This is a genomic window from Streptomyces sp. NPDC050423 (assembly GCF_040655445.1).
Classification (GTDB): domain Bacteria; phylum Actinomycetota; class Actinomycetes; order Streptomycetales; family Streptomycetaceae; genus Streptomyces.
Genome location: NZ_JBFAJY010000043.1, coordinates 1 through 57,442 on the forward strand (window position 1 = coordinate 1; position 57,442 = coordinate 57,442).

Annotated in this window: 51 protein-coding genes and 3 pseudogenes (1 of these 54 cut by a window edge); 38 read left to right on the top strand and 16 right to left on the bottom strand. The window is 70.1% G+C overall.

Annotated features, from left to right (window positions below):
* Window positions 1-304 (top strand): annotated as a pseudogene (locus AB0I52_RS27010) (hypothetical protein); the annotation flags it as partial.
* An 87-nt stretch (window positions 305-391) separates the two neighbouring features.
* On the opposite strand, the gene AB0I52_RS27015 reads toward AB0I52_RS27010, so the two are convergent.
* Window positions 392-1,150: a VOC family protein gene (locus AB0I52_RS27015; protein ID WP_363076832.1), complete on the bottom strand. Its 759-nt coding sequence runs from the start codon at window positions 1,148-1,150 to the stop codon at window positions 392-394.
* A gap of 137 nt (window positions 1,151-1,287) precedes the next feature.
* Here AB0I52_RS27015 and AB0I52_RS27020 point away from each other — a divergent pair, with 137 nt between their 5' ends.
* Entirely contained in the window at window positions 1,288-3,000 is a 1,713-nt protein-coding gene (locus tag AB0I52_RS27020; RefSeq protein ID WP_363076834.1) for an FUSC family protein, read from the top strand.
* On the top strand, window positions 2,997-3,503 hold the full coding sequence (locus tag AB0I52_RS27025; RefSeq protein ID WP_123464309.1) for a MarR family transcriptional regulator: 507 nt from the start codon (window positions 2,997-2,999) through the stop codon (window positions 3,501-3,503). The genes AB0I52_RS27020 and AB0I52_RS27025 overlap by 4 nt, the downstream gene beginning before the upstream one ends.
* A gap of 22 nt (window positions 3,504-3,525) precedes the next feature.
* On the opposite strand, the gene AB0I52_RS27030 is transcribed toward AB0I52_RS27025, so the two are convergent.
* Complete coding sequence (locus AB0I52_RS27030) at window positions 3,526-4,305, bottom strand: IclR family transcriptional regulator (RefSeq protein ID WP_363076837.1); 780 nt, start codon at window positions 4,303-4,305, stop codon at window positions 3,526-3,528.
* A 490-nt stretch (window positions 4,306-4,795) separates the two neighbouring features.
* Between AB0I52_RS27030 and AB0I52_RS27035 the strand changes: the two genes are divergently transcribed.
* The 9 genes and pseudogenes from AB0I52_RS27035 (at window position 4,796) to AB0I52_RS27075 (ending at window position 14,593) form a co-directional block, all read left to right on the top strand.
* Window positions 4,796-6,406, top strand: a complete 1,611-nt coding sequence (locus AB0I52_RS27035) for an ATP-binding protein (protein ID WP_363076839.1) — start codon at window positions 4,796-4,798, stop codon at window positions 6,404-6,406.
* The gene (locus AB0I52_RS27040) at window positions 6,403-6,810 is read left to right on the top strand and encodes a roadblock/LC7 domain-containing protein (RefSeq protein WP_123464316.1); all 408 of its coding nucleotides are present in this window, start codon (window positions 6,403-6,405) and stop codon (window positions 6,808-6,810) included. Before AB0I52_RS27035 ends, AB0I52_RS27040 begins: the two co-directional genes overlap by 4 nt.
* A complete protein-coding gene (locus tag AB0I52_RS27045) occupies window positions 6,807-7,178 on the top strand; it encodes a DUF742 domain-containing protein (RefSeq protein WP_363076841.1) in 372 nt (123 codons plus the stop codon). Before AB0I52_RS27040 ends, AB0I52_RS27045 begins: the two co-directional genes overlap by 4 nt.
* On the top strand, window positions 7,159-7,773 hold the full coding sequence (locus AB0I52_RS27050; RefSeq protein ID WP_363076843.1) for an ATP/GTP-binding protein: 615 nt from the start codon (window positions 7,159-7,161) through the stop codon (window positions 7,771-7,773). Before AB0I52_RS27045 ends, AB0I52_RS27050 begins: the two co-directional genes overlap by 20 nt.
* A 91-nt stretch (window positions 7,774-7,864) precedes the next feature.
* Entirely contained in the window at window positions 7,865-9,406 is a 1,542-nt protein-coding gene (locus AB0I52_RS27055) for a cytochrome P450 (protein WP_363076845.1), read from the top strand.
* 140 nt (window positions 9,407-9,546) lie between these two features.
* Window positions 9,547-10,887 carry a 6-phospho-beta-glucosidase gene (locus AB0I52_RS27060; RefSeq protein WP_363076847.1) on the top strand — a complete coding sequence of 447 codons (1,341 nt, stop codon included), beginning with the start codon at window positions 9,547-9,549 and terminating at the stop codon, window positions 10,885-10,887.
* A 289-nt stretch (window positions 10,888-11,176) separates the two neighbouring features.
* Window positions 11,177-12,241 (top strand): annotated as a pseudogene (locus tag AB0I52_RS27065) (DUF2264 domain-containing protein); the annotation flags it as partial.
* A 92-nt stretch (window positions 12,242-12,333) separates the two neighbouring features.
* Window positions 12,334-12,993 carry a hypothetical protein gene (locus AB0I52_RS27070; RefSeq protein ID WP_363076849.1) on the top strand — a complete coding sequence of 220 codons (660 nt, stop codon included), beginning with the start codon at window positions 12,334-12,336 and terminating at the stop codon, window positions 12,991-12,993.
* Between the two features lie 7 nt (window positions 12,994-13,000).
* Complete coding sequence (locus tag AB0I52_RS27075) at window positions 13,001-14,593, top strand: carbohydrate-binding protein (RefSeq protein WP_363076951.1); 1,593 nt, start codon at window positions 13,001-13,003, stop codon at window positions 14,591-14,593.
* A 69-nt stretch (window positions 14,594-14,662) separates the two neighbouring features.
* Here AB0I52_RS27075 and AB0I52_RS27080 read toward each other — a convergent pair whose 3' ends face one another.
* Window positions 14,663-15,103 carry a hypothetical protein gene (locus AB0I52_RS27080; RefSeq protein WP_363076851.1) on the bottom strand — a complete coding sequence of 147 codons (441 nt, stop codon included), beginning with the start codon at window positions 15,101-15,103 and terminating at the stop codon, window positions 14,663-14,665.
* Window positions 15,097-15,555, bottom strand: a complete 459-nt coding sequence (locus AB0I52_RS27085) for an ATP-binding protein (RefSeq protein ID WP_363076853.1) — start codon at window positions 15,553-15,555, stop codon at window positions 15,097-15,099. The genes AB0I52_RS27080 and AB0I52_RS27085 overlap by 7 nt, the downstream gene beginning before the upstream one ends.
* Window positions 15,556-15,760: 205 nt before the next feature.
* Between AB0I52_RS27085 and AB0I52_RS27090 the strand changes: the two genes are divergently transcribed.
* The 5 genes from AB0I52_RS27090 (at window position 15,761) to AB0I52_RS27110 (ending at window position 19,102) form a co-directional block, all read left to right on the top strand.
* Entirely contained in the window at window positions 15,761-16,621 is an 861-nt protein-coding gene (locus tag AB0I52_RS27090; protein ID WP_363076855.1) for a helix-turn-helix transcriptional regulator, read from the top strand.
* Window positions 16,621-16,857 (top strand): DUF397 domain-containing protein, encoded by a 237-nt coding sequence (locus AB0I52_RS27095; RefSeq protein ID WP_024490276.1) that lies wholly within the window; start codon window positions 16,621-16,623, stop codon window positions 16,855-16,857. Before AB0I52_RS27090 ends, AB0I52_RS27095 begins: the two co-directional genes overlap by 1 nt.
* 258 nt (window positions 16,858-17,115) lie before the next feature.
* The gene (locus tag AB0I52_RS27100) at window positions 17,116-17,622 is read left to right on the top strand and encodes a SigE family RNA polymerase sigma factor (protein WP_363076857.1); all 507 of its coding nucleotides are present in this window, start codon (window positions 17,116-17,118) and stop codon (window positions 17,620-17,622) included.
* A gap of 66 nt (window positions 17,623-17,688) precedes the next feature.
* Entirely contained in the window at window positions 17,689-18,516 is an 828-nt protein-coding gene (locus AB0I52_RS27105) for a hypothetical protein (RefSeq protein ID WP_363076859.1), read from the top strand.
* 130 nt (window positions 18,517-18,646) lie between these two features.
* Complete coding sequence (locus AB0I52_RS27110; RefSeq protein WP_363076861.1) at window positions 18,647-19,102, top strand: YchJ family metal-binding protein; 456 nt, start codon at window positions 18,647-18,649, stop codon at window positions 19,100-19,102.
* 62 nt (window positions 19,103-19,164) lie between these two features.
* On the opposite strand, the gene AB0I52_RS27115 is transcribed toward AB0I52_RS27110, so the two are convergent.
* Together AB0I52_RS27115 and AB0I52_RS27120 are read right to left on the bottom strand one after the other, a co-directional pair.
* The gene (locus tag AB0I52_RS27115; protein ID WP_363076863.1) at window positions 19,165-21,237 is read right to left on the bottom strand and encodes an MDR family MFS transporter; all 2,073 of its coding nucleotides are present in this window, start codon (window positions 21,235-21,237) and stop codon (window positions 19,165-19,167) included.
* A gap of 55 nt (window positions 21,238-21,292) precedes the next feature.
* The gene (locus AB0I52_RS27120; protein ID WP_363076865.1) at window positions 21,293-22,144 is read right to left on the bottom strand and encodes a hypothetical protein; all 852 of its coding nucleotides are present in this window, start codon (window positions 22,142-22,144) and stop codon (window positions 21,293-21,295) included.
* A gap of 80 nt (window positions 22,145-22,224) precedes the next feature.
* Here AB0I52_RS27120 and AB0I52_RS27125 point away from each other — a divergent pair, with 80 nt between their 5' ends.
* Window positions 22,225-23,478: a cytochrome P450 gene (locus AB0I52_RS27125; protein ID WP_363076867.1), complete on the top strand. Its 1,254-nt coding sequence runs from the start codon at window positions 22,225-22,227 to the stop codon at window positions 23,476-23,478.
* 48 nt (window positions 23,479-23,526) lie between these two features.
* Here AB0I52_RS27125 and AB0I52_RS27130 read toward each other — a convergent pair whose 3' ends face one another.
* The 5 genes from AB0I52_RS27130 to AB0I52_RS27150 form a co-directional block, all read right to left on the bottom strand.
* Window positions 23,527-24,063: a hypothetical protein gene (locus tag AB0I52_RS27130; RefSeq protein ID WP_363076869.1), complete on the bottom strand. Its 537-nt coding sequence runs from the start codon at window positions 24,061-24,063 to the stop codon at window positions 23,527-23,529.
* A 155-nt stretch (window positions 24,064-24,218) separates the two neighbouring features.
* Window positions 24,219-25,433 (bottom strand): acyl-CoA dehydrogenase family protein, encoded by a 1,215-nt coding sequence (locus tag AB0I52_RS27135; protein ID WP_363076871.1) that lies wholly within the window; start codon window positions 25,431-25,433, stop codon window positions 24,219-24,221.
* A gap of 4 nt (window positions 25,434-25,437) precedes the next feature.
* Window positions 25,438-25,911 (bottom strand): SCP2 sterol-binding domain-containing protein, encoded by a 474-nt coding sequence (locus tag AB0I52_RS27140; protein ID WP_363076873.1) that lies wholly within the window; start codon window positions 25,909-25,911, stop codon window positions 25,438-25,440.
* A gap of 98 nt (window positions 25,912-26,009) precedes the next feature.
* Window positions 26,010-26,273 (bottom strand): hypothetical protein, encoded by a 264-nt coding sequence (locus AB0I52_RS27145; RefSeq protein ID WP_363076875.1) that lies wholly within the window; start codon window positions 26,271-26,273, stop codon window positions 26,010-26,012.
* Between the two features lie 219 nt (window positions 26,274-26,492).
* Window positions 26,493-27,707, bottom strand: coding sequence for a helix-turn-helix domain-containing protein (locus AB0I52_RS27150; protein ID WP_363076877.1), 1,215 nt, complete (start codon window positions 27,705-27,707; stop codon window positions 26,493-26,495).
* 1,299 nt (window positions 27,708-29,006) lie between these two features.
* Here AB0I52_RS27150 and AB0I52_RS27155 point away from each other — a divergent pair.
* From AB0I52_RS27155 to AB0I52_RS27235, 17 genes are all read left to right on the top strand, one after another.
* Window positions 29,007-29,651 (top strand): hypothetical protein, encoded by a 645-nt coding sequence (locus AB0I52_RS27155; RefSeq protein WP_363076879.1) that lies wholly within the window; start codon window positions 29,007-29,009, stop codon window positions 29,649-29,651.
* A gap of 143 nt (window positions 29,652-29,794) precedes the next feature.
* Window positions 29,795-31,270, top strand: a complete 1,476-nt coding sequence (locus tag AB0I52_RS27160) for a DUF6801 domain-containing protein (protein ID WP_363076881.1) — start codon at window positions 29,795-29,797, stop codon at window positions 31,268-31,270.
* Between the two features lie 40 nt (window positions 31,271-31,310).
* On the top strand, window positions 31,311-32,270 hold the full coding sequence (locus AB0I52_RS27165; RefSeq protein ID WP_363076883.1) for a hypothetical protein: 960 nt from the start codon (window positions 31,311-31,313) through the stop codon (window positions 32,268-32,270).
* 642 nt (window positions 32,271-32,912) lie between these two features.
* Window positions 32,913-33,908, top strand: a complete 996-nt coding sequence (locus tag AB0I52_RS27170; protein WP_311302047.1) for an ATP-binding cassette domain-containing protein — start codon at window positions 32,913-32,915, stop codon at window positions 33,906-33,908.
* Window positions 33,905-34,753, top strand: coding sequence for an ABC transporter permease (locus AB0I52_RS27175; protein ID WP_362952542.1), 849 nt, complete (start codon window positions 33,905-33,907; stop codon window positions 34,751-34,753). Before AB0I52_RS27170 ends, AB0I52_RS27175 begins: the two co-directional genes overlap by 4 nt.
* 3 nt (window positions 34,754-34,756) lie before the next feature.
* Window positions 34,757-35,560, top strand: a complete 804-nt coding sequence (locus AB0I52_RS27180) for an ABC transporter permease (protein ID WP_363029835.1) — start codon at window positions 34,757-34,759, stop codon at window positions 35,558-35,560.
* Window positions 35,560-36,867, top strand: coding sequence for an MCE family protein (locus AB0I52_RS27185; protein ID WP_363076886.1), 1,308 nt, complete (start codon window positions 35,560-35,562; stop codon window positions 36,865-36,867). The genes AB0I52_RS27180 and AB0I52_RS27185 overlap by 1 nt, the downstream gene beginning before the upstream one ends.
* Complete coding sequence (locus AB0I52_RS27190; RefSeq protein WP_363076888.1) at window positions 36,864-37,895, top strand: MCE family protein; 1,032 nt, start codon at window positions 36,864-36,866, stop codon at window positions 37,893-37,895. Before AB0I52_RS27185 ends, AB0I52_RS27190 begins: the two co-directional genes overlap by 4 nt.
* Entirely contained in the window at window positions 37,892-38,911 is a 1,020-nt protein-coding gene (locus AB0I52_RS27195) for an MCE family protein (protein ID WP_363076890.1), read from the top strand. The genes AB0I52_RS27190 and AB0I52_RS27195 overlap by 4 nt, the downstream gene beginning before the upstream one ends.
* A gap of 1 nt (window position 38,912) precedes the next feature.
* Entirely contained in the window at window positions 38,913-40,028 is a 1,116-nt protein-coding gene (locus AB0I52_RS27200) for an MCE family protein (protein ID WP_363076892.1), read from the top strand.
* Window positions 40,025-41,185, top strand: a complete 1,161-nt coding sequence (locus tag AB0I52_RS27205) for an MCE family protein (protein WP_363076894.1) — start codon at window positions 40,025-40,027, stop codon at window positions 41,183-41,185. Before AB0I52_RS27200 ends, AB0I52_RS27205 begins: the two co-directional genes overlap by 4 nt.
* The gene (locus tag AB0I52_RS27210; protein ID WP_363076896.1) at window positions 41,182-42,444 is read left to right on the top strand and encodes an MlaD family protein; all 1,263 of its coding nucleotides are present in this window, start codon (window positions 41,182-41,184) and stop codon (window positions 42,442-42,444) included. The genes AB0I52_RS27205 and AB0I52_RS27210 overlap by 4 nt, the downstream gene beginning before the upstream one ends.
* Window positions 42,441-42,962, top strand: coding sequence for a hypothetical protein (locus tag AB0I52_RS27215; RefSeq protein WP_363076898.1), 522 nt, complete (start codon window positions 42,441-42,443; stop codon window positions 42,960-42,962). The genes AB0I52_RS27210 and AB0I52_RS27215 overlap by 4 nt, the downstream gene beginning before the upstream one ends.
* Window positions 42,959-43,633: a hypothetical protein gene (locus AB0I52_RS27220; protein WP_363076900.1), complete on the top strand. Its 675-nt coding sequence runs from the start codon at window positions 42,959-42,961 to the stop codon at window positions 43,631-43,633. The genes AB0I52_RS27215 and AB0I52_RS27220 overlap by 4 nt, the downstream gene beginning before the upstream one ends.
* A gap of 75 nt (window positions 43,634-43,708) precedes the next feature.
* Window positions 43,709-44,239 carry a hypothetical protein gene (locus tag AB0I52_RS27225; RefSeq protein WP_363076902.1) on the top strand — a complete coding sequence of 177 codons (531 nt, stop codon included), beginning with the start codon at window positions 43,709-43,711 and terminating at the stop codon, window positions 44,237-44,239.
* A 41-nt stretch (window positions 44,240-44,280) separates the two neighbouring features.
* On the top strand, window positions 44,281-45,036 hold the full coding sequence (locus AB0I52_RS27230) for a hypothetical protein (protein WP_363076904.1): 756 nt from the start codon (window positions 44,281-44,283) through the stop codon (window positions 45,034-45,036).
* A gap of 22 nt (window positions 45,037-45,058) precedes the next feature.
* Complete coding sequence (locus AB0I52_RS27235; protein ID WP_363076906.1) at window positions 45,059-46,297, top strand: lytic murein transglycosylase; 1,239 nt, start codon at window positions 45,059-45,061, stop codon at window positions 46,295-46,297.
* A gap of 16 nt (window positions 46,298-46,313) precedes the next feature.
* On the opposite strand, the gene AB0I52_RS27240 is transcribed toward AB0I52_RS27235, so the two are convergent.
* The gene (locus tag AB0I52_RS27240) at window positions 46,314-47,378 is read right to left on the bottom strand and encodes an ATP-dependent DNA ligase (protein WP_363076908.1); all 1,065 of its coding nucleotides are present in this window, start codon (window positions 47,376-47,378) and stop codon (window positions 46,314-46,316) included.
* A 97-nt stretch (window positions 47,379-47,475) separates the two neighbouring features.
* Here AB0I52_RS27240 and ligD point away from each other — a divergent pair, with 97 nt between their 5' ends.
* Both ligD and AB0I52_RS27250 read left to right on the top strand, forming a co-directional pair.
* Window positions 47,476-48,486: a non-homologous end-joining DNA ligase gene (gene ligD / locus AB0I52_RS27245; protein WP_363076953.1), complete on the top strand. Its 1,011-nt coding sequence runs from the start codon at window positions 47,476-47,478 to the stop codon at window positions 48,484-48,486.
* Window positions 48,483-49,604 (top strand): ABC transporter permease, encoded by a 1,122-nt coding sequence (locus AB0I52_RS27250; protein WP_363076910.1) that lies wholly within the window; start codon window positions 48,483-48,485, stop codon window positions 49,602-49,604. The genes ligD and AB0I52_RS27250 overlap by 4 nt, the downstream gene beginning before the upstream one ends.
* 20 nt (window positions 49,605-49,624) lie before the next feature.
* Here AB0I52_RS27250 and AB0I52_RS27255 read toward each other — a convergent pair whose 3' ends face one another.
* Window positions 49,625-51,862: a family 16 glycoside hydrolase gene (locus AB0I52_RS27255; protein WP_363076912.1), complete on the bottom strand. Its 2,238-nt coding sequence runs from the start codon at window positions 51,860-51,862 to the stop codon at window positions 49,625-49,627.
* Complete coding sequence (locus AB0I52_RS27260; protein WP_363076914.1) at window positions 51,859-54,351, bottom strand: ThuA domain-containing protein; 2,493 nt, start codon at window positions 54,349-54,351, stop codon at window positions 51,859-51,861. The genes AB0I52_RS27255 and AB0I52_RS27260 overlap by 4 nt, the downstream gene beginning before the upstream one ends.
* Window positions 54,352-54,613: 262 nt before the next feature.
* Between AB0I52_RS27260 and AB0I52_RS27265 the strand changes: the two genes are divergently transcribed.
* The gene (locus AB0I52_RS27265) at window positions 54,614-55,684 is read left to right on the top strand and encodes a multicopper oxidase domain-containing protein (RefSeq protein WP_363076916.1); all 1,071 of its coding nucleotides are present in this window, start codon (window positions 54,614-54,616) and stop codon (window positions 55,682-55,684) included.
* A 49-nt stretch (window positions 55,685-55,733) separates the two neighbouring features.
* Here the strand turns inward: AB0I52_RS27265 and AB0I52_RS27270 are convergent.
* Window positions 55,734-55,910, bottom strand: a pseudogene (locus tag AB0I52_RS27270) (restriction endonuclease); the annotation flags it as partial.
* A gap of 260 nt (window positions 55,911-56,170) precedes the next feature.
* Window positions 56,171-57,442: the 3' portion of a DEAD/DEAH box helicase gene (locus tag AB0I52_RS27275; protein WP_363076918.1), read on the bottom strand. It continues 987 nt past the right edge of the window; only the last 1,272 of its 2,259 coding nucleotides appear in the window; the start codon falls outside the window, past its right edge; its stop codon occupies window positions 56,171-56,173.

The following is a 57,442-nucleotide window of genomic DNA, read 5'->3' on the forward strand; positions in this document are numbered from 1 at the left end:
CTCCGGGACCCGCCGCGACGAACTCCTCGTGCCGGCCGACGAACTGACCGCCGGCCCCGCACACCATGGTGTGCGGGGCGCCGGCGGTTACGTCGTACTCAGCCCGCCGGGCCGTCCTTCTCGCTCTCGCGCACGCTCTCCGGCGGCCCCGGCCTCGCGAACACCGCGTAGACCTGGAGCGCGGCGACACCTCTACTGCGCGGGCGGCCTCGTCCACCGCTGGCGCCCGATCGAGCCGGGCACCCGCGTCCTGGTGGTCGGCATCGCGGACCACGTCCAGGCGACGGACGAACAGAGCCGCTGACCGGGGCGCCTCGGCCGGTGTGCCACGTCCGGGCCCGCCCGGCGCCCGGGTGGCTGCCCCCGGTCGGGCGGTGTGCGGGGGCCGCCCCTACTGGCCCGTCCGGTGAATACCGAACACGGCGCCCTGCGGGTCCCGGATCACGGCGATGCGCGGGCCCTGCGGAATGCTCGTGGGCGACATCAGCAGATCGCCGCCGGCCCGCCGCGCCGAGGCGGCCGCCGCGTCGACGTCCGTGACCACGAAGTACGGCAGCCAGTGCGGCCGCACCTCCGGCGGGAACTTCTCGTCCATCGTCAGCACACCGCCGAAGTCCGCGCCGTCGATGCCCCACTGCGGGTACGTCCCCGAGGGTCTGACCGTCCAGCCGAGAACGGCGGGATAGTAGGTGAGCGCCGGTTGGGTCTCCCGGGTGACGAGCTCGGCCCAGCCCAGTGTGCCCGGGGCGTTGAACAGGTCGGCGCCCGCGAACGCACGGCCCTGCCACAGCGAGAACACCGCGCCGGACGGGTCCGCGGCCACGGCGAACCTGCCCTGGTCGAAGACGTCCATCGGGCCGACCAGCAGCGAACCGCCCGCCGCCGTCACCTTCTCGGCCGAGTTGTCCGCGTCCTCGGTGGCGAACGAGACCGTCCAGGCCGGCGGCTGCCCCGGCTGGTAGACCGGGCAGAGCGCGGCGACGCGGGCATCGCCGAGGTGGGCCATGGTGTAGCCGCCCGCCTCCTCGCGCGGATCGGTCTCGCACCGCCAGCCGAAGAGCGCCGCGTAGAACGCTGTGGCCGCCGGGACGTCGGAGGTGCTCAGCTCGATCCAGCAGGGACCACCGGGCACCGGTGCGGTGAGCTTCATCGCTTCCTCCGTGTATGTGTGGGTCTGTGTGACTCTCCTGCCTGTGTGAACGCTATGGCCGTACGCGGCGGCGGGCCATCGGTGCGAGGATCCCGATCGAAGTGTTTTATATGTGTAATACCTGCTAACGTATTTGAGTGAGCGATACAACTACGCGGCCCCGTCGGCAGCCCTCCGTCCGCAGACTCCCCCTGGCGGCTCCGCTGCGCCTGGTCAGGCCCTCGGACATGTGGCTCAAACCGGCGTCCAGCGTGGTCGTGGCCACGGCGATACCCAACCTGGTGCTGTTCTCCGTCGACCGCCTCGACCTCGTGATGTACACGATGGCCGGCTCGCTCTGTGCGCTCTACGGCCACAGCCTGCCGTACGCGCGACGCGCCCGGACCGTCGTCGGGGTCGTCCTCGGGATGCTCGCCGGACTGGCGGTGTCCCTGGTCACGGCGTCGCTGACCGATTCCACCGCAGTCCTGATCGCCGTCGGCGCACTCCTGGCAGCCGGGCAGAAGCTGCTCTGCGACGCCACCCGGATCGGGCCCCCGGGACCGCTGATCCTCACCTTCGTCAGCTCCGCCGCCCTCTTCGCCCCACAGCGGCTCGGCCAGGTGCCCGGCCATCTCGCCCTGACCCTCGGCGCGGGCGCCGTCTCCTGGCTGGTCACCGTCGCCGGTCCCGCCCTGGTCCGCCGCGAGGGACCCGAGCGCCACGCGACGGCCCGCGCCCTGAACGCCGCCGCGGCCTACGCCGCCGAGCCCGGTCACCGCACCCGGCGCGCCGCGGTCGCCGCCGTGCACGCGGCGTGGCAGACCCTCATCGCCGCCGGACGCCCCACCCCCGTACGCCGCGCCCTGGAACGCCTCGTCGTCCACGCGGAGGCCGCGCTCTCCGCGGGCGCGCCGGCCGCGGGCGGCGCAACCCCCGTCACCGACCCGGCCCTGCTGCGCGACTGGGCCGAGCGGACCCGGGCCCGCGGACCGGTGCCCACCCCGCCGGCCGCCCCCGGAACGGCCGCGGAACTCCTCGGCGTCGAAGCCGAACGTGCGGTCCTGCGCCCCACCGCCCCCGGCGCAGCACGCCGCGCACTGCTGCGCCGCCTCGGCCCCGGGTCCCCGCTGCTGCCGATCGCGGCCCGTGCCCTCATCGGCTGCGCCCTGGCCGGCTATGTCTCGTCGGCCGCCGGCGTCGGCCGCCCCTACTGGGCGATCGTCACCGCGGCCTCCCTCTGCCAGGCCAACGTGACGCTCTCCTGGAACCGGACGCTCCAGCGCACCGTCGGCAACCTCCTCGGCGTCCTCGTCTTCGCCGCCGTCCTCCCGGTGACCCGGACCGGCCCCCTGGCCCTGATCGGCTGCTGCCTCTTCTTCGGCTTCGCCGCCGAGGCACTGATCACCCGCAACTACTGGCTCGGCTCCGTCGCCGTGACCCCGATGGCCCTGCTGGTCCTGGAGTACGCCGGCGCCCACCCGGCCGGTGAACTCATCGGCGACCGGGTCCTGGACACCGTCATCGGCGCCGCCGTCGGATTCCTCGCCGCGCTGCTCGTCACCAACCGCCGCGCCGCCGGCCGGGTGGAATCGGCACTGGCGGCCGCCGAACTGGCCCGCGCCCACGCGCACGCCGTGCAGACCCTCGCGGCACCCGGCCCCGGCGCCCTCGAAGCCGCCCGCCGCGGACTCACCGGATCACTGGTCGAACTGCGCGAGGCGGACGACACGGCGGCCGGCGAATGGTGGCAGCGCGACCTGCCCCAGGAGGAGGTACTCGCGGCTGAGCAGGCCGGACACCGTACGCTCGCGGCGACAGCAATACGGCAGGGGCCGATCGCCCCGGCCCCGGAGAACGGAGCGGTGTGACCGACGACATCGTCGCCTCGGTGGTACGGCAGTGGCGGGCAGTGAACCCGGACCTCGACACCGGACCCATGGAACTCATCGGCCGGATCAACCGCTGCGCCGCCCTGCTCCAGCAGGCCGAGGACGCCCCGCTGCGGGCGGCCGGACTGACCCGTGCCGAGTTCGACCTGCTCGGCGCCGTGCGCCGCACCGACCGTGAACTCACCCCCGGCGAACTGGCCAGGGAGACGTTCTCCTCCGGCGCGGCCGTGACCAAGCGCCTGCGGGTCCTCCAGGAGCGCGGCCTCACCGACCGCCGCAGCGACGACCGGGACCGCCGGGTCGCACACGTCCGGCTCACCGACGAGGGGCGGGAGCTCGTCGACGGGCTGCTGCCGCAGCAGCTGGCGTACGAACGCGCGGTGCTCTCCGGTCTCGACGCGGAGTCCCGCGACCGGCTCAGCGCGCAGCTCAGCGAGCTGCTGGTGCAGTTGGAGGGGCGCATCGGAGGCGCCCGCCGCTGACCGTCCCCACTGCGGCGCCCCGTCAGGCTCCTTGCTCGGGCACCCGCCCTGCCGGGCCGAGCAGCGCGGCCGACCGCCGCAGCTCCTCGGCGCGACGTACCAGTGAGGCGTCGTCGCCGCGGTGGGCGGGGACGCAGGCCACCAGCGCGAGCCGGTCCCGGGGGCTGGAACCGGCCAGCGGTACGGCGACGGTGTTCATGCCCGGCACCGACTCGCCGCGGCCGAGCGCGTATCCGCACGCGCGGATCTCAGCCAGCTCGTCGAGCAGCGCCGACCGCGAGCCGACCGGGTGCCGGGTGTCCTCCTCCAGCGCCTCCTGCGGACAGAGGGCGCAGACCTGTTCCGCGGTCATCCGCGAGAGCAGCATCCTGCCGCCCGAAGTGGCGTGCGCGGGGTGCGTGCGCCCCGTCTCCAGCACCACTCGCACCGGGTGCGTCGACTCGCGGCCGTCGGTGACGACGATCCGGTCACCGATGAGTGCGGCGCTCTGCACGGTCTCGCCGGTCCGCCGCACCGCGTCGTCCAGTACCGCACCGACCTGTTCGCGGACGTCGGGGTCGAATCCGGCGGGGCGGCCGAGCCGCACGAGTTCGGGGCCGGCCGCGTAGCCGCGGCCCGAGGAGTCCCGGATCGCGAAACCGCGCCCCTCCAGTGTGCTCAGCACGCGATGGGCGGTGGAGCGGCCGACGGAGAGCCGCTCGGCCGCCTCGGAGACGGTGAGCGAGTCATGCGTGAGGAACAGCCGCATCAGCCTCAGCCCGGTGTCGAGTGACTCGATGGTGTATTCCCGTGTCGGCCCCATGAGGTGTCCGTTCCCCTGTTCGTTCGTACGGCGACCGTGTGCTCCATCCAGGTGTCGGTCATGAATCTGTTCCTTTCGATCCACTTCGATCACATGTGCGCTTGTCCCGTAGTGCGGTACGGAATGGATCACTCAGGAACTGATGTGGCCGCCGACTCCTTCAATCACCTTACTGCTGACGTGTGTTGAGGTCGTTCCACGGAGGTGCGCGACAGAGGGTTCGTCCCGTGGTGCGGGACGCGGGGGAGTGATTCTTCCGAAATATTCCCGCCCGTCACTCCCCGCGCACGCTTGGAGGCGCTGAGTGCAAAACCCGCGAGTGTATTACCGCTGGAGTGCTCGCGCAGGGGGTTGGGTGAATGCGTCGAAGCACTGTTTCGATCTGACTAAGCTCACGCGCAGTGAAGTCGAGTTGATGTGAATTCGAGCGCTTGTTCCCAACTGCCCTGTAAGCGCGTATATCTCCCGAGTCAACCGCCAGAGGTTTTAGATGGTTCGTGTTGAATCACCGCCGATCGACCGAGAAACACCTGTCGGCCGAGCCGTGTTGCTGTCCGTTGTCGCGATGGCGGGCGTGACTGCCGTCGCCCTGGCACTGGTTGCCGAGGTCGCCCGGATGCCAGTCGTCGGGTGCGGCGCCTTCGCCACCGTCGTGGTCGCCTTGCTCACCGCCGAACTCGCCCGCCGCGCACGTACGATCCGCCGGCTGCGCGCCGAGTACGAGCACCGCTGTACCGGCCTGGAACGGCGTATCGCCAACCACGACGAAGAGACCGTACGGATCAGCAAGGAGCTCCTGCCCGCCGCGATCCACCGGCTGCGGGTGGGCAACTCCCCCGACGAGGTGCTGCGCGACGTCGTGGACGCCGACCCCGTCTACCGGCATCTCCCCGACGCCCAGCGCTCCCTCGTCTACACGGTGCTGGACATCATCGACAACGAGGAGGCGACGCGTGACTCCGCGCAGCGCGCCTTCGTCAACGTCGCCCGCCGCGTCCAGGCGATCGTCCACCGGCAGGCCAGCGAACTGCGGGAGATGGAGGAGCACCACGGGCGCAACCCCGACGTCTTCGACGACCTGCTCCGCATCGACCACGGCACCGCGCTGATCGGCCGGCTCGCCGACTCCATCGCCGTCCTCGGCGGTGCCCGCCCCAGCCGTCAGTGGCCCAAGCCCGTACCGCTGTTCAGCGTGCTGCGCGGTGCCATGTCACGGATCCTGGAGTACCCGCGCGTCGATCTGCACTCGATCGCCAAGGTCGCCATCATCGGCACCGCGGTCGAACCGCTCATCCACGCCTGCGCCGAACTCCTCGACAACGCCACCCGGTACTCACCGCCGCAGACCCGCGTGCACGTCACCGCCGTGGAGGTGCAGACCGGCATCGCCATCGAGATCGAGGACGGCGGCGTCAGTCTCAGCGAGGAGGCCCGCGCACGGGCGGAGAACATGCTCGCCAGGGCCCAGGCCGGCTCCAGCATGAACGACCTCGGCGAGTCCCCGCGGCTCGGCATGGCGGTCGTCGGCCGGCTGGCGCGGATGTACGACCTCCAGGTCTCGCTGCGGCAGTCCGCGTACGGCGGTGTCCGCGCGGTGCTCATCGTGCCCCGCTCCATGATCACCACCGGTCCCGCACCCGGTATCGCCCATGGCATCGGCGCCACGTCGCGGCCCACCAGCGACATCGACCTCGCGGACATGAAGCACGTCGTCCCGGCACGCAGCACCCACCGCAAGCCCAGCCCCCTGGGCGCCCGTCCGGCCACCGGCCCGGTGGCACCCGCCACCCGCCCGGCAGCCCCCGCCCCGGCCGTCGCCATGGAGGACGAACTCCCCGTGGTGACGGAGTGGACCGCGGGCGGACTCCCGCAGCGCCGTAGCCGCGGCCGCGCACCGCTGGGTTCCCACCACCTCCCCGCGCAGTCCGCGGATCCCACCGCGGGCCGGACGAACGGCCACGGAAACGGCCAGCACAACGGCAAGGAACCGCCTCCCGGGATCTGGCTGGAGGCGTTCACCAAGGCCGCCAACGGCGTTCCCCAGGAGCCCAGGCCCGACGAAGACTCCGATGACGCGTGGGACAAGGGAGACCTGAAGTGATCCAGCAACGGGGCAACATGGACTGGATGCTCAAAGAGCTGGCCGACGACGTTCCGGACATCCATCAGATCGTGGTCCTCTCCGCGGACGGTCTGCGCATCGCCCGGCACGGCGGCGACCCCGATGTCGCGGACCGGCTCGCGGCGGCCTGTGCCGGACTGCAGAGCCTGGCCGCGGCCGTCGCCTCGGAGATCCCGTACAGCGACGGCCGGATGCGGCTTGTCGTCATCGAGGTCACCGGCGGATTCTTCTACCTGATGGCCGCGGGAACCGGCGCGTATCTCGCCGTGCTCGCCGGTGAGACGGTGGACGCCGGACTCGTCGGATCGCGGATGCGCGACATGGTCGTACGGATCGGCGCCCATCTGACGAGTCCGCCCCGGCACGACGGGCAGGCCGGATGAGTTCTATCCGACGAGAACGCCGCACGGTCGATCCGGAGCTGAGCGACCCGGAACGGCTCTACGTGATCACCGGCGATCCCGACGGCAGCGAGCGGGCAGCACTCGACCTGGTCACGATGGTGGTCTCGAAGTCACAGCCGACACCGACGGTCCAGCCCGAGCAGGCCGTGATCCTGCGGCTCTGTCAGGCCCCCTTGTCCGTCGCCGAGATCTCCGCCTACCTCAGCCTGCCGTTCAGCGTGGTGACCTCGCTCCTCACCGATCTCCTCGCGACCGAGCTGATCGAATCGCGAGCGCCGATCATCCGCGCGACCCTACCGGACAGGTCCCTCCTCGAAGCGGTGATGCATGGACTTCAGAAACTCTGACACGATCACGGGCCCCCGGAGCGAGGACGTCCTTCCCACCACGGCCACCGCCGCGGTGAAGGTCGTGATCGTCGGCGGGTTCGGGGTCGGCAAGACGACCATGGTCGGATCGGTCAGCGAGATCCGGCCGCTGACCACCGAAGAGACCATGACCCAGGCCGGCGTCGGCGTGGACGACAACTCCGGCGTGGAGAGCAAGACCGCCACCACGGTCGCCATGGACTTCGGCCGGATCAGCATCAGCGAGGAGCTGATCCTCTATCTGTTCGGCACCCCCGGACAGGAACGCTTCTGGTTCCTGTGGAACGGCCTGTTCGAGGGGGCACTGGGCGCCGTCGTCCTCATCGACACCCGCCGGCTGGAGGTCAGCTTCGACGTCATCGGACGGCTGGAGGAACGCGGCGTGCCGTTCGTCGTCGCCGTCAACACCTTCCCCGACGCGCCGAAGCACCCCGTCGAGGCCCTGCGCAGCGCCCTGGACCTGCCGGACGAGGTCCCGATGATCGACTGCGACGCCCGGCTGCGGGCCTCCAGCCGCGACGTGCTGCTGACCCTGATGCGATATCTGCACAGTGCGGCCGTGCCGCTCGGCTGACGTTCCCGAACGCGTTCAGCGCACCCGTTCCGCGCGCCCCCACCGCGTATCCCATTCGTCCGGCCCTGGCAGCCTGATCCCTGGAGCGATCGTGACAACCCCATTCCCCTACGAGCCCGGAGCGGCCACGGGTCCGGTACCGCCCCCCGAGTGCCCGGCCCACGGCCTCGGCATCGGCCCCGGCGGCCTGCGACGGTTCTACGGCCCCGAGGCAGAACAGGACCCGCACGGTCTGTACGACAAGCTGCGTGCCGAGCACGGCTCGGTGGCGCCCGTGCTGCTGCACGGCGACGTGCCGGCCTGGCTGGTCCTCGGACACAGCGAGAACCTGCACATGACCCGCACCCCCTCGCAGTTCTCCCGCGACTCCCGCCGCTGGCGGGCCCTGCAGGACGGCAGCGTGGCGCCCGACCACCCACTGGCCCCGATCTTCACCTGGCAGCCGATCTGCGTCTTCGCCGACGGCGCCACCCACGAACGCCAGCGCGGCGCCGTCACCGACTCCATGGGCCGGATCGACACCCGCGGCGTCCGCCGCCACATCAACCGCTACAGCAACCGGCTCGTCAACGACTTCTGCCGGGAGGGCCGCACCGACCTGGTCACCGACTTCGCCGAGCGGCTGCCGATGATGGTGATGTGCGCGATCCTCGGCATGCCCGAGGAGTACAACGACCGGATGGTGCAGGCCGCCCGGGACATGACCCGGGGCACCGCCACCGCCGTCGAGAGCAACGCCTACGTGCTCGCCGCGCTGAGCCGTCTCGTCGAACGGCGCCGCCGCGAACCCGCGGACGACTTCGCCACCTGGCTCGTCGAGCACCCCGCGGACATGAACGACCAGGAGGTCGCGGAGCATCTGCGGCTCATCCTGATCGCCTCCTACGAGGCGACCACCAACCTGATCGCCAGCGTGCTCCGCATGGTGCTCACCGACCCGCGGTTCCGGGCCAGGCTCAGCGGCGGCCACATGACCGTCCCGGAGGCGGTCGAGCAGAGCCTCTGGGACGAGCCGCCGTTCACCGCGGTCTTCGGCCGCTGGGCGGTCGGCGACACCGAACTGGGCGGGCAGCGCATCAAGGCGGGCGACGCGATGATCGTCGGCATCGCCCCGGCCAACACCGACCCGGTGGTACGGCCCGACCTCGGCGCCAACATGGAGGGCAACCGCGCCCACCTCGCGTTCAGCAGCGGACCGCACGAATGCCCTGGGCAGGACATCGGGCGGGCCATCGCCGACGTCGGCGTCGAGGCGCTGCTGATGCGGCTGCCCGACCTCGAACTCGCCGTCGACGACAGCGAACTCCGGTGGGTCGGCAACATCATGGGCCGTCACCTGCTGACCTTGCCCGCCGAGTTCGCGTCGCGCCTCCCGCAGGACGACAGGGAACCGCCGTCCATGGGCAAGCCGAATCCGGCCCGCCAGGACTGGGAGGTGCAGTCGGCGGTCCGCCACACGGCGCCGATCCCGGTCCGCGTCCCCGTACCGTCGGAATCGGCCGACGCCGGCCCGACCGGAGCGACCGTCGCGGCCGACGGCTCGGCTCCGGCACCGGGCCTGATCCCGCAGCAGCGCCGGCCCGCCGTCCCGGCCCGGCTGTGGCGCGTCGTGACCAGCTGGTGGAACGGCTGATGACCGGCAGCGGATGACGACGGCGGCCCGGCGGCAGGGGAGCGGAAACGTCCCCTCCCGACGGGCCGCGGTCCGCCGGGCGCCGCCACCGGCCCGTCGCGCGGAGTCTCCTCGCGGCACCCCACGTACCATGCGGAAGCGTGAAGCTGACAATTCTGGGTGGCGGCGGGTTCCGGGTTCCTCTGGTGTACGGGGCACTGCTCGCCGACCACGCCGAGGGGCGGGTCTCCGCGGTCACCCTCTACGACACGGACGCCGACCGGCTGACCGCCGTCGCCCGGGTGCTCACCGAACAGGCCGAGGGCATCCGGGACGCGCCGGCCGTCGTCGCCACCACCGAGCTCGACGACGCCTTGCGCGGCGCCGACTTCGTCTTCTCCGCGATCCGGGTCGGTGGGCTCGCGGGCCGGGCCGCCGATGAACGGGTGGCCCTCGACGAAGGCGTGCTCGGCCAGGAGACCGTCGGCGCGGGCGGAATCGCCTACGGTCTGCGCACCGTGCCGGTCGCGGTCGACCTGGCCCGGCGCATCGCCCGGCTCGCACCGCACGCCTGGGTCATCAACTTCACCAACCCCGCCGGCCTGGTCACCGAGGCCATGTCCCGGCACCTCGGTGACCGCGTCATCGGCATCTGCGACTCGCCGGTCGGCCTCGGCCGCCGGATCGCCCGGGTGCTCGGCGCGGACCCCGACCGGGCCCGGGTCGACTACGTCGGCCTCAACCACCTCGGCTGGGTGCGCGGGCTGTACGTCGAGGGCCGGGACGAACTGCCGCGCCTGTTCGCCGACCCGGAGCTGCTCGGCTCGTTCGAGGAGGGCCGGCTCTTCGGCGGCGACTGGCTGCGGTCCCTGGGCGCGATCCCCAACGAGTACCTGCACTACTACTACTTCAACCGCGAGGCGGTCCGCGCCTATCAGGAGGCGGAGCAGACCCGGGGCGCCTTCCTCCGCGAACAGCAAGAGGGCTTCTACGGGCGGATGAAGCACCCGGACACCCCCGCACTGGCCACCTGGGACCGCACCCGCGCGGAGCGCGAGGCGACCTATATGTCGGAGAACCGGGATGTCGCCGGGGCCGGTGAGCGCGACGAGAGCGATCTCGACTCCGGCGGCTACGAGCAGGTCGCGCTGGCCCTCATGCGGGCCGTCGCCCGGAACGAGCGGACCTCCCTGATCCTCAACGTCCGCAACCGCACCACCCTTTCAGTGCTCGACGCGGACGCCGTCATCGAGGTGCCGTGCCTCGTGGACGCGAACGGCGCCCATCCCGTCGCCGTCGACCCGCTCCCGTACCACGCCGTCGGCCTGGTCACCTCGGTCAAGGCCGTCGAACGCGCGGTGCTGGACGCGGCGGCGAGCGGTTCGCGCGCCGACGCCGTCCGGGCATTCGCCCTGCACCCACTGGTCGACTCGGTCTCGGTCGCCCGTCGCCTGGTCGACGGCTACACCCGGGTCCACCCCGGTCTCGCCTATCTGACGTAGCACCGCTCGCGGCACATGCGTCCCGGCCGCTGCCGTGCCGATGCGTGCCGCCGTTGTGCCGATGCCGTGCCGCTGCGGGTCGGTCTCCCCGCTGCACGGAGTCCGCCGCCCCGCCACGGCCCGCGTCGTCATCGGCCCGACCGTGCCCCCTTCACACCCGTTCAACCCGCACTGCCACGGACTTCTCGATCAGTGGTTCCACAGGAGATCCGACCACTGACAACGCGGCGTGACCGGCGTCCAGGGCAGGCGAAAGGGCAGGTCAGCCGCTGTGCGCGAGCTCCTCCCTGTGCACGGCGCGGGCGAACGGCGCCCCGGTGACCAGACGTTCCACCTCAACAACTGGCTCTTCTTCCCCGTCCTGATCGGACTCGGACTCGACCGCGTCGGCGTCCCCCACGACCGTGAACGGGTCACCGCCTGCCTGGACCGGCTGGAGACCTTCGCCCGCGGCGACGGCTGGTACTCCGACGGACCCACCGAACGCCGCGACTACTACGTGCCGTGGGCGATGCACTTCTACGGACTGCTCTACGCGGCACTCGCCGGACACCGCGACCCCGAACGGGCCGTGCGCTTCCGGATGAGGGCGGCCCTGTTCGCCCAGGACTTCCAGCACTGGTTCGCCGACGACGGCGCCGCCGTCCCCTACGGCCGCTCCCTCACCTACCGCTTCGCACAGGCCGCGTTCTGGTCCGCCCTCCCGTACGCCGGTGTCGAAGCCCTGCCCTGGGGAGTCGTCAAGGGACACCTGATGCGTCATCTGCGCTGGTGGCAGCGGCGCCCCGACGCGGCGCCCGGCGGACTCCTCTCCGTCGGCCACGCCTATCCCCAGCCCGCGCTCGCCGAGCAGTACAACGCCCCCGGCTCCCCGTACTGGGCGATGAAGACCTTCCTGCCGCTCGCGCTGCCCGCCGGACACCGCTTCTGGACCGCCGCCGAACGCAGTGCCCCCGCCCCGCCCGCCGTATCGCCCCAGCCGCACGCGGGCGCCGTCCTGATGCGCTCCGGCGGCGACGTCACCCTGCTCGCCGGCCGCCAGCACCACTCCTGGGTCCGCCACGGGGCCGAGAAGTACGCCAAGTTCGCCTACTCCACGCGGTTCGGCTTCAGCCTGCCCGCCGGACCGGCCGGACTGGAGCAGGGGGCGTACGACTCCGTGCTGGCCCTCAGCGACGACAGCGGCGCCCACTACCGGGTACGGGAGGAACCCGGCGCCCACCAGGTCACCGACGACACCGTCCGCTCCACCTGGCACCCGTGGCCCGACGTCGAGATCACCACCTGGCTCACCGCCGCCCCGCCCTGGCAGCTGCGCGTCCACCGCGTCCGCACCGCACGGCCGCTGCACACCGCGGAGGGCGCCTTCGCCGTCGACCGCGACTCCGCGCGGACCTGCCGCTCGACACGAGCGAGAACGCCCTCTTCCTCGACGGCGGCCGCGCCATGGAGGGCCGCTGGCCCAACTCCGGCACCGACCCGCTCAACCCGGCCCGGGCCGTCGCCGAGAAGACCTCCACCGACCAGCACATCGACGACCCGGCCCTGCCCGCCGGGGACCTCACCGGCGCCACCGTCCAGCTGTGGGCCGGCTCCAACCCCTGGAGCCAGCAGACCGGAACGGTCACCTCCACCACTGCGGGCGCGCTCGACTTCAAGGGCGGCAACTACCGCTGCGACCCGCTCTGCATGGGCGACAAGAACTACCGCAACTACTATCTGGTGGGATCCAGGGCGACCCTCGACCAGCCGGGCGAGTGGTACTACGACAAGGCCGCGAAGACCCTGTACCTCGTCCCGCCCAAGGGTGGAATGCGGGGCCACACCGTCACCGCCAAGCACCGCTCCTGGGGCATCGACCTCAGCGGCAGCTCCCACGTCACCGTGCGCGGCCTCGACCTCTGGGGCACCTCGCTGCGCACCGGCGAGGACAGCACCGGCGTCCTCGTCGAGGACCTGAACGCCCGTTACGTCTCCGAGTACTCGACGCTCCCGATGCCCGCCGACGACGAACTCGCCATCGAACCGGGCGAGGGCCACATCGGCGTCTCCCCGGATCCTGGACTCCGGCGTCCAGCTCCTCGGCACCGGCAACACCCTGCGTGACAGCGAGATCGGCTACTCCGCCGGCACCGGCGTCCTGGTGCGCGGCAGCGGCAACACGGTCACCAACACCTACATCCACGACGTCGGCTGGATGGGCAGCTACACCCCCGGCATCGAGATCAACGGCAGCGACCACACCGTCACCCACAACACCGTCCGCCGCACCGGACGGGGCGGCATCGACGTGTCGTGGCAGCTCAACGGAGTGCCCTTCCACAACAACGAGATCGCCTGCAACGACCTCTCCGAGGCGATGCGGACCTCCCGCGACGGCAGCCCGTTCTACGTCTGCTGCAACCTGGACGCCACCGGCACCGAGGTCGACCACAACATCGTCCACGACGACGACGGCCAGGTCGGCTACTGCATCGACAACTCCTCCGGCAACTTCCTGCTCCACCACAACGTCGCGTACAACACCGGCACCCGGGGCACCTTCTTCAACGGCCACAGCGGCGTCAGCCTCGGCAACCGCGACCACAACTCTTCGTACGGCCAGGGCATCACGGGCGCCTCGGTCCGGCTGAGCGGTGCCACCGACGCCACCGGCACGTACGTCAGCAACATCGTCGGGATGACCAAGACCGAGATCTCCGGACCCGGCAACCCGGGCCCCGTCGTGCGCAGCAACCTCCTGCCGCCCACCGACCCCGGCTACACCGACACCCGCAACGGCGAACTGTGGCTGCGCGCCGGCTCGCCCGCCATCGACGCGGGCGAGACCGTCGACGGGGTGACCACCGGGGTGCGCGGCGCCGGCCCCGACCAGGGCGCCTACGAGTACGGTGACGCCATCTGGTCGGCGGGCTGCAACCTGCCCGGCTGCCGGTCCCGGGTCCGCAACGACGGCTGGATGGCCACCGCGTCCGACGGCTCCGACGCCTCAGCGGCCGTGGACGGTGTCCAGACCACCCAGTGGAAGTCCGCCGCGCTCCAGGCCCCGGGCCAGTCGCTCACCGTCGACCTGGGCGCACCGAAGACCGTCGGCCGGCTGGCCCTCGACGCGGGTCTCGACGCCACCGGGCACCCGTCCGGGTTCACCGTCGCGACCAGCAGTGACGGCAAGCGGTGGGGCAAGCCGGTCGCCGAGGTGAGCGGCCGTTCCTTCACCCAGGAGGCCGTCTTCCCGACCGCCACCGTCCGCTATCTGCGGATCACCCTCACCGCACCGGGCGGCACGGAATGGGGTGTGAACGAGATCCGTCTGTACGCCGACGGGCCGGACGCCGCCGGGACGCTCCAGGCCGAACCGGCCACCGACGTCGTGGGTACCACCCGGGGTGACGCCGCCACCGGGCTGCTGGGCTCGGGCGACCGCTTCGGCTTCCACGAGGTCGAGTTCGGTGCGGGCGCCGACCGGATGACCCTCCGCGTCGCGGCGCCGGGCCGGGGCGTGACCGGGCTGCTCCAGGTGCGGCTGGACAGCCCGAAGGGCCGGATCGTGGGTGTGCTGCCGGTGAGGGCGACGGGCGGCGCAGACACCTGGCAGGAGCAGTCGGCGAAGCTGCTGCACACCGTCACCGGTTCGCACGACGTGTATGTCGTCGCCGCGGGCGGCCCGAGGACCGCGGCCGTCGACTGGCTGACGTTCGGCAGGTGAGTACGCGGGTGGGGGCCGGGGCGTCGGATGATGCCCCGGCCCCCACCCGTACGCACGTCCGGTGGGCGGTCAGGGGGCGGAGGGGACACGCGAGCCGCCCGCGGACGTCCACGAGGGCGTCACACCGGTCACCTGGCAGACCATCAGGTAGAGCGGGATGGGCGGCGTGTACGGCGTACGGCTGTCGGGCTGGTGGATCAGCCGGGGCCGTACGGCGGGGACGTAGGCCCCTCGTGCGTAGGCGGCCTGCGCGGGCCAGTTCAGATCGAGGTCCGAGCCCGACGGGACGATCCACCACCAGCGCTCCCCGTCGTCGAAGACACAGCCGGTGCGCGGCAGATGAGACATCAGCCGGAAGCCGTACCGCGCCGGAACCCCCACCGCATCGCAGCCCAGGGTCGCCGAAAGGGCTGAGGGAAGCGGCAGCTGCACGCGGCCGCCACCACCGGGGCGGCCGGGCTCACGGGACCGGCGGGTTCCGAGGAGGTGGGACATCGCGTTCTTCAGCATGAGTGCTCCGTGCCGTGCGGCAGTTCTGCCCAGACGATGCGGCCCGAGCCGCCCCCGGCGTCGCGGGACCCCCAGGCACTGCACATCGCGTCGACGAGCAGCAGGCCGCGTCCGTGCTCGTCATCGGCGCTGCGGCACAACTGCGGCCCGCCCGGCTGGTGCCCTTGGTCCTGTACGGCTATGCGCAGCCGGTGATCGAGGCAGCGCAGCTCGCACACGACGCGAGAGCTGGCGGTGTGCACCACCGCGTTGGTGACCAGTTCGGACACGATGAGGATCGCCGCGTCGTGTGCGTCGCCGCCCAGCCGCCACTCGTTCAGCCGGGCCCGCGTCAGCCGCCGGGCACCGGCCACCGACTCCGGGTGCGCGGGCAGCGCGAAGCAGTACCGGAGCGCTTCCGTCCCGGGGCTGAGATCCATGAGCCGGGAGATGAGCGCACTGCCAGGTGCCACGACCGAATCCTCACAGTGGGGGCTGTGTCACGCTTCGCGATCCTCGTGAAAGGAGGTGGACGCGACTGGTGAACTGGTTCACTCACCAACTCTCCCCCTGTCGTGAACACTTGGCAAGGGGCACTCTGAAATTTCCAGAGTGGCTGTGTCTTTGATGCCACGCGCATGGCACACTGCTCGCAAACAGCGCATGGGGAGGTCTGAAGTGAGTGAACCGCGGTCCGCCCCGACCGTGGGTCAGGTCGTTCTCGGCAAGCGCCTGCAGGATCTGCGGGAACGTGTCGGCCTGAGCCGGGACCATGCCGCCAAGGTGCTGCGTGTCGCGCCCGCGACGATACGCAGGCTGGAGACGGCCGAGGTCGCTCTCAAGATCCCCTATGTACAGCTGCTCCTGAAGGCCTACGGGATCTCCGAGGAGGAGTCCGACGCCTTCGTCGTCCTCGCCGAGGAGGCCAACAAGCCCGGCTGGTGGCAGCGCTTCCACGACGTGCTGCCCGACTGGTTCAGCATGTACGTCAGCCTGGAGGGCGCCGCGAGCCTGCTGCGCATGTACGAGCCGCACTTCGTCCCCGGGCTGCTGCAGACCGAGGACTACGCGCGCTCGGTGATGCGTACCGGAGCGGTCGGCCAGACCCGGCCGGAGGACATCGAGCGCCATGTGGCGCTGCGGATGCAGCGCCAGTCCCTGCTCACCCGGCCGGACGCCCCGCGGCTGTGGGTCGTGATGGACGAGACGGTGCTGCGCCGCCCGGTGGGCAGCCCGCAGGCCATGCGCGCCCAGATCGACCAGTTGCTCGAAGCGACCGCGATGCCCAACGTGACCCTCCAGATCGCCGAGTTCTCGACCGGCCATCACCCGGGCACCTACGGGCCCTTCGTGCTCTTCCGGTTCGCCGTCCCGGAGCTCCCCGACATGGTCTACAGCGAGTACCTGACCGGGGCCGTCTACTTCGACGCCCGCCCCGAGGTGGCCTCCTACCTCGAGGTCATGGACCGTATGGCGGCCCAGGCCGCGACTGCACAACGCACGAAGGAAATCCTCCGGGGCTTCCGCAAGGAGCTGTGATGACACCCATATACAACGGCATGCCGGCCGCCGAACTCGGCTCCGAGGGCTGGTACAAGCCGTGGAGCGGTGGCAACGGCGGCAACTGTGTCGAGGCGATGAAGCTGTCCGACGGAAGAATCGCCATGCGCCAGTCCGCGGACCCGGACGGCCCGGCCCTGATCTACACCCACCGCGAGATCGCCGCGTTCATCCAGGGAGCGAAGGCCGGTCAGGCGGATTTCCTGCTGACCTGACCTGGGACTGACTTGACCTGGGACTGAGCCCCGCCCGTGACCGGGCGGGGCTCACTTCGTACCCGACTGCCGAACACGTGGATTCGGTGCCGGCCACGGGCTGGCTCTCCCGTTCACCGTAGCCCGCCCTGCGCGGAACACCGCTCACCCGGCAGCGGTGGGAACGAAGGTGCTCCGGCCGCGCGACATCCTGCCGTCTCGCGTAGTCAAGAGGGGTATGCACGGGGATCACGGAACAAGAGAACAGACGGTGGCCGAGTGAAATCAGCACAGGAGGATCAGTACCTGGAGTTCGTGGCCACGAGGGCGAAGGCGCTGTACCGCTCGGCGTACGTCCTCGCGGCCGGCGACACACATCTTGCCGAGGACCTCGTCCAGGAGACCCTCAGCCGCGTGTACGTGCACTGGAAGCGGGTGGCCGGAGCGGACAGCCCGGCGGCCTACGCCCAGACGGTTCTGGTCCGCACCTCCCTCACCCTGCGGCGCCGGCGAAGCACCGGCGAGCGCCCCATCGGGAACATGCCCGACAGTGCGGCGGCCGGCCCGGACGCCGCACTGCGGCTCACCCTGCTGGACGCGCTCGGACAACTGCCGCCCCGGGACCGGGCGGTGCTGCTGCTGCGCTACTGGGAGGACCGCAGCATCGAGGAGACCGCCCAGATGCTCAAGCTGGGCAGCGGCGCGGTCCGCTCCCAGGGCACCCGGGCACTCAACAGGGTGCGCGCGTTGCTCGGCGACAGCCTGTCCGACCTGGTTCCGCACTGAACACCGGTGCGCACAGGTCGAAACCACCCCGAAATCCACATCAGCGACAGAACAGGTGACGCCACCATGCCGTTCGAAGCAGACCTCGCACACGCCCTGAACCGCACGGCGGACTCCCTCGAACCCGATCTCACCACGCTCACGAGCGGCGCCGTCGAGCGCGGGCGGAGCCGCAGCCGACGTCGGCGCAACGCCGGCGTCATCGCCGGGGTCGGCGCCTGCGCCGCGATCGCGGCAGCCGGCCTGGTGCTTCCCGGGGTGCTCGCCGGGGCCGGCTCCGAAGGGTCCGACATGGAAACGGTGGCGCTGGCGATGCCCCGTTCCGCGATCACCGGCACCCAGATGATCAACGCTGTGAAGAAGACGTTCCCCGGGAGCCGGTTCGACCAGGAGCACGGGCAGAGCAACGACCCCTCGAATCCGTCCAGCGGGTGGGTCGCCAACGGCGGAGTGGACGTCAACGACGGGCACGGCGCCGCCAACGTCGGTGTTTCGGCCCTGCGGCTCAAGCTGCCGCTCAGGGACGGCGAAGGGCTGAGCTGCGACCGAACGGCCGGGCTTGCCAAGGCCGGCGACACCTGCGAGCTGAGCGAGCTGCCGAGCAGTGCCGCGCTTCCCGGCGGAGCCCTGGTGATGTCGGAGAAGATCGCGGAGAGGCAGCCGATGGGCGGCGACCCCGTACCCGACTCCGGCATCGCTCACCGCTGGACGACGACGGTCACCCTGAAGTCGACCGGTGCCCAGCTCCAGATGGTGCAGTGGAACACCGCCGGCGACTTCGATGGCGGAAGCACGCCGAAGCCGACCCGTGACGCCCCCCCGCTCTCCCAGAAGCAGGCGGTGGCCGCACTCACCGGTCCCGCCTGGGCACCGATCCTCGGTGCCGTCGGCTGACCCGTCGCACGGCCGGAAACGGCGGCGGAACCTCCATGACCTGCTGCGCCGGCGGGTCATGGAGGTTGAGGGCGCGGCCGGCGACCGCCGGCGCGCGGGCACGGCCCTGTCACAGGCCACAATGGACCCCATGTCCCGACGCACCTCACGCCCCCGGCGCCCGTCCGCCGCGAGCGCCCGCACCGTTCCCGTACCGGAGATCACCGCGGCATCGCCCTGTCCGTGCGGGCTGCCCGCCGAGTACGGCGCGTGCTGCGGGCGGCTGCACTCCGGGGCCGCCGCGCCGACCTGTGAGGCGCTGATGCGTTCGCGGTACGCGGCCTTCGCCGTCCGGGACGCCGCGTATCTGCTGCGCACCTGGCACCCCGACACCCGGCCGGACGTCCTCGACCTCGATCCCGGGGTGCGCTGGGAGCGGCTGGAGATCCTGGGGACGACGGAGGGCAGCGCCTTCCACACCACGGGCACGGTCACCTTCCGGGCGCACTTCAACGACAACGGCCGCGCCGACTCGCTGCACGAGAAGAGCCGCTTCGTCCGTTGCGAGGGCGCCTGGGTCTACGAATCGGCGGTCTTCGCCTACTGAGCCGCTCGGCGGGTCCGGCGGCCGTACGCGTCGGACCGCCGCCCCGTCAGGCCACCGCCCCGTCAGACCGGCGCGCCGGCCGGGGCCGCCGGGGACAGCTCCTGCGTGAGGTCCTCCGCCAGCAGCCGCTTGGCGATGACGTCGACCGCGGCGCGCACACGCGCGTCGTCCGGGCGCTCGCCGTCGTGGCCCAGCTGTTCGTTGAGCCAGGTCGCCCAGGCGGCCGTGATGGTCGCGGCCTCCCTGCTGCCCGCCTCGGTGCGCGCGAACAGATGGCCGTCCCCGGTGAGATAGCCCTCCTCGATCATCCGGTCGAAGACGGGCACCAGCACCTCCGGCGGAATCCGGTGCCGGGCCGCGATCAGCCGGAGCCCCGCGTGGCCGACCAGCCGGGTGAACAGCTCGACCTGCATCACCGCCCAGGCCCCCGCCATGTCGAGCCGGGTGTCCGATTCGGCGATGATCCGCCGGGCCGTGCCCGGGTCGACCCGCCGCAGGACCTTGGCCACCGAGAACTCCAGCAGCCGGGCCGAGTCACCGGCGCTCGGGGAGGCGAAGCCCTCGCCCATGTCGGTCGAGCCGGCCCGTACCGTGTCGCGCAGCTTCACCTCCTTCAGGAACAGCGCCACGACGAACCCGAGCACCGCGACCGGCACCGTCCACAGGAACACCGTGTGCAGGGTGTCGGCGTATGCCTGGGCCAGCGGCGCCACCTGGGCGCCGGGCAGCGAGTGCAGGCCCTCCGGACTCTGCGACGCCTTCGCCAGCACGGCCGGATTCCCGCCGGCCCGCGCCGCCGACGCGATCCCGTCCTTGAGATTGGGGCCGAGCGCGTTGGCGTAGATGGTCCCGAACACCGCGGTGCCGAAGGCGCTGCCGAGCGTGCGGAAGAACGTGACGCCCGAGGTCGCCGTGCCCAGGTCCGAGTAGTCGACGGTGTTCTGCACCGCGATCGTCAGCACCTGCATGGACAGGCCGATGCCGAGCCCGAGCACCAGCATGTACAGCGACTCCAGCCACACCCCGCTGTCCGGACCCATCCGGGAGAGCAGGAACAGGCCGACCGCCATGACCAGCGAGCCCACGATGGGGAAGATCCGATAGCGGCCGGTCTTGCTGACCACGTTGCCGCTGAAGATCGACGCGACCAGCAGACCGAGGACCATCGGCAGCGTCCGGACGCCCGAGAGGGTCGCCGAGTCCCCGTCCACGTACTGCAGATACGTCGGCAGGAAGATCATCGCGCCGAGCATCGCGAACCCCACGATGAAGCTGAGGATCGAGCAGACCGTGAAGACCGGGTTCCCGAACAGCCGCATCGGCAGCATCGGCTCCTTCGCCCGGAACTCGACGACGCAGAACGCCGCGAGCGCGGCCATCCCGAGCACGAACAGGCCGATGATGACGGGCGAGCCCCAGGCGTACTGGTTGCCGCCCCAGCTGGTCGCGAGGATCAGCGAGCTCGCCCCGACCGTGACCATCGCGATGCCCAGATAGTCGATGACCGGACGTCCCGCGGCCTTCACGGAGGGAATGGTGCGGGCCGCGGCGATGACCACCACGATCGCGATCGGCACATTGACGTAGAACGCCCAGCGCCAGGTCAGATGGTCTGTGAAGAGCCCGCCCAACAGCGGTCCGACGACGGTGGAGACACCGAACACCGCACCGATCGCACCCTGGTACTTGCCGCGGTCGCGCAGCGGGATCACATCGGCGATCAGCGCCATCGACGTGACCATCAGACCGCCCGCGCCGATGCCCTGGAGACCGCGCCACACGATGAGCAGCGTCATGTTCGTCGCGAGGCCGCAGAGGAACGAACCGGTGATGAAGATGATCGCCGAGAGCTGGAAGACGATCTTCCGGCCGAACAGGTCGCCGAACTTCCCGACCAGGACCGTCGCCACCGTCTCCGCCAGCAGATACGCGGTGACCACCCACGACATATGGGCGGCGCCCCCCAGGTCCGAGACGATCGTGGGCAGCGCCGTACCCACGATCGTCTGGTCCAGCGCGGCCAGCAGAATACCCAGCACGATCGTGGCGAAGACGATGTTCCGGCGGCGCGGATCGAGCAGGGGCGGCGCTGCGGCACTCTGCGCGGCGGGGGCGGTCTCGCTGGCAGTGGTCACGTTTGCACCCTCACACCGCGCCCTGTCACCCGCATGCGGGGAACGGCCGGACGTGTCAGGCCAGCAAGTCCCGCAGCGACGCCTTCATCCGGGTCACGAACGCCTCCCGCACCGGCTCCGCCACCCGGTCCAGCGAGAGGTACGGATTGAGGTCCTCCAGCTCGACGAGCAGCAGCTCGCCGTCCGCCGTCCGGCACGCGTCGACCCGCTGGATGCCGTGGCGGAGGGTGTTCCACTCGACGAAGGACCGGGCGAACCCCAGATCCGCCGCACTCGCCTCGTACGGCTCCAGCACCCACCGCTGCTCCGGGTGCGGCGCGTACAGCGCGTACTGGAAGTCGTGGTCGACGAAGTAGAAGGACACTTCGTGGCGGAAGTCGATCCGCGGCTGGATCAGCTGGGTCCCGTCCGACTCGGAGGACAGCTCGGATGACAGGCAGGGGGACAGTCCGGGGCTCCGTACGAAGCGCAGCCCGGCCGAGTCCGCGCCCAGCTTCGGCTTGATCACGTACTCCTCGGCCCCCGGCAGCAGCCCCAGGTCCGCCGCCCGGTCCACGGTGGGGATCACCGGGTACCCGGCGCGGCTCAGGTCGACCAGGTACTGCTTGCCCGCCATGTCGCCCCGCCCGGTCAGCGGGTTGTAGACCCGTGCGTCCAGTTCCCGGGCCCGTGCGCAGAAGGCGTCGTACGCCTCCTGGTAGTGCAGCACCGGGCCGCTGTTGCGTATGACAGTCGCGTCGAAACCGTCCAGCAGGGCGGCGGCGTCGCGCGGATGGCAGAGCGCTGTGTCGAAGTCCTCGCGCAGCCGTGAGGTCAGAAAGACGTCCTCGTCGCAGTAGCGGCGCCCGCGGGCCTCGTAGGCGAGGTCGGTGACGAAGAGGACGGACGGGCGCGGGCCGGCGGCCATGATGTTTCCCCAAAGGGTGCGTGAGCGGACGGGTGGTCAATAACCTGGACGGCGTCGCCCGTCAACGACCCTGGAGTGTCATGACGTCAGCCCCGCAGGAGTCGCTCGCCCCGCAGGAGCCGCCCGTGCCCGACATCCTCTCGCCCGGCTTCGCCGCCGATCCCTACGGGGCCTACCGGATCATGCGCGAGAGCGCCCCGCTGATCCGGCACGAGGCGATGAACAGCTACATCGTCTCCCGCTACGAGGACGTCGAACGGGTCTTCAAGGACAAGGCCGGGGAATTCACCACCGACAACTACGACTGGCAGATCGAACCCGTCCACGGCAGGACCATCCTCCAGCTCAGCGGCCGGGAGCACGCCGTGCGCCGGGCCCTGGTCGCCCCGGCCTTCCGGGGCACCGACCTCCAGGAGAAGTTCCTCCCGGTCATCGAGCGCAACGCCCGCGAGCTGATCGACACCTTCCGGCACACCGGCGAGGCCGATCTCGTCGGCGCGTTCGCGACCCGGCTCCCCGTCCTGGTCATCGCGGACATGCTCGGCCTGGACAAGGCGGACCACGACCGCTTCCACGGCTGGTACACCACCGTCATCGCCTTCCTCGGCAACCTCGCGGGCGACCCGGACGTGGCGGCGGCCGGCGAGCGGACCCGGCAGGAATTCTCCGCGTACATGATCCCGGTCATCCAGCAGCGCCGCGCCGCCCCCGGCGACGACCTGCTCTCCGCGCTCTGCGCGGCCGAGGTCGACGGCGTACGGATGAGTGACGGGGACATCAAGGCCTTCTGCAGCCTGCTGCTGGCCGCGGGCGGCGAGACCACCGACAAGGCCATCGCCTCGATCTTCGCCAACCTGCTGACCCACCCCGAGCAGCTAGCGGCCGTGCGGCAGGACCGCGGTCTCATCGACCGGGCCTTCGCCGAGACGCTGCGCTTCACCCCGCCGGTGCACATGATCATGCGTCAGACCGCCACCGATGTGGAGCTCGGCGGCGGCCGGGTGCCCGCCGGGTCGACCGTCACCTGTCTCATCGGCTCGGCCAACCGGGACGCGTCCCGGTTCCGCGATCCGGACCGGTTCGACATCTTCCGCACGGACCTGACCAGCACCACGGCGTTCTCCGCGGCGGCCGACCATCTGGCGTTCGCCCTGGGCCGGCACTTCTGTGTGGGCGCGCTGCTGGCCAGGGCCGAGGTGGAGACCGGGGTGAACCAGTTGCTGGACGCGATGCCCGACGTACGTCTCGCGGACGGATTCACCCCGTCCGAGCAGGGCGTCTTCACTCGGGGACCGCGGTCGCTGCCGGTGCGGTTCACCCCGGTCGCGGGCTGAGTCGGGGGCGGCGGCACGGATCGCCGGGCCGCCGCCCCCGATGGGGCGTCAGCCGATGTGGGCACAGATGTCGTCCGTGGACCCGTGGATCATGTGGAGGGTCTTGTACCCGGCGGAGCTGATGTCCAGCGTGTAGATGCCGTCGATCAGCTGTTCCCCGCGCGGCAGGTTGCTGTCGTGCCCGCCGATCCCGGCGAGCACGGGCCCGATCGCGTGCCAGCGCTGCGAACCGTCCGCGTGGTGGTCGACCAGCGCACTGCCACCGGCATCGGCGTCGTGGAACGCGCCGGTGTCGGTGTTGGTGACCCGGATGACCAGGGCGCCCTTGTACGCGATCTGCGAGGGAGATCCGTCGGGACGCGTGGCGAGCACTTTCTGCACGACCTCGTCCACGACCGGTTCGCCGTGGATCGGGAAGTCGCAGCGGGCGCCGGCCGTCGCGTCGAACGGGGCGGTGGGCGCGGGCTCCCAGCCGGTGCCCGTTCCGGCGTCGGAGGCGGCCGGCGTGCCGGCCGAGGCGGGCGACGCGGCGGTCAGCAGCGCGGTGGTGAGTGCGAGTGCGGAAACAACGGTGGTCCGGTGCATACGGTCTCCCGGTGGCGGGGGCACCCTGGCGACACCGCGGCCGCTGTGCCCCCGTACACCGGCCGCCTTCTCACCCGGACGAGCATGCACCCGGTGCGGCGGGTCCGTCCCGGGGGCGCGCACGGACGGCGTCCGGACGGGTGCCCCGCACCGGCTCAGCGGATGTGGCGCCCCGAGATCGCCCGCGCGATGACCAGGCGCTGGATCTCGCTGGTCCCCTCGAAGATCGTGTAGATCTTGGCGTCGCGGTACATCCGCTCGACCGGATGCTCCCGGCTGTACCCGGCGCCGCCGAGGATCTGCACGGCCTTCTCCGTGGCGGACACGGCGAGTTCACCTGCGCGCAGCTTGGACATGGAGCCCTGCCCCGCGTCGAAGGTCCGGTCGTTGCGGGCCATCCAGGCGGCCTGCCAGATCAGCAGCCGCACGGACTCGATCTCGGTACGGATGTCGGCGAGCGCGAAGGCGATCGACTGGTTCTCGATGATGGGGCGGCCGAACGCCTCGCGCTGTCCCGCGTACTCCAGCGCGTACTCGTACGCCGCGCGCGCGATGCCGAGCGCCTGGGCGCCGACCGTGGGGCGGCTGACCTCGAAGGTCGCCATCGCCGCCTGCCCCTTGGCGTTGGTGCCCTCGCGGGCGCGGGCGAGCCGTGCGTCCAGCTTCTCCTTTCCGCCGAGCAGGCAGTGCCCGGGGACCCGTACGTCGTCGAGGAAGACGTCCGCGGTGTGCGAGGCGCGCAGGCCGAGCTTCTTGATGGTGCGGCTCGCCGCCAAGCCCTTCGTGGCGGGCGGCACGATGAACGCGGCCTGCCCGCGGGCGCCGAGCGCAGGGTCGACCGAGGCGACGACCACATGGATCTCGGCGATGCCCCCGTTGGTGATCCAGGCCTTCTGGCCGGAGAGGACCCACTCGTCCCGGGCCTCGTCGTAGCGGGCCTTCGTGGTCATCGCGGAGACGTCGGAGCCGGCCTGCGGTTCGGACACGCAGAACGCCGCGACCTTCGGCTCGTCCTCGTCGCCGTAGCACTGCGGAACCCACTCGGCGAGCTGGTCCGGCGTGCCGGAGGCGAAGATCCCGGCGACGGCGAGGGAGGTGCCGAAGAGGGCCATGCCGATTCCGGCATCGCCCCAGAACAGCTCCTCGTTGGCTATCTGGAGGGAGAGTCCTGTCGGGTCGCCGTACATGTCGGCCAGCGATTCGAAACCGTACAGGCCGATCCTGGCGGCTTCCTGGATGACCGGCCAGGGGGTCTCCTCGCGGGCATCCCATTCGGCGGCCGCCGGGCGCACCACCTGGGCGGCGAAGCCGTGCACCCAGTTACGGAGGTCCTGCTGCTCCTCGGTGAGGGCGAGGGAGAAGTAGCTCATCGGCTCAGGCCTTCGGGATGTCGAAGTAGCGGGTGAGGCCCGAGGCGAGACCGACGTCGCCGGCCACCCTCAGCTTGCGCATCATGAACATCGTCACCGGATTCCCGTTGCCGGAGACCAGCTTGAGGAAGTCGGCGTCCCCCATCACCAGGGTCGTGCGCGGTTCGGCGTCGGAGCGGCCCTCGCTGATGGTGCAGGTGCCGTCCGCGATCGACGTCTCGAAGACCGCGTCACTGTCCCCGGTGATCTTCCAGCGGATCAGCGCCCTGAGCTGACCCGCGGCGTCCGGGCGGAACTGCTGCCTCATCCGGCCGAAGACCTCACCGAGCACCCGGGTGCGCAGTTCGCCGTGCATGACCTCGCCGAGTTGCCTGGCGGACAGGCCCTTCACGATCCGCGCGAACTCCGGCGGGGAGACGGCCGCGAAGTCGAGTGCGGCCAGTTCACCGGTGGGGTTGCCGCTGCTGTTGTCGGCCACGCCAGTTCCTTACTCTCAAGTAAACTTACTTTTGAGTAAGGTAAGCGTCGGGCCTCCCCTCCGCAAGGCGGTGCGAGCGCGGGCGCACCGCGGGGGAGTCACCAGGCGCTGCCGGGGTGGATCCTCAGCAGGGGGTGGTGCGCGGCCAGGAGCTTATTGGCGCGGGCCAGCTCCGACAGGGCCTGCTCGCGGTCGGCCTGGTCCTCGATGTCGAGCCGGGGACCGCGGAACCTGCGGACCTCGCGCGCGGCGCGCTCGGCGTCGAACTCCGCCTCCAGGATGTGCGGCGGGATGCAGGACCCGATCAGTGCGGCGACCCGGTCCGGAATCGGCACGGGGACGAGCAGGTGCGAGGCGGTCATGGGGTGTTCCCTCTCGAATGGTGGCCAGGAGGTCGTGCGGTGCGGCCGCCGGGTGGGCGGCCGACTTCTCCATGTGTACGGGACGCGGTTCCGCGTTTCTCGTTGAGAACGTCTCCGTGTGGCAACCGTTTGGGAGTGACCGGGTATTTCGCCTTACCCGTAAGTAAGTTGACTCGACGCGAGGGCCGTGATCCGGCCGGAAGCCGTTCTGCGGTACTCCTACAGGACGGATTCCCGGCTCCGGGCCTGCAACTGCAGCGCCCGCAGCACCGCCTCGGTGGAGAACCTGCTCTCGGGGTCGATCAGTTGCTCGCCGAAGATGGACTCCAGGTTGCGCATGCGGTAGCGGACGGTCTGCGGGTGCACATCGAGGAGTTCGCCCATGTGGGCCGCGGTGCCGCGGGTGTCGAGCCAGATGCGCAGCGTCTCGACCAGCCGCTCCCGGCGGTTGGCGCTGATTCCGGCGATGGGCGCGAGTTCCCGCTGGGCGAGCTGGTCCAGGAGGACCGGGTCGGACAGCAGCCACAGGGTGATGAGGTGGTCCTCGCACAGGACGAACGGCGCGTCGTCGATGACGCCCGCGTCGACGAGTTCGAGGATCCTCCTGGCCCAGCGGATCGAGTCCGAGGCCAGAGCGGTGGGGACGGTCAGCCCGATCGCGGCGCGTGTACCGAGGAGTGACTGGTCCAGCATGGATCTTCGGGCGTCGTCGAGGGGTCCGGGGATCAGTAAGTGCGGCTGGGGATCGCTGAGATCGGCCAGCAGGTCGCGGTCGGCACTGACCCGGTCGAGTCCGGCGGGAGCGCGCACCGCGACGAGGGTGACTTCGTCGGGCAGTGTCCACCCGGTCTGCTCGCACAGCTCGGCGATGGCGGTACGGGGGACGGGGCGCCCGGCCAGGATCAGGTGCAGCAGGCGCCGGCGCATCGCCTCGCCCTGCTCGCCCGTCTGTGACTGCACCTCCAGGAAGCCCTCGCGGGAGAGGGATTCGAGCTCGTCGATGTAGGTGAAGAGCGCGTCGGCGAAACTGAGCATCAGGGTCGGCGAGAAGTTGTAGCTCCGGCCCACCTTCTTCGCCCGTCGCAGCGCGACGCGGGCGCCGAGCCGGTAGGCGCCCTGAAGCGTCTCCATGGTGCGGCCTTCATAGGCCTCGAACCGTCCGAACCGGCGGCACATGTCGTCGCGCAGCGATGTCGAGGTGGACGGCTCCGCGACCAGGTCCACGAATGACGAGAGGCTCTGTTCGACGCCGACGCGAATGGCCTGGCCATTGGGTCCGCTGAGCAGGCGTGCGTATTCCGGATAGGCGCGCGTGACCTCGACGCCGATCTCCTTGATGAGGCTCGGCAGTTCGGGCCGCATGATCGCGGCGAATTCCTGGGGAAGCGGTCCCAGCGGATCCCCCGTGTCCAATGGCGAAATGACTTTCGGCATGAAGTGTCCCCTTGCTCTCCAGTGCCCGGTGGGGGGTGAGGCAGTGGGGGAAAGCGCTCCCACGAACCGACAGGTGCGTACCAAGTCCGCGATGAAGATAGACCAAGTCAGCTGCTGTGCCCACCACTTGCGCAAGATCGAAGTGCAGGGGGCACACATCTCGGCCTCGTTGTGCCGCTCCGGTGCAGGTGGGGAGTGACTGCTCACTTCCGGACAATATTTTTCGGACATTTAGTTCCGAGGAGACAAGAAAGTAACCGTGGGTAATGCCGACGTGTGTGTCCGCGGGTGCTGATTGCTCCGTCCCTCCGACGCCTGTCACCGAAGGCGCTGCCGGGCCGTGGTGTCGCCGGTCATGGGGTGGGGCATCCGGGGGAGCCTGTGGAGTGGTGAGTTCCGGTTCTGCCCTGTGGGTGGATTCGGCGTGGCTGAATGACTCATGGTGCGGACATGTCATTTGCGTACGACGTGGGGAGCGCGCGGCCCGGCCCTTCCTCGCCGAGGTGCGCCGCGCACTGCTCCTTCCGGAGGGTCCGGCCGGTCCGACGGCGGTGGGCCGGATGCGGTTGCCCGCGGCCGTCGGGGCCTCGGCCGAGCCGGTGCGGTGGCCGGCGGAGTCGTGGCGGACTGCGAAGAGTAATTCAATTCCCGAAACGAATGCTTCTGTGGTCCCCGGCGACGTTAAGGGCCTTTGTGTGAACGGATATCGAGTCGTCCGTGTCAGGATTCCGGGCACGGTGCCCGGGGGTGCCTGGCGCACCGTCACGGTGTGCGGGCGACGGGCTCGGTGGATGGCGCCGGGAGGGGCCGGCCCGGCGGTACGCGCCCTGCGCGCCCGCGCGACGGCCGTGGGTGGCTCCGCCCAGTTCAGCGGCGCCGTACCGGGAGACCGTCGGGCTGCGTACGGTGGCGAGATCGACGATCTTACCGGTGGGTAGGCGGTCGCGCGAGGGGTGCTCATCGCTCCGGTGGCTACGCCTCAGGTGAGTGTGTGGAGGCGGTGCCGGCCCGCGGACCTCCGCACAACTACTCACTTTCGGATAGAAAATCGTGGCGATCTGCTGAGTTATCGCTAAGACGGAATGGCTATATCGAGAGGCTCGGGGAATTTCTGTGCCGGGTATTGCAGCGTTGGGCTACTGGCTCGTAACGTTCGATCCGCACGGAGTTCGATCACGCAGTCGAGTCCATCGACTTCTGCGTTCCATGATGTTGAGCCGCCCTTGTGCCGAGCCCCTCGCCGGGTGCGGTCGCAAGGCAATCGGGTACGTCCAACTCCACATTCCGGAGGTAAGTTCCGTGAGAAGCACCCTCAAGCGAGCGCTGTTCGCCACCACTGTCGCCGCGGCGGCGTTCGGCTTTGCCACGACGTCGGCCTCGGCCACCGCACTCGCGACGTGGACCGTGACCAACCCCACTGGCACCTTCTCGGCCTCGCTCAAGTCCGGCACCGTGGCCACTCTGATCGACACCGTCACCAGCCAGCAGGTGGACTGCTCGACGGCGTCCGCCAGCGGAACCGCGACGAGCGGGACGTACGCCACCGGTACGGGCCTCGCGAAGATCACCGCCGCGACCTTCGGTTCGTCCGCCAGCCCGTGCCCCGGACCGCTCGGCTCCTCCTTCACGGCCGTGCTCGCCTCGGGCTCCACCATCAGCGTCAACGGGAGCACCTACAGCTCCGGCGTGACCAAGGGAACCCTGTCGGGCGTCCGCGTCAACCTGACGGGTGACACCATCCTCGGCACCTGCAAGGCGGTGATCACCGGTTCCGCGAGCAACGTCACCTACACCAACTCCACCGGTGAACTCGACATCAACAACGGTGCCGGTCTGAAGGTGGAGAGCGCCACCAACTGCAGTGGGCTGCTCAACGCCGGTGACGCGGCCACCTTCGACGCGACGTACAAGCTCGTCACGCCGATCACGATCACCTCGCCGTAACCGCGTCGGGTCGCCCGTACCGGGGGAGGGTTGCGGAGCAGAGCTCGATTCTGCTCCGCAACCCTTCCCCGGCGGCGGCCCGTTCGCCATCCGTATCCCATGGACGAGTGCTGAGCACCGAGACGACGGCAGGTTGAGGCGAGATGAGATTCAGGACGAGCGATCCGCGGCGCGCCGCACGGGTCGCGACGGTCGGCGCGCTGGCCCTGATGACCGGCCTCATGACGGGTACCGGGGAAGCCGCCGACACCCGGGTGGCCGAGGCGGACTTCGACTACACCTGTGAATCGCCCTCGGGCTCGGTACCGGTCGAGGTGACGGTCAAGGCGGAGCTGCCGCTCACCGCGGACATCGGATCTCCGATCCAGGTCCGTGATGTGGGGCTCTCCTTCGCGCTGCCACGTTCAGCGGTCTCCGGTCTGCCGGGGATCGACTCGGCCCTCGTCTCGGGGTCCGTGAGTGTGGTGGCGGACGTCTCGCAGCGGGGGGAGACGACGTCGGTGCCCTGGCAGGGACTGGAGATCCCGGAAGGGTCGGTTCCCGCCGAGGGCGACCTCGAATTCAGAGCCGCCGGAGACGTGCCGACGATCACTCCGAGGTCCAGCGGAACCATAGGCTTCGCACTGGGGCACCTCGACGTGGGCCTCGCCTTCCGGGCCGCGGAGGGCGAGCCGGCCGCCCCGCCTCCCGTCGCCCTCGCGTGCACGATCGACCCCGACCAGAGCGCGGAGCTGGCCGACGTGGACGTCCCCCCGCTCGGCGGGACCTCGTCGCCGGGACCGGGCGCTTCTCCCGGCACACCCGGGACGTCCAGGAACAGCGTCGGTTCCAGCGGCGAACCGAAGGCCCAGGACGACCCGAAGGCCGTGCTGGGGAAGGTGAACATACCCCCCGACTGCACGGTGATGATGGGGCCGATCGTGCAGGAACCGAAGGACGCGCACGGCTACATGGCGGGGTACTCCAACGTCAACAAACTGGACGGGGCCGCGAAGTTCAGCGACCCCGGGCTGCTCCGCCTCAACCTGAACACGTCCGTCTCCTTCCTCCAGTGCCCGACAGGGGTGAAGAGCTGGCTCACCACCGACGGCACACTCGACTACCACGGCAAACCGCAGATGCCGCCGGCCACGGCCACCTTCCTCACCTTCGGCTTCATGCCGACGACAGGGAAGCTTGAGCTCAGCCTCGAGGGCACGGTCGACATCGGCACACTCGGCGACTCCGCCCCCGATCCCGACACCAAGCAGTACAAGGAGACGACGACCGCTGTCGCCATGCTGCGGATACGCCTCTACGACGTCGTCGTCAACGGGGAACCGCTGGACGTCGGAGCCAACTGCCGCGCCGTGAGACCGATGGAGCTCACACTCGTCGGCAAGGGGAGTACCGGCACGAACGGCCCCGTCGGGTACACCGTGAAGACCGGAGGGCCGCTGACCGGCACCTCGGACGTGCCACCGTTCGCCGGATGCGGGGTCACCGAGGACCTCGACAGCCTCTTCACGGCTTCGGTGTCCGGCAAAGGCAATTTCACCAAGATGATGCAGTCCCCTCTGTGTGTCGAAGGCGTTCCGGCGAACTGCCCGGAGCCCGAGAAGCCCACCCCCGAACGCTGAGGGCTCTGCCACCCCGCTTCCAAGAAAGGCTGGACCATCAATGAGTGCTGCCCACAAACGTGTCAGACCCGCTCTGCTCGCCGCGCTGGTGGCGGTGGCCGTCGGTATTCCGCTGAGCACCTCACCGGCGAGCGCCGCCTCGGCCCAGGCGATGAGCGGCAACTGGGGTCCCTTCGCCCGGTGTCCGGTCGACGACCCGGCGATGCTCGCCGCTGACGGTACGACGGACATCGCGATATGCGTGTCCTCGCACTCCGAGAGCGGTTCCATCAAGCTCGGCAACACCGAGGCGACGACCGGTGCGAACGATCTCCAGTTCGGCGTGGTCCGCAACGCGTCCACCGGTGCGTCCAAGATCGTGGCGCCGGCCGGCGGAGCGATCGTCGGGGCGCCCACGGACATCCCCGGCGGCCTGCTCGGGCTCATGTGCCCCAGCGGCATTCCGGTGGTCTCGGGCATCTGCGGTCAGCTGGCCGACAGCAGTCTCAACCGGGTCGTGGCCACGGTGGAGTCGGCGGGGACACCCAGCAACTTCGACCTGACCGCGGGGATGCAGAGCGGAAAGACGATCGTCGACATTCCGATCCGGATTCACCTGCAGAACACCTTCCTCGGGTCCAAGTGCTACATCGGGACCACGTCCAGCCCGGTCGTCCTGCGTCCGCAGAACCTCTCGGTTCCGGCATTGGGCAGCCAGCGCTTCGACGCCGACGGTGCACCCAACACCGCAGGTCTGCTGAACCGCCTCTCGCTGACCGGCAACGACCAGGGGGACAGCGGCTTCGCCGTCCCCGGGGTGAGCGGCTGCGGCCCCCTGACCCTCGGCGAGCTCAACTGGGCGGTGAACCTGAAGACCGCGCTGCCCTCGGCGGCCGGCAACAACCACCTGGTGCTGAACGACACCGCCACCTACACGGCGGGGCTGGCCCTCCCCGGCAGTGCCGCACCCCACGCCGGCCAGGTGCTTTCGGACAACTGGCACATAGGTGTGGCCCAGTAGTCCGCACTTCTCCATTCCCGCGCCCCGCCCGGAATGCCGCTCCGGGCGGGGCGCAGGCATGCGTGAGCGATCATGGCGCGTCGACCGGGAACGACTCACTTGTCGATAACCGTACGAGGGCCTTTACTCACCTCCGTACAAAAACAACACGGCCGTCAATGGACGTGTAAAAAGTTCCGGGACCGCTATTGCGAAGGCAGGTTACCGGGCCGTAGCGTCCCGGGTGAGGGTTACGGAAACGCGTCCGTAACTGTTCGTCCGACGCACATGGAGTCCTGGTCGCGCCCCCCTTGACCCGGATTTCGCACCGGGAATGCTCAGCCCCGAACCCTCGGTCCGGGGGCGGCGCTCCCGCTGTCGGGGTCTCGCGGCTCCGGCCTCCGTGGACCGAGGGCCCCGACTCGCACGCCGGAGATCTTGCGCAGATTCCGACAAAGCCGGTGCGCGGCTTTGTCACTCGGTGACAAGTGATCCACACCGAGCACCTAGTTCGTCGATTTCCGCTGTTCAACGGCTTGTCCTGGCGGTTTCGACGGACATAACGTGCGCCTCCTGGTGCATGTGTGACGAGCCGCCATTGGATTTCTCAGAGCCGGAGCGCTGACAGATGACTTCGTTCACCGACATATCGAGGGAGGGCCGATGGGAATCGAAGTAGTCGTTGAAGGCCTTACGAAATCCTTCGGTAAGCAGAACATCTGGCAGGACGTCAGCCTTACCCTGCCCGCCGGCGAGGTGAGTGTGATGCTCGGTCCTTCCGGTACCGGAAAGACCGTCTTCCTGAAGTCCCTCATCGGTCTGCTCAAGCCCGAGCAGGGGCGCGTGCTCATCAATGGCGTCGACATGGTGAACAGTCCCGAACGGAAGATCATGGAGACCAGGAAGCTCTTCGGTCTCATGTTCCAGGACGGTGCGCTCTTCGGATCGATGTCCCTCTTCGACAACATCGCTTTCCCCTTGCGTGAGCACACCCGCAAGAAGGAATCGGAAATCCGCCGGATCGTCATGGAGCGGATCGATATCGTCGGACTGCTCGGCGACGAGGACAAACTGCCCGGCGAGATATCCGGCGGTATGCGCAAGCGGGCCGGCCTGGCCCGCGCCCTCGTCCTGGATCCGCAGATCATTCTCTGCGACGAGCCGGACTCCGGGCTCGACCCGGTCCGCACCGCCTACATCTCCCAGCTGCTCATCGATCTCAACGCGCAGATCGACGCGACGATGCTGATCGTCACCCACAACCTCGACATCGCGGCCACCGTCCCGGACAACATGGGCATGCTGTTCTGCCGCAACCTCGTCACTTTCGGGCCGCGCGAGGTGCTGCTGACCAGCGATCTGCCCGTCGTCTCCCAGTTCCTGTCCGGCCGCCGCGAAGGGCCCATCGGCATGTCGGAGGAGAAGGACGCCGCCACGCTCGCGGCCGAGGAGGTCAACGGCTACGGGCAGGGCATCAGTTCGGCCAACGCCACGCGCACCGTTGTCCCGCAGCTGGAGCCCTCACCGGGCCTGCCCGTACGGCAGGGCGCGCTGCGCCGCCGGGAGCGGGTCATGTCGATGATGGGGCAGCTGCCGGAGGCCGCCCGTACGGCCATCCTGAACAGCTACAGCCCCGCCGCCGGCGGTGGACGCCCGTGACCGCCCCCATGCCGGTGCGGCCCCCCGAGCCGCCCGCGGACCGGGTGCCGGAGAAGGCGCCCGAGGAGAGACGCCCGACCCGGCTGTTCGCCCCGCTGCGGGAGACGGGCAGGCTCTTCACCCTCGCCGGGACCGTGTGCCGCGAGACGTTCCGCCGGCCCTTCCAGGTACGGGAGTTCATCGAGCAGTTCTGGTTCGTCGCCAGCGTCACCATCCTGCCCGCAGCCCTCGTGTCCATCCCGTTCGGCGCGGTCATCGCACTTCAGGTCGGCTCGCTCACCCAGCAGCTCGGCGCCCAGTCGTTCACCGGCGGCGCCAGCGTCCTCGCCGTCATTCAGCAGGCCAGCCCCATCATCGTGGCGCTGCTGGTCTCCGGGGCCGCCGGGTCGGCCATCTGCGCCGACCTCGGATCACGCAAGATCCGCGAGGAGCTCGACGCGATGGAGGTCATGGGCGTCTCGCCCGTCCAGCGCCTCGTCGTCCCGCGGGTACTGGCGACGATGCTGGTGGCCGTCCTGCTGAACGGACTGGTCTCCGTCGTCGGCACGCTCGGCGGCTACTTCTTCAACGTGATCCTCCAGCACGGCACCCCCGGCGCCTACCTGTCCAGCTTCTCCGCCCTGGCCCAGCTGCCCGACCTGTACATCAGCGAGATCAAGGCCCTGATCTTCGGCTTCATCGCGGGCATCGTCGCCGCCTACCGCGGCCTCAACCCGCGCGGCGGGCCGAAGGGGGTCGGGGACGCGGTCAACCAGTCCGTCGTCATCACCTTCATGCTGCTGTTCTTCGTGAACATGATCCTCACGGCGATCTACCTCCAGATCGTCCCCGCGAAGGGGAGCTGACCGATGTCGATGCTCAGCTGGCTCGACCGATCCGGTGACCAACTCACCTTCTACGTACGGGCACTGCTCTGGATCCCCCGGACCCTGCGGCGCTATCTCAAGGAGGTGCAGCGGCTCCTGGCCGAGGTCGCCTTCGGCAGCGGCGGCCTCGGTGTCGTCGGCGGCACCATCGGCGTGATGATCGCGATGACGCTGGCCACCGGTACGGTCGTCGGCCTCCAGGGGTACGCGGCGCTCAACCAGATCGGCACCGCCGCCTTCACCGGGTTCATCTCCGCCTACTTCAACACCCGTGAGATCGCCCCGCTCGTCGCCGGACTCGCGCTTTCCGCGACCGTCGGCGCGGGCTTCACCGCCCAGCTCGGCGCCATGCGGATCAACGAGGAGATCGACGGCCTGGAGGCGATGGGCGTGCGGTCCATGCCCTACCTCGTCACCACCCGCATCATCGCCGGGGTCGTCGCCATCGTCCCGCTGTACGCGATCGGACTGCTCTCCTCCTACGTCTCCTCCCGCTACGTCACCGTCCTGTTCAACGGGCAGTCGGCCGGCACCTACGACCACTACTTCAACCTCTTCCTGTCTCCGCAGGACGTACTGCTGTCGGTGCTCAAGGTGCTGATCTTCAGCGTGATGGTGATCCTCGCGCACTGCTACTACGGCTTCCACGCCACCGGCGGCCCCGCCGGAGTGGGAGTGGCGGTCGGCCGGTCGGTGCGGAACGCGATCGTGCTGATCAGCGTCACCGACTTCTTCCTCTCGCTCGCCATCTGGGGCGCCACGACGACGGTGAAGGTGGCCGGCTGATGAACTCCCGGACCACGCGCACCGCCCGCCGCAGACTCGCCGGAGTCGCTCTCCTGCTCGTGCCCGCCGTACTCATCTGGGTGTCGATAGCCGTGTACAACAAGGACTTCACCGACGACGCGACGGTGACGGTACGGACCGGAAGCGTCGGCAACGAGATGCACGACAACGCCGATGTGAAGCTGCGCGGAGTCGTCATCGGCCAGGTCCGCGACATCTCGGCCGACGGCGAGGGCGCCCGCCTCACTCTCGCGATCAAACCCGGCGAGCTCGACCGGATCCCCGCCGACGTCACCGCCCAGATGCTGCCCACCACCCTGTTCGGCGAACGGTTCGTGGCGCTCGTGCCGCCCGCCGTACCGTCCGCGCGGACACTGCGGGCCGGGGCCGTCATCCCGCAGGACCGCTCCAGCAACGCCATCGAGCTGGAAGAGGTCCTGGACAACGTCCTGCCGCTGCTGACCGCGGTACAGCCGGCGAAGCTCTCCGCCACCCTCAACGCGGTCTCCCAGGCACTGAGGGGACGCGGCGAGAAGCTCGGCGACACCCTCGTCAGGCTCGACGCGCACCTCCAGAAGTTCAACCCCCAACTCCCCACGCTCAACGCCGACATCAAGGAACTCGTCAAGGTGAGCAGGGTGTACGGGGACGCCGCACCGGATGTCCTGGACGCACTCACCGACTTCACCACCACCAGCGGCACCCTCGCCGACCAGCAGGCGGAGCTCGCCGACCTCTACGGATCCACGACCTCCTCCGCGCAGGACCTCACCTCGTTCCTCCAGGAGAACAAGGACAACCTCATCCGCCTCTCCGCCACGGGGAGGCCGACGCTGGAACTCCTCGCGAAGTACTCCGACGAATTCCCCTGCACCCTGCGGACCGTGGCCGGATTCGTCCCGGCGATGGACAAGGCGCTCGGCAAGGGCACCGGACAGCCAGGCCTCCACGTCACCGTCAAGTCCGTGAAGTCCAAGGGGAAGTACGTGCCCGGCAAGGACACCCCGGTCTACGACGCGACCGGCGGACCGCACTGCTACTCCGTGCCGTACGTCGGTACGACCGAGCCGACGGCCGCCGGACGCGCTGCCGCCTCGCCGGCCCCCGGCGACAAGCCGGCCGCCGACGAGCAGACCGGCACCGGCGCCACGGACACCTCCCTCGGCATGCCCAACTCCCCGCAGGAGAGCCGGCTCGTCAACGAGCTGGTCGCTCCCTCACTGAAAGTCCAGCCGCAGACCCTGCCCGACTGGAGCAGCGTGCTCATCGGTCCGGCCTTCCGCGGCGCGGAGGTGAAGCTCAAGTGAAGCGCCGCTCCCTCGCGGGACCGCTCGCGAAATCGATCGTCTTCATCCTGGTGACCGTCCTGGCCACCACCGTCCTGGGACTGTCCATCGCCAACACCGGGGTCGGTGACACCACCACGTACAAGGCGAGGTTCACCGACGCCACCGGGCTGATCGTCGGCGACAGCGTACGGATCGCCGGAGTCAAGGTCGGGCAGGTCGAGTCGATCAGGGTCGCGGACAGGCGGCGCGCCGAGGTCGGCTTCGCCGTCCGCAAGGGACGCAGCCTCCCCGCCTCCGTGACCGCGTCGATCAAGTACCTCAACATGGTCGGCCAGCGCTACATCGACCTCGACCAGGGCGCCGGACCGGTCGGCCGGAGCTTCGCCGCCGGAGCGACCATCCCGCTCTCGCGCACCACACCGGCCCTCGATCTGACCCAGCTCTTCAACGGCTTCCAGCCGCTGTTCGAAGGACTGTCCCCGCCCGACGTCAACCAGCTCGCCGGCTCCATCGTCCAGGTGCTCCAGGGCGAGGGCGGCACCGTCGACAGCATCCTCCAGCACGTCGGCTCACTGACCTCCACGGTCGCGGCCAAGGACAAGGTGATCGGTGAGGTGATCAAGAACCTCAACACGGTCCTGAAGACCGTGAACGACCGGGAGGCCGGCTTCAACGACCTCGTCGACACGCTCCAGCAGCTCGTCACCGGCTTCTCGGGCGACCGCAAACCGCTCGGGCAGGCAGTCACCGCGATGGGTGCGCTCACCACCGTCACCGCCGACCTGCTCCAGGACGGACGTAAGCCCCTCAAGGACGACATCAAGGAACTCGGCCGACTCTCCGACCAGTTGGGCAAGGGCACTCCGCAGATCGAGAACTTCCTGAAGAAGACCCCCGCCAAGATGGAGGCGATCGGCCGGCTCGCCTCGTACGGGTCCTGGCTCAACCTCTATCTCTGCGAGGCCAAGGTCAGCGGTGTGAGCACCGAGGACGGCAGCGAGCCGCCCACCGGCATCGCGATCACCCAGCCGAGGTGCCTGGCATGAGAATCAAACCCCTGCGGGAACGCAACCCCGTCGCCATCGGCATCGCCGGACTCCTCGTCCTGGCCCTCATCGGCTTCGGCGCCTACCGTGCCGACTCGCTGCCCTTCATCGGCGGCGGCACCACCTACACCGCCGACTTCACCGAGTCCGCCGGGCTCGACGACGGCGACGAGGTACGGATCGCCGGCGTCAAGGTCGGCGAGGTCACCGGAGTCTCGCTCGACGGCGCCAAGGTCAAGGTCAGCTTCCGGGTCAAGGACGCCTGGATCGGCAACTCCTCCACCGTGGGCATCGCCATCAAGACCCTGCTGGGCGACAAGTACCTCGCCGTCGACCCGCTCGGCACCGGGCCCCAGGACCCGGACCGGCGCATCACCGCGAGCCGCACCACCTCCCCGTACGACGTCACCCAGGCGTTCAACGGGCTCGGCGAGACCTTCGGGGAGATCGACACCAAGCAGCTCGCCAAGAGCTTCGAGACGATCTCCGCCACCTTCAAGGACTCGCCGCCCGACGTGAAGAGCGCCGCCGACGGGCTCTCCGCACTCTCCAGGACCGTCTCCCAGCGGGATGCCCAGCTGGCCACGCTCCTCAAGGGCAGCAAGCAGCTGACCGGGACCCTCGCCCACAAGAAGAGCAGCTTCGAGACCCTGCTGGAGGACGGCAACCTGCTCCTCGGCGAGATCCAGGCCCGCCGCGACTCCATCCATCTGCTGCTCACCGGCACCCGGGACCTCGGCACCCAGCTCACCGGCCTGGTCGCGGACAACAACAAGCAGCTGAAGCCCACCCTGGACTCGCTCGGCCGGGTCACCGCCGTCCTGGTCAAGAACCGCAAGAGCCTCGACAAGGTGCTGTCGCTGGCGGGTTCCTACAACCGGCTCGTCGGCAACACGCTCGGCAACGGCCGCTGGCTCGACAACTACGTCTGCGGGGTCGTCCCGAGGGACTACCTCCCCGCCGGCACGCCCCCGGCCACCGGATGCATGCCACCCAAGCAGCAAGGCGGCCGCTGACATGAGACTCACGCGCATCGTCGGCATCGGCGCCGGACTCGCCGTCGTGGCTGTCGCGGCCACCTCCGGCGTGATGGCCATGGACGACGAGGGGAAGACGACGGTCACCGCCTACTTCGACCAGGCCACCGGTGTGTACGCCGGATCTGACCTGCGGATCCTCGGAGTGAAGGTCGGCACCGTCGAGTCGGTGCGGCCGAAGGGCGAGGAGGTCGAGGTCAGGCTCCGCGTCGACAAGGGCGTCAAGGTTCCCAAGGACGTGCACGCCGTGGTCGTCGCCCCCAGCCTGGTCGCCGACCGGTACGTCCAACTCGCCCCCGCGTACGAAGGGGGACCGGTACTGGCGGACGAGGCGGAACTGCCCGCCTCGCACAACGCCACCCCGGTCGAGGTCGATCAGCTGTACGCCTCCATCACGGAACTCTCCACCGCCCTCGGCCCCGACGGGGCGAACTCCGACGGCGCGCTGGCGAAGCTCCTGGACACCGGGGCGAAGAACCTCGACGGCAACGGAAGGGCGATCGGGGACTCCATCGAACAGTTCGGCAAGGCGACGAAGACCCTCGACAAGAGCAGCGGGAACCTCTTCGACACCCTGTCCTACCTCCAGACCTTCACCACCATGCTGAAGGACAACGACGGCAACGTCCGCGAGGCCGAACAACAGCTCAACTCGGTCACCGGATTCCTGGCCGACGACAAGAAGAACCTCAGCGCGGCCCTGAAGGAACTGGGCACCGCCCTCGGCCAGGTCAAGACCTTCATCAAGGACAACCGCGGCGCCCTGAAGGCGAACGTGGACGCCCTGGTGCCGATCACCCAGACCCTGGTCGACCAGCGGGCCTCGCTCGCCGAGTCGATGGACACGCTGCCGCTCGCCGCGGACAACGTGATCAAGGCCTACGACCCGTTGAACCGCACCATCAACGGCCGTACCAACCTCAACGAACTCTCCATGGGCGGACCGCTCACGGACGAGTCCGCCGGCCTGAGCGGACTCTCGCCCGTGGACGCCGCCCGCCAGAAGGCACTGCCCTCGCTGCCGCTGCCCGCCGTGGGCACCGTCTACGGCACCCCCGAGAAGACCGTCACGCAGAAGAAGGGGGCGAAGCGATGAACCGCGTCCTGCGCCGGTCCGGCGCCCGCGTGACCGGCGTCGCCGCCGTGCTGGCGGTGGCCGTCGGCCTGGCCCTGATCGTCACCACGGTCGACCTGCCGACGTTCACCGGCATCGACCAGTTGCCGCTGCCGGGCGGCGCGGACCTCGGCGACCACCCGTACGAGATCACCGCCGAGTTCGGGGACGTGCTCAGCCTCGCCCCGCAGTCCTCGGTGAAGGTCAACGACGTGGCCGTCGGCCGTGTCACCAAGATCTCGCTGGCCCCGGGCAGCTGGAACGCCAAGGTCACCATGCGGGTCAACGGTGGGATCAGACTCCCCGCGAACGCGTACGCGCACCTGGAGCAGTCCAGCCTGCTCGGCGAGAAGTACATCCAGCTCTCGCCCCCCGCGTCCGGCACCGCCAAGGGCGCACTCGCCGACGGGGACCGCATCCCGCTCACCCGGACCAACCGGAACCCGGAGGTCGAGGAGGTGTTCGGCGCACTGTCGATGCTCCTCAACGGCGGCGGTATCGACCAGCTGAAGACCATCACCACCGAGCTCAACAAGGCACTGGCCGGGCAGGAACCCCAGGTCCGCTCCATGCTCAGCCGGGTCAACACCCTCGTCACCAACCTGGACGACCACAGAGGGGACATCACCGACGCCCTCGACGGCGTCAACCGGCTGTCCGCCACCCTCGCCACCCGCAAACAGGACGTCGGCACCGTCCTCACCAAGCTCAGCCCCGGCATGAAGGTCCTGGAGAAGCAGCGCGGCTCGCTCATGACCATGCTGCGCTCGCTCGACACGCTCTCCACCGTCGCCGTCGACACGGTGAACAAGAGCAAGGCCGACATGGTCGCCGACCTCAAGGCCCTCACTCCCACCCTCCAGGCCCTCGCCGACTCCGGCCAGGATCTGCCCGACTCGCTCCAGGTGCTGCTGACCTACCCGTTCACCGACGAGGTGCTGAGCGGCGTGAAGGGTGACTACCTCAATGTCTACCTGGACGTGACGGCCCTGCCCGGCACCCAGATCATTCCGCCGCTCGACCCGGGCGGCACCACACCCCCGGCCGTTCAGGGCAGCACCGCCCAGAAGTCCGGCGCGGCACTGCCGCTGCCGCTTCCCTCGGTCACGGGACCGGCCACGAAGGGGAGCACCCGATGATCACCCTGGCCATCCGGCTCAAGAACATCGCCTTCCTGATCATCGCGGTGCTCGTCCTCGGCTACCTCGGGGTGCGCTACGCCGACCTCGGCCACTACGTCGGGATGCGCAGCTACTACACCGTCAAGGTCCAGCTCCCGCAGACCGGCGGCCTGTTCACCCACTCCAACGTCACCTACCGGGGCGTGTCCGTGGGCCGGGTCGGGCCGATCGAGCTCACCGACGACGGCGTGGAGGCCGAACTCCGCATCGAGAAGGACTCCCCGCCCATCCCGGACGCCCTGAAAGCCGTGGTCGCCAACCTCTCCTCGGTCGGCGAGGAGTACATCGACCTGCGGCCGACCCGCACCGAGGGCCCGTACCTGGCGAACGGTTCCGTCATCGACCAGGCCGACACCACGATCCCGGCCCCCGTCACCGACGTGCTCACCAGCGTCGACGACCTCGCCGGCTCCGTCGACCTGGAATCCCTGCGCACCGTCGTCGACGAGTTCGGCACTGCCTTCGAGGGGCGCGGCGACGACCTCCAGGTACTGCTGGACACCAGCAGCGACTTCGTCCAGGCGGCCGACGACGCACTGCCCGTCAACACCCGGCTGATGATCGACGGCGAGACCGTACTGCGCACCCAGGCCGAACAGGGCGACGCGCTCAAGGGCTTCGCGTCCGGCGCCAAGGAACTGGCCGCCGAACTCAAGGGGTCCGACACCGACCTGCGCAAGCTGATCGCGGTCGCCCCCGACGCCACCGGCCAGATCAGCGGACTCCTGCGGGACCTCGACCCGAGCTTCGGAGTCGTCGTCGCCAACCTCCTCACCACCTCGGACGTCGCCGTCACCCGGCAGCGCGGACTGGAGGAACTGCTGGTGAAGGTCCCCGAGGTCGCGGCCGTGGGCTCCAGCGCCGTCGACGAGAACGGTGCCCGGTTCGGCATGTCCGTCACCTTCTTCGAGCCGCTGCCCTGCACCTCGGGCTACGGCGGTACGACCTACCGCAACGGGCTCGACGTCACGGCCGGCCCCCCGCTCAACACCAAGGCCCGCTGCGCCTCCTCGCCCGGAACGGGCGTCAACGTCCGGGGCAGCGCGAACGCGCCGAAGGGCGGGGCACTGCCCCCGCCGGCCAAGCCCGGCTCGATGCTCCTGGGCGACGACACGTCGACGGACCGGCTTCCCGGGGCGCTAGGTGTCCCCGACACCGCCCCGGCCGCCGAGGGCATGGCCGGTCTGCTGGGTCTCGGCCAGGGAGGCAGCTCATGACATCCCGTACCAGGACATCGATCGGCTGGGCCGCACTGCTCGCCGCCGCACTGATCTGCGCGCTCGGCGCCTGGTCGTACGCCCAGGCGCGCGGCGACGACGACCTGGCGTACGCCAAGAGCCGGGACACCGCGCTGGCCGACGGGAAGGCGCACCTCGCCCGGCTCAACAGCCTGGACGGCAAGGACGCCAAGAGCGTGGACGCCGGTCTGGGCAGCTGGCTCCGGTCCTCGACCGGACCGCTGCACGAACAGCTGAAGCGCACCCGGACCAAGGACGCGCGCGAGCTGACGAAGTCCGGTTCCACGGCGACGGGGAAGGTCACCGACGCGGCACTCACCGCACTCGATGACCGGACCGGTACGGCACAGATGATCGCGACCGTCGATGTCCAGGTCACTCCGCGCACCGGGAAGGGCGGCGCCGAACGCAAGCGTTTCGAGGCCACCCTCGCCCGGACCGAGGACGGCTGGAAGGTCAAGGCACTGACGGCGATACCGGTCAGGAGCGGCACATGAAGCGGCAGGGAGGGACGACGGTCGTGACCACCGGCACGGAGGTGGAGGACGTCGGGGAACTCGGGGCGCCCGGGGACGGGGAACACCCGCAGGAGCCCGGAACGGACGGCCCCGGAACGGACGAGTCCGCGCGGACCGGGGCCGGGCGGGACGAACCGGCCCCCGGCACGGGCCGCCGCCGGCTGCGCCTCGTGGCGGGGGTACTGGTCGTGGCGCTGCTCGCGGCCGGTGGCGGACTCTTCGTCATGGGCCGGCAGCTGCGCGACACCCCGGCCACCGCCAACACGGCGCTCACCGACAGCGAGGCGACCACCCGGGTCGCGGGCGATGTCACCAACGCGCTCGGCAAGGTCTTCTCCTACAGCCCCTCGGCCACCGCCGTCACCAAGGAGTCCGCGAAACAACTGCTGGCGGGCAAGGCGCTCCAGCAGTACGCGGCGCTGTTCGGCCAGGTCGAGAAGCAGGCCGCCGACCAGAAGCTCACCCTCACCACCCATGTCGTACGCGCCGGGGTGACCCGGCTGAGCCACGACAGCGCACATCTGCTCGTCTTCCTCGACCAGGTCTACGAACGCCAGGGCAAGACCGCCAGCACGGCGGCGGCGCAGCTGTCCGTCACCGCCCAACTGCGGGACGGACGCTGGACGATCATCGAGATCACCTCCAGATAGCGCGGTACGGACATACCGAACACAGCACTGCACAGCACGGCACAGCACAGGGCCGGCCGGCAGGGAGAGGCAGCAATGGCACGGGTACGGATGACGAGGAATCCGCTGGTGGCGGCGGCGATCGTGCTGACGGTCGCGGCGGCCGGCGCGGCGGGCTGGGGCGGAGTGTCCCGGTACCAGGCATCGCACGACGACTCGGCGGCGTACGCGCAGACCCGCGACGACGCGCTGGCCGCGGGCGAGCAGGCCGTGCAGAACATGAACACGCTCGACCACCAGGAGCTGGCCAAGGGGCTCGACAGCTGGGAGGACTCCACCACCGGCGACCTGCACCAGCAACTCCTCGACGGGCGGGACGCGTTCGTGAAGCAGATCCAGGAGGCCAAGACCGTCAGCACGGCCAAGGTGCTGTCCGGTGCGGTCACGGAGCTCGACGACCGGGCCGGCCGGGCCGGGGTCATGGTGGCGCTGCGGGTGACCGTGACCGCGCCGAAGGGCAAGCCCGCGGTGAAGGAGAGCCGGATGCTCGGGCAGCTCACCCGTACCTCCGAGGGGTGGAAGCTCAGCGCCCTCGGTCAGGCGCCCGTCGGCAACACGGCCGGCTGACGCCACCGACTCCCACCCCGCACCGAGAGGATTCCCCGGACATGTCGACGACCCGTCACCTCGTCAACCGGCAGCGCCGCCTGGCCACCGTCGCCGCGACGGAACGCACCGCCACGACCGCCACCGCCCCCAGGCCCGCCGAGCCGGACTCCGAGCCCGGCGAGTCCGGGCAGGAGAGTGCCACCGCGGCCGGCGAAGACAGCCCCGAAGCCGAAACCGGAGGCGATCCCGAATCGGAGGAGAAGGCGGAGAAGGAGGAGCCGCCGTCCGGGCGGCCGCTGCGTCTCCGGGTCTCGCTGCCCGCCGTCCTGTGCGTCCTGACCGTACTTCTCGGCTCCTTCGCCGCCTGGGCGTTCACCTCGGCGGGCAGTCTGCGCGACGACCCGAGCCGGCAGAACACCGCCCTCACCGACATCGGCCGCAGCAGCGAGGTGAAGGGCCAGATCACCGAGGCGGTGGGCGCGGTGTTCTCGTACAACTACGCCTCGCCGGCCAAGGCCGACACCGCGGTGAAGACCTACCTGGTGGGCAAGGCGGTACAGCAGCACGAGGACATGCTCGCCGACGTACGGGCGCAGGCGCCCAAGCAGAAGCTGGTCCTCACCACGACCGTCACCGAGAGCGGTGTGGAGCTGCTCGACGGCGACCGGGCCCGGCTGCTGGTCTTCGCCGACCAGAGCAACACCCGTACCGGCAAGTCGCAGGAGACGACGTATGCCGCGGCGATGTTCGCCGTGGACGCGGTTCGCCGGGGCGGCACCTGGCGGATATCGGCCATCGACACGTTCTCCCGGTGACCCGGGAGAGAGGAGAGCACGCATGAGGTTCAACGGCACCATGCGCCGCGGACTCGGTGGAACCGCAGCCGCCGTCGCCGCGATGGCGGCGCTCACCGCCTCCCAGGGACCGGGGCTCGTGGCGCACCAGGAGACGCACGAACAGCGCCAGGAGACCGACGAGGTCAGGTGGTCGGAGGTACCCAACGACGACTCGTACCACACCGAACTGCCGCCGCTGAAGAGCCCCGAGCCCCCGAAACCGGGCGTCAAGCAGAGCCGGGCCGTCACCGCCTCGTGGGCCGAGGCGGGGATTCCGGCCACGGTGCTCGCCGCCTACCGCAAGGCGGAGAGCTCGCTGCGGCGCAGCGACCCGGGCTGCGGGCTGCCGTGGCAGTTACTGGCGGCCATCGGCAAGGTCGAGTCCGGGCACGCGGGCGGCGGCAGGGTCGACGCCCAGGGCACGACGCTCTCACCGATCCTCGGACCGGTGCTCAACGGCGCGGGATTCGCCGACATCCCGGACACCGACGGCGGGGCGTACGACGGGGACAAGACCTTCGACCGGGCGGTCGGCCCGATGCAGTTCATCCCCTCGACCTGGGCGCACTGGGGGAGGGACGGCAACGGTGACGGGCGCAGTGACCCGAGCAACGTCTACGACGCGGCGCTGGCCGCCGGGGCCTACCTCTGCGCCGGGCCGCGCGATCTGAGGGTGCGGGCGGATCTCGACCGGGCGATCCTGAGCTACAACCACTCGGACACGTATCTGCGCACCGTGCTGTCCTGGCTGGAGTTCTACCGCAAGGGCACCCATCCGGTCACCGACGGGCAGGGCCCGGTGCCCAGGAGCCCCGGCGCCGGGAGCCCGGACGAGCCCAAGCACCCCGTGGGCGGACCGGGCGACGACAACGGCGGCGGCATCGAGGTCGGCCCGCAGCCCGGCCACACCAAGGCCCCGACGTCCCCGGCCCCCTCGCCCGGCGATTCGGGCTCCCCGGACCCCGGCGGTTCCACCGACCCGGGCTCCTCGCCCGATCCGACCGACAGCGGATCCGCCACCCCCGATCCCGGCACCAGCCCCGGCCCGTCCACCAGCCCCGGCCCGTCCACCAGCCCGGACCCCGACCCGAGCACCACCAAGCCCGCTCCGGGCTGCGAGACGGACTCCCCGTCGCCCGAACCGGGCGACACCACCGGGGCCACTCAGTCGCCGTCACCCGATCCGAGCACGACCCCCGAGCCCTGCACCACGCCCTCGCTGCCGCCGGCCGCCGACTGATCCCGGCCCGTCCGGCTCAGCCGCCGGCCGACAGCACCTCGGCCAGGTCGTACCGCACCACCTCTTCCAGCTGCGCGTACGTGCAGCCGGCGGGGGTGCGGTCCGGCCGCCACCGGCGGAACTGGGCCGTGTGCCGGAACCGGTCGCCCTCCATGTGGTCGTACGCCACCTCGCAGACCCGCTCCGGGCGCACCGGCACCCACGACTGGTCCTTCTTGCCGGACCACCGGCTCGGGTTGCCGGGCAGCCGGGCGTGCTCGTGCGCCCCGGCGTCCTGCCAGGCCCCCCAGGGATGGCCGGTGAAGTCCGTCACCAGTGGCTCCAGTTCGGTGACCAGCTCCGCGCGGCGCTTCATCGGGAAGGCCGCGCAGACCCCCACGTGCTGGAGGGCACCCGCCTCGTCGTACAGGCCGAGCAGCAGCGAGCCGACGACCGGGCCGCTCTTGTGGTGGCGGTAGCCCGCGACCACGCAGTCGGCGGTCCGCTCGTGCTTGATCTTGTACATCACCCGGGTGTCGGGCCGGTAGGGCAGATCGAGCGGTTTGGCGACGACCCCGTCGAGACCGGCGCCCTCGTACCGTTCGAACCACTCCTGGGCGACGGCCGGGTCGGTGGTCGCCGGGGCGAGGTGGACGGGTGCCGATGTGCCGGACAGTGCGGCCTCCAGCACCGTTCTCCGTTCCGACTGCCGTGCGCTCAGGAGGGAGTCGTCGCCCACGGCGAGGACGTCGAAGGCGACCAGGCTGGCCGGGGTCTGCTCGGCGAGCAGCCGTACCCGGGAGTCGGCGGGGTGGATACGCTCGCTCAGCCGGTCGAAGTCGAGCCGTCCCTCGTGCGCGACCACGATCTCGCCGTCGATCACACAGCGGTCCGGCAGGTTGTCCCGGACCGCGGTGACCAGCTCGGGGAAGTAGCGGGTGAGCGGCTTTCCGGTGCGGCTGCCGATCACCACCTCGTCGCCGTCCCGGTGCACGATCGCCCGGAAGCCGTCCCACTTGGCCTCGTACTGCATGCCCGGCGGGATCCGGGACACGGACTTGGCGAGCATCGGCTTCACGGGCGGCATCACCGGCAGATCCATGCCCCGATTGTGGACCGTCCGACGATCAGAGTCTCCCGATATGCGGCATATGTGTGCTCGGCCTACCGTGGCCGACATGGCAGCAGCGGGCAAAGCGGTGGAACTGGACGCGGGCGGACGGCCCGTCCGGCTGTCCAGTCCGGACAAGGTCTACTTCCCGGAGAAGGGCTACACCAAGAGGGACGTGGCCGAGTACTTCCTGGCCGTGGGTCCCGGCATCACCCGTGCCCTGCGCAACCGGCCCACCACCCTCCAGCGCTTCGTGGACGGGGTCGAGGGTGAGTTCTTCTACCAGAAGCGGGCCCCGAAGAACCTCCCCGAATGGATCCCCACCGCCCGCATCGCCTTCCCCAGCGGCCGCCCGGCCGACGAGATCTGCCCCACCGAGGTGGCCGCCGTCATCTGGGCCGCCAACCTGGGAACGCTCACCTTCCACCCGTGGCCGGTCCGGGGCGGTGACACCGACCATCCCGACGAACTGCGCATCGACCTCGACCCCCAGCCCGGCACCGGGTACGCCGACGCGGTGCGGGCCGCCCACGAGCTGCGCTCCGTACTGGACGACCACGGTCTGCGCGGCTGGCCCAAGACCTCCGGCGGCCGCGGCATCCATGTCTTCGTTCCCATCGAGGCCCGCTGGACGTTCACCGAGGTCCGGCGGGCGACCATCGCGGCGGGCCGGGAGCTGGAACGCCGGATGCCGGACCGGGTGACCACCGCCTGGTGGAAGGAGGAGCGAGGCGAGCGGATCTTCGTCGACTTCAACCAGACCGCCCGGGACCGCACGATCGCCTCCGCCTACTCCGTGCGCCCCCGCCCGCACGCCCCGGTCTCGGCGCCCCTGCGCTGGGAGGAGATCGACGACGCGGAACCGCGCGACTTCGACATCCGGACCATGCCGGCGCGGTACGCGGAAACGGGCGACGTGCACGCGGACATGGATGAGCACGCCTTCCGGCTCGACCGGCTCCTGGAGCTCGCCGACCGCGACGAGCGGGAGCGCGGGCTGGGTGACATGCCGTACCCGCCGGAGTACCCGAAGATGCCCGGCGAACCGAAACGGGTCCAGCCGAGCCGCGCCCGGCACGACGAGGACGGCGAAGGATGAGCGAGCCCGGTCCCGACCCGACCACGCCGGGCCCCGACCCGGCCGCGCCCGCACCCGATCCCGCTCCGCCGCACGGAGCCCACGGCCGGCCGCCGAACCCCGGTCAGAGGTGGGCGGCGTACAAGAAGTCGCCCTACCTCCCGGCGACAGTGATCATGCTCATCCTCGCGGCCGCCGCCGGGCTCTTCGCCGGCTCCTACACGTACGCGATGGCCAACCCGACCCCGCACCGGATCCCGACCGCCGTGGTCAGCCGGCCGGACACGGCTCGCGGCATGGAGTTCGTCGCCGCGATGGACGAGGCCCTGGACGCCTCGCTGGTCATCCATGTCTTCGCGACCCCCGCCGAGGCACGCGAGGCGCTGGAGGAACAGCAGGTCTTCGCGATCGTGCGGGCCGGCAGCCGGGGGGTGTCACTCGACGTGGCCGGCGCCTCCGGGGCCGCCGTCGCCCAGGTGCTCGCACAGTCCGCCGTGAAGGTGGGGCACACGCTCGGCGTCCCCGTCTCCGTCACGGACGTCAAACCGCTCCACAAGGGCGATCCGCGCGGGCTCGCGCTCTTCTACATCTCGCTCGCCGCCGTCATCATCGGTTTCGTCGGCTCCATCCAGCTGAACGTGCACGCCAGTGGCCTGCGGCCGCTCGAACGGATCGCGTTCACGATCGCCTACGCGCTGCTCGGCGGGTTCTGCATCGCCGCTGTGGTGGACTGGCTGCTGGGCGCCGTCGATCTGCCGTTCTTCGAGTCCTGGCTGATCCTGGCGCTCACGATGTTCACCACGGGCATGGTCTTCCTCATGTTCAACACCCTCTTGGGGCGCTGGGCCATGATCCCGACCTGGGGCCTGCTGGTGCTCCTGGGGAACCCGTCCTCCGGCGGGGCCGTGTCCTGGCCGCTGCTGCCCTCGGTGCTCGGGCACATCGGACGCTGGCTGCCGCCCGGCGCCTCCGTCAACGCCCAGCACACCGCCGTCTACTACCAGGGGCATCAGCGGATCTTCCCGTTCCTGGTGCTCGCGGGCTGGGCCCTGGTCTCCGGCACGGTCTTCTGGGTGGGAACCCACCGGAAACAGGGAGGCCGCGACCACATGCCTGAGCATGCGGCCGCGGCCACCTGAACCACTCCCGGCCGTTGGGCCTAGAGCTCCTGGATCCGGATGTCCCGGTAGGAGATCACGTCCGAGGTGCTGTGGACCTGGAGCCCGATGTAGCCGGAGGCGTACCGCCGGCCGTCGGTGCCCGGGTCGTCGTCCCGCGGCGGCTCGAAGAGCTGACCGCCGTTGTTGTCGAACTCATTGAGCAGAACACCGTTGCGGTAGATCGAGTAGTGCTGGTCCACCACCCGGATCTCGTAGTCGTTCCAGCTGCCCTTGGGGGTGACCCCGGCGCCGCCGAGACCCACCCGGTCGAACCCGTAGACGGAACCGGTCTTGTACATGTCGCCGTCCGGCCGGTCGTTGATCTGGATCTCATGGCCGTACTTGATGGCGACCCACTCCGGATTCGACTCCTCCGGGTTGTCGTGGACATTCGGGAACCGCACGAAGACACCGCCGTTGGCGTTGCCCGTGCCGGGGGCGTCGTCCCGCCACTGGAGCTTCAGCGAGAAGTCCCCGTACTGCCGGCCCGGGAACCAGAGCATGCCCATGCCGTCCACCGTGGTGGAGCTGTTGAGCGAGCCGTCCTCCTCGTTGAGCGAGAACTGCCCGCCCCCGACCTGCTGCCACTTGGCGAAGGAGGCGGCCGTGCCGTCGAAGAGCTTGTGATAGCCCTCGTCCTGGCCCGGCTTGCCGATCCCCGACTGCTTGGCGGCCTTGTGGATCTTCTTCTGCTCGCGGGCGTCGATCACCCCGGCGGTGAGCAGCTGGTCGAGGACCTTGTCGACGTGCTTGAGGAACAGCGCGTGCGACGACCAGTCCTTCTCGTCCTCGATCAGCTCATTGATCGTGCAGCGGTTGCCGGTGATGCGGTTGGGGACCCCGGTGTCGACGGTGCCCACGATGACGGTGAGCCGTTCGTCGAACTCCGGGCAGTTCGGCGCCGGTACGCCGCCGCTCTGCGCGACGGTGAACGACGTCTGCTTCGCTCCGGAGGTGTTGCCCGCCTTGTCCGTGGCCCGGTGGGCGACGGTGTGGTAGCCGACGCGGTCGACGATGACCGTGGCGGAGTAGGCGAGGTAGGGGCCGCCGTCGAGGGAGTACTCGACCTTGTCCACCCCGCTGTCGGCGTCGGTCGCGGTGACCGTCACCTTGGCGCTGGTGAGGTAGGCGCCGTCCGAGTTCTTGTCGCCCTCGACCTTCGCGGAGGTCTCCGGCGGCGTGGTGTCCTGGGTCGGCGGCTCGACGACGGTGAACTCCACCGTCTTCTCGGCGGCGGCGTTGCCCGCCTTGTCGGTGGCGCGGTAGCGGACCGTCTGCGCCCCCACCTCGTGCACCATCACGGGGCCGGTGTATGGCTGCCAGGCGCCGTCGGCACCCACCGCGTACTCGATGGTGTTGACGCCGGACCCGGTGTCGGAGGCGGTCACGGTGACCGTCGCCATGCCCAGGTACCGCCCCTGGTCGTCCTTCTCACCGGAGACGGTCGCCGAGGTCTCCGGCGCCGTGGTGTCGTCGGTCGGCGGTGCGGCGACGGTGAACTCCGCCGTCTTCTCGGCGGCGGCGTTGCCCGCCTTGTCGGTGGCGCGGTAGCGGATGGTGTGCGCGCCGACCTCGTTCACGACGACGGGCGCGGTGTACGGCTGCCAGGCGCCGTCGGCCCCGACCGCGTACTCGACGGTGTCGACGCCCGAGCCCTCGTCGGTGGCGGCGACGGTGACCGTCGCCTGGCCGATGTAGGCGCCGTCGGCGTTCTTGTCGCCGTCGACCTTCGCCGAGGTCTCGGGTGCGGTGGTGTCCTCACCGCCGCCCCCGTCGGTCACGGTCAGGATGCCCTGCATCGCCTCGTGCCCCGGCATGGTGCAGTGGTAGAAGTACCGGCCGGGCGTGAGCGTGACCTCCGCGGTCCGCTTGCCGCCCGCGTCGTCGCCCGGGTTGGCCAGCAGGTTCAGCGGGACGTCGTTGTTGAACTCCGGGTCCGACACGCTGAAGGTCAGCGTGTGCGGCATACCGGAGGTGTTCCCGGTCCCCTCACTGTTCTCGAAGACGATGGTCGCCTTGCCGGCCACCGCCGTCTTCGGCGCGGACAGATAGCGGTCGATGGGGTTGCCGGCCGTCCAGGTGAGCACCTGGTCGGCCGCCGTGCCGACCGGGGCCGCCGTACGCCCGTACGCCGCCGTCGAGGTCAGTCCCAGCACCATCAGGAACGACCCCAGCAGGGCGAGCCACAGCCGGGCGGGCCGCGACCGCCTTCGGAAGAAGATCGAACGGTGTCTCACTGCACTGCCGCCTTCCTGGCCAGGTCATTGACGGCCGGGGTCGGTGCGCCGCCCTTGTACGTCACGCGCCACAGCGCGGACTTGGAGTCGGAGGTGAAGAAGCCGCGCCCGTAGTCCAGGACGTACAGCGAACCGTCCGGGGCGAACTTCCAGTCCATCAGGTTGCGGATGCCGTTCGCGCCGACCGGGATGATCTCCTTGAGGGACTCGGCGTGCGTGGGCAGTCCGCCCTTGCCGACCGTCTTCGGGTCGGTGAGCACGGCGTGCCGCGGCTGGGTGTCGTCGTAGAAGTCACCGACGAACCACTTGCCGTCCCAGTAGGAGGGCCACTTCTCGGCGCTGGTGTTCGCCGCGTCGTACCGGTAGACCGGGCCGTTCATCGTGGCCTGGCCGCCGCCCTTGAGCCAGGGCAGGAGTTCCTTCTGGTCCTCCACCTTGTAGCTCGGGATGCCGTTCGCGTCGCGCGGGTAGTCCACGCCGCCGCCCTGCGGCGAGTACCAGATGGTGTTGGACGTGATCGGCGGCAGGTTCACCAGACCGTTGTTGTTCGGCGACTCGTTCTTGGGGTGGTCGCAGTCGTACCAGCCGAGCGGCTTGCCCGGGTCGGGCAGATTGCGGTCCCGGTAGGGCTGCTTGTTGCCCATGCAGTACGGCCAGCCGTGGTTGCCCGCCTTGGTGATCGCGGCGAACGTGTCGTACTTGGCCGGACCCCAGGTGGTGCTCGGCTCGCCCGCGTCGGGGCCGACCCAGCCCGCGTACAGCGTGTCGGTCGACTTGTCGATCGAGATCCTCGCCGGGTTGCGCACACCCATCACGTAGATCTCGCCGCGGGTCTTGCCGCCGCCCTCGTCCGGCTCCTTGCCGGTGAAGAGATTGCCTTCGGGCAGGGTGTAGGTGCCGTCGTCCTCCGGGTGGATCCGCAGGATCTTGCCGTTGAGGTTGTTCGTGTTGCCCGCGGTGCGCCGGGCATCGGCGAACGAGACGCCCTTGTAGTTCGGCTCCGGGTTGTTGCCCGAGTAACCGTCGCTGAACTGCGAGGAGTTGTTGTCACCGGCCGCGATGTACAGGTTGCCCTTGGAGTCCCAGGCCAGGCCGCCGCCCGCGTGGCAGCAGCTGTGGATCTGGACCGGCCAGTGCAGCAGCACCTTCTCGGAGGAGAGGTCCAGCTTGTTCGTGGCCAGGTCCATGGTGAACCGGGAGACCTGACGGACCGCCATCTGCTTGTCGCGGTCGATCTTGTCGTGGGGTGTGTAGTGCAGGTACACCCAGCCGTTCTTCTCGAAGTCCGGGTCGAGCTCGATACCGAGCAGACCCTCCTCGACCTTGACCAGTTCGTCGCCGCCGCCCTTGTTGCCGAAGACCGTCAGCTCTCCCGCGAGGGTGACCTTCCTGGTCTTCGGGTCGTAGACGTGGATCTGGCCCAGACCCTTGCCGACGTTCGGGTCCTTCCAGTCGGTGACGACCGGCACGCTGCTGTCGGCGCCGCCGCGGCCGATGTACAGCACGCGTCCGTCGGGGGCGGTCACCAGCCCGTGCGGTTCGCCGATCTGGTCGTTCTGGCCGGGCTGATTGGGCTGGGTGACCCGCTCCGCCTTGTAGTTGGAGGTGATCGTCGCCTTGCAGTCGGCCTGCGAGATCCGGGTCGTCCAGTCGAGCGCGCCGCGCAGGTGGTCACGGAAGTCGGCCTCCGCGAAGCTGTCGACCGTACCGCCCATCGCGGTGTAGAAGGAACGGCCGCCGTCGTAGTCACGGCACCAGGAGACCGGGTGGTCCCAGCCGTTGGCGCTCGCCCCGGGCTTGTAGGTGATCTCCCGGACACGCGCCACGGTGTGCACGTCGCCGGACGGATTCTCCTTCCAGTTCAGCCACTTGTCGGGACGCTTCCACTCCAGCGGAAGGTTCTTGGTGGCCGGGTGCTGCCTGTCGCCGATCTCCACCGTCGCACGCTGTACGGAGGTGGGGCTGCCGGCCGCCGGGCGGGCACCGACCAGTCCGGTGAACCAGTCCGAGTACGGCTCGGTGCGCGCCGCGTCATGGATGCCGAGGAAGCCGCCGCCGGCCTCCATGTACGCCTCCAGACCGGCCTCCTGCTCCGGGTCCAGGACGTCGCCGCCGCCCGTCAGGAAGACGACGGCGTTGAACGTGCCGAGCTTCTTGCCGTTGGTGAAGACGGCCGGGTCGTCACTGGCCACGGTCTTGAAGCGGCCCGCCTCCGGACCGGTGAGCCCGATCTTCTCGATCGCCGCGATCCCGGCGTCGACCGTAGGGGACTCCTCGGACGCGGAGGCATGGAAGACCAGTACCTTCACGTTCGCGCCGCCGGGCGGCGACGGAAGGGACAACGTTGTCGCCATGGACTCGTGCGGTCCGGGATACGGCCTGGCACTGGCGGCATTGCCGCCGAGCAGGGATGCGGTCAGTGCGCCGGCCGCTACGGCCGCCGCAAGTCCGCGTCGCGATCTGGACCTGTGATGTGGTGTGCGCTGCATGTGGTCACCCACCCCTCTTTGGTCACTGCAACAGCGCATGAAGCTAGACCTCTTTTCGCGACTCGCCAATAGCTATGGCAGCAATCACACGAACTTTGTCCTTAGTGTGGATAAACGAAGATCCCCGGGCTACGGTATGGCCCGTCCCCGAGGCCACCCGTGCCCGACGGCGTCGACTGCCATGACCTGCATACCTCTGCGCCGTGCACCGTAGTTGCCTTGGTTTTCTCCGCAACACCCGTCTGAAAGTGGGGAGTTCGACATGGATCGACGCAGCTTCAACCGGCGGATTCTGATGGGCGGCGGGGTGGTGGCGGCAACCGGCGTGACATCGTTGTCCCTTGGCGCGATCGAGGCCACCTCGGCCGAGAACCCGCCCCGGACGGCCCCGGCGGGCGGAGTGGTCCGCCACCTCAAGATGTACGCGGAGAAGCTGCCGGACGGGCAGATGGGGTACGGGTTCGAGAAGGGCAAGGCGTCGATCCCCGGGCCGCTCATCGAGATCAACGAGGGCGACACCCTGCACATCGAGTTCGAGAACACGATGGACGTGGCGGCCAGTCTCCACGCGCACGGCGTCGACTACGACATCGCGAGCGACGGCACGCGGATGAACAAGAGCATCGTCGAACCGGGCGACACCCGCACCTACACCTGGCGCACCCACGCCCCGGGCCGGAGGAAGGACGGCACCTGGCAGGCGGGCAGTGCGGGCTACTGGCACTACCACGACCATGTCGTCGGCACCGACCACGGCACGGGCGGCATTCGCAAGGGGCTGTACGGGCCGGTGATCGTCCGGCGCAAGGGCGATATCCTGCCGGACAAGACGATCACGATCGTCTTCAACGACATGCTGATCAACAACAAGCCCGCAGACAAGAGCCCCGACTTCGAGACCACGGTGGGGGACCGGCTCGAAGTCGTCATGATCACGCACGGCGAGTATTACCACACCTTCCATGTCCACGGTCACCGCTGGGCGGACAACCGCACGGGCCTGCTCACCGGCCCCGACGACCCGACCCGGGTCATCGACACGAAGATCGTCGGACCGGCGGACTCCTTCGGCTTCCAGGTCATCGCGGGTGAACACGTGGGCGCGGGTGCCTGGATGTACCACTGCCATGTGCAGAGCCACTCCGACATGGGCATGGCGGGAATGCTGCTGGTGGCCAAGCCCGACGGGACGGTACCGGGGCACGACGCGCACTCCATGTCATCGCACGGCACGAAGACGCCGGACGCGAAGGCCCCGGACGCCAAGACTCCTGACGCCAAGGCGTCCGGCGCCAGGACATCGGACAGAGCCGCGTCGCACGACAGCCACTGACGGGTGGGGAGGGCTGTGCCCCGTCGCTCCCGGCCGGGCCGCGGACCGCTCAGGACGGGGCGGTCGGCCCGCGTGGCGGCGGGACGGCCCGGAGCAGCTCCCACAGGGGACGGGAACCGGACGCCCACACGGCGAGGGTCTGCCGGTCGACGACGTGCAGCCGCTGCTGTCCGGCGAAGAGCACGGCCGGGGCGGTGACCCTGCCGTTCGGCACGATCACCGCGATGTGGTGCAGGGCGTCCAGCCGGGGCAGCTCGTACCGCAGGCCCCGCGTGCGGACCGCTTCCCGCCCCGCGTCGAGCCGCCGTCGCCCGGCCTCTGCGCGTCCGGGGACTCATCGGCCGGACCACGCAACGCCGCTCGCGAAACGGGGCCCTGTACGTCGGCGCGGCCGGAGGAGGACGACGAGCGCGAGCGGTGAATGGCAGTAAAACGATCCCCTGGCCGAATCCCGCAGGGGACGCCCTGCTGTCATCGCGGCGGTCTTCAGGCGCCGTCCCCCGGGACCGCGCTCCCGGCGTCCGCGTCCACACCGGCCTCCGCCTTCGCGCCCGCCTGCGCCCGCGCCTCCGCGGCGAGGCGTTGCTGTTCCTCCTCGACGATGCGGCGGGCCAGCGACCCGTCCGACACGTCCACGGCGTCCGGCGTCGTCTCGGCGACATCGCTGCGCCGTGCGTACGCGTCGAACAGCCGCTCCTTGCGGGCCAGGATGTCCAGCATGCGCTGGTCGACGCTGTCCGCGGCGAGCAGCCGGTGCACCTGGACCGTGCGTATCTGGCCCATCCGATGGGCGCGGGCCACCGCCTGGTGCTCCATCGTCGGCTTGATCTGCGGCTCGCAGAGAATGACGACCGAGGCGGCCTGCATGTTGAGCCCGATCCCGCCGGCCTGGATCTGGCTCAGCAGGACCGCATGGCCGTCCGCCGCCGTGAAGCCGTCGATCAGCTCCTGGCGCCGGGCGGCCGGCAGGCTCCCGGACAGCGGGCCGAACACACCCTCGCCCAGGGCCTGGCGGACCGTTTCCAGCACGTCACGGAAGTACGAGAACACCACGACCTTCAGGCCGTTGCCCGCGGCCTCCGCGACCAGCTCGCGCAGCCGGTGCAGCTTGGCGGAGGTGGCCGGACAGGCGTACGCGGCCCGGCGCATCCGCATGAACTGCCCGGCACTGACCGCCTCGCGATAGGCCACCAGATCGGCCGGGCTGAACTCCTCCCACTCGTCGACCTGCACCAGCGCCGGGAGTTCGGTGAGGACGTCCCTCTGGTTGCGGCGCAGATAGGCGGGAGCGACGGCCCGGCGGAAGGCCTGGGATCCGGCGGCGCCGTGGCTGGTGCTGATCGACGGGGCCAGTTCGGGCTGGAGCTGGCGGACGAGGCTGCGGAACTCCTCCACCCGGTTCTCCATAGGCGTACCGGTCAGGAACAGCACGCGCTCGGTGCGCTGCGACCAGCCGGACACCGCCCGGGAGCGGCGGGTGGCGGGATTCTTGACGTAGTGGGCCTCGTCCACCACGAGCATGCCGGGCCGTATGCCGCAGTCGCCCGCGAGGGGCAGCGTGTGCAGGGCGTCGAACGTGGTGAGGGCGACCCCGCCGGCCTCGCGCCACTCCGCGAACGCGCCCTGCCGCTCCGGACCGTGCACGGGCAGTGCGCGCAGCGTGGAACGGGCCCGGACCTCCCGCGTCCAGTTGATCAGCACGCTCGCCGGACAGACCACCAGGAAGTGCGTCTCGCCCCGGGCCGCGAGATGGGCCAG

Coding starts and splice junctions, on each gene's coding strand:
- AB0I52_RS27130 (WP_363076869.1), bottom strand. CDS start 24,063: ATGCACCGGACCACCGTTGTTTCCGCACTCGCACTCACCACCGCGCTG.
- AB0I52_RS27195 (WP_363076890.1), top strand. CDS start 37,892: ATGAGAATCAAACCCCTGCGGGAACGCAACCCCGTCGCCATCGGCATC.
- AB0I52_RS27030 (WP_363076837.1), bottom strand. CDS start 4,305: ATGGGGCCGACACGGGAATACACCATCGAGTCACTCGACACCGGGCTG.
- AB0I52_RS27220 (WP_363076900.1), top strand. CDS start 42,959: ATGAAGCGGCAGGGAGGGACGACGGTCGTGACCACCGGCACGGAGGTG.
- AB0I52_RS27035 (WP_363076839.1), top strand. CDS start 4,796: ATGGTTCGTGTTGAATCACCGCCGATCGACCGAGAAACACCTGTCGGC.
- AB0I52_RS27135 (WP_363076871.1), bottom strand. CDS start 25,433: ATGAGCTACTTCTCCCTCGCCCTCACCGAGGAGCAGCAGGACCTCCGT.
- AB0I52_RS27260 (WP_363076914.1), bottom strand. CDS start 54,351: ATGCAGCGCACACCACATCACAGGTCCAGATCGCGACGCGGACTTGCG.
- AB0I52_RS27215 (WP_363076898.1), top strand. CDS start 42,441: ATGACATCCCGTACCAGGACATCGATCGGCTGGGCCGCACTGCTCGCC.
- AB0I52_RS27015 (WP_363076832.1), bottom strand. CDS start 1,150: ATGAAGCTCACCGCACCGGTGCCCGGTGGTCCCTGCTGGATCGAGCTG.
- AB0I52_RS27145 (WP_363076875.1), bottom strand. CDS start 26,273: ATGACCGCCTCGCACCTGCTCGTCCCCGTGCCGATTCCGGACCGGGTC.
- AB0I52_RS27230 (WP_363076904.1), top strand. CDS start 44,281: ATGTCGACGACCCGTCACCTCGTCAACCGGCAGCGCCGCCTGGCCACC.
- AB0I52_RS27250 (WP_363076910.1), top strand. CDS start 48,483: ATGAGCGAGCCCGGTCCCGACCCGACCACGCCGGGCCCCGACCCGGCC.
- AB0I52_RS27210 (WP_363076896.1), top strand. CDS start 41,182: ATGATCACCCTGGCCATCCGGCTCAAGAACATCGCCTTCCTGATCATC.
- AB0I52_RS27185 (WP_363076886.1), top strand. CDS start 35,560: ATGAACTCCCGGACCACGCGCACCGCCCGCCGCAGACTCGCCGGAGTC.
- AB0I52_RS27235 (WP_363076906.1), top strand. CDS start 45,059: ATGAGGTTCAACGGCACCATGCGCCGCGGACTCGGTGGAACCGCAGCC.
- AB0I52_RS27240 (WP_363076908.1), bottom strand. CDS start 47,378: ATGGATCTGCCGGTGATGCCGCCCGTGAAGCCGATGCTCGCCAAGTCC.
- AB0I52_RS27110 (WP_363076861.1), top strand. CDS start 18,647: ATGTCCCGACGCACCTCACGCCCCCGGCGCCCGTCCGCCGCGAGCGCC.
- AB0I52_RS27150 (WP_363076877.1), bottom strand. CDS start 27,707: ATGCCGAAAGTCATTTCGCCATTGGACACGGGGGATCCGCTGGGACCG.
- AB0I52_RS27105 (WP_363076859.1), top strand. CDS start 17,689: ATGCCGTTCGAAGCAGACCTCGCACACGCCCTGAACCGCACGGCGGAC.
- AB0I52_RS27170 (WP_311302047.1), top strand. CDS start 32,913: ATGGGAATCGAAGTAGTCGTTGAAGGCCTTACGAAATCCTTCGGTAAG.
- AB0I52_RS27070 (WP_363076849.1), top strand. CDS start 12,334: ATGGAGGGCCGCTGGCCCAACTCCGGCACCGACCCGCTCAACCCGGCC.
- AB0I52_RS27205 (WP_363076894.1), top strand. CDS start 40,025: ATGAACCGCGTCCTGCGCCGGTCCGGCGCCCGCGTGACCGGCGTCGCC.
- AB0I52_RS27265 (WP_363076916.1), top strand. CDS start 54,614: ATGGATCGACGCAGCTTCAACCGGCGGATTCTGATGGGCGGCGGGGTG.
- AB0I52_RS27165 (WP_363076883.1), top strand. CDS start 31,311: ATGAGTGCTGCCCACAAACGTGTCAGACCCGCTCTGCTCGCCGCGCTG.
- AB0I52_RS27180 (WP_363029835.1), top strand. CDS start 34,757: ATGTCGATGCTCAGCTGGCTCGACCGATCCGGTGACCAACTCACCTTC.
- AB0I52_RS27080 (WP_363076851.1), bottom strand. CDS start 15,103: ATGCTGAAGAACGCGATGTCCCACCTCCTCGGAACCCGCCGGTCCCGT.
- AB0I52_RS27045 (WP_363076841.1), top strand. CDS start 6,807: ATGAGTTCTATCCGACGAGAACGCCGCACGGTCGATCCGGAGCTGAGC.
- AB0I52_RS27200 (WP_363076892.1), top strand. CDS start 38,913: ATGAGACTCACGCGCATCGTCGGCATCGGCGCCGGACTCGCCGTCGTG.
- AB0I52_RS27225 (WP_363076902.1), top strand. CDS start 43,709: ATGGCACGGGTACGGATGACGAGGAATCCGCTGGTGGCGGCGGCGATC.
- AB0I52_RS27120 (WP_363076865.1), bottom strand. CDS start 22,144: ATGGCCGCCGGCCCGCGCCCGTCCGTCCTCTTCGTCACCGACCTCGCC.
- AB0I52_RS27125 (WP_363076867.1), top strand. CDS start 22,225: ATGACGTCAGCCCCGCAGGAGTCGCTCGCCCCGCAGGAGCCGCCCGTG.
- AB0I52_RS27095 (WP_024490276.1), top strand. CDS start 16,621: ATGACACCCATATACAACGGCATGCCGGCCGCCGAACTCGGCTCCGAG.
- AB0I52_RS27160 (WP_363076881.1), top strand. CDS start 29,795: ATGAGATTCAGGACGAGCGATCCGCGGCGCGCCGCACGGGTCGCGACG.
- AB0I52_RS27050 (WP_363076843.1), top strand. CDS start 7,159: ATGGACTTCAGAAACTCTGACACGATCACGGGCCCCCGGAGCGAGGAC.